Origin of the sequence: Granulicella sp. S190, from assembly GCF_009766095.1 — a bacterium.
Lineage (GTDB): Bacteria > Acidobacteriota > Terriglobia > Terriglobales > Acidobacteriaceae > Edaphobacter.
On record NZ_LMUD01000002.1, the window covers coordinates 102,837 to 160,507 of the forward strand.

At 56.5% G+C, this 57,671-nt stretch carries 45 protein-coding genes and 1 tRNA gene (1 of these 46 only partly in view); 14 read left to right on the plus strand and 32 right to left on the minus strand.

Features of this window, described 5'->3' with window-relative positions; genetic code table 11:
* Positions 1-787 (plus strand): peroxidase family protein (locus GSQ94_RS00390; protein WP_305794704.1); only part of this gene is annotated, 787 nt, incomplete at its 5' end.
* A gap of 680 nt (positions 788-1,467) precedes the next feature.
* On the opposite strand, the gene GSQ94_RS00395 is transcribed toward GSQ94_RS00390, so the two are convergent.
* From GSQ94_RS00395 to GSQ94_RS00405, 3 genes are read right to left on the minus strand one after another with little or no spacing between them, the layout of a single operon-like run.
* Complete coding sequence (locus tag GSQ94_RS00395) at positions 1,468-2,247, minus strand: hypothetical protein (protein WP_158941350.1); 780 nt, start codon at positions 2,245-2,247, stop codon at positions 1,468-1,470.
* Positions 2,248-2,273: 26 nt separating this feature from the next.
* The gene (locus tag GSQ94_RS00400; protein WP_216842978.1) at positions 2,274-3,851 is read right to left on the minus strand and encodes a hypothetical protein; all 1,578 of its coding nucleotides are present in this window, start codon (positions 3,849-3,851) and stop codon (positions 2,274-2,276) included.
* Positions 3,823-5,145: a toll/interleukin-1 receptor domain-containing protein gene (locus GSQ94_RS00405; protein ID WP_216842979.1), complete on the minus strand. Its 1,323-nt coding sequence runs from the start codon at positions 5,143-5,145 to the stop codon at positions 3,823-3,825. Before GSQ94_RS00405 ends, GSQ94_RS00400 begins: the two co-directional genes overlap by 29 nt.
* A gap of 283 nt (positions 5,146-5,428) precedes the next feature.
* Here GSQ94_RS00405 and GSQ94_RS00410 point away from each other — a divergent pair, with 283 nt between their 5' ends.
* From GSQ94_RS00410 to GSQ94_RS00420, 3 genes are read left to right on the plus strand one after another with little or no spacing between them, the layout of a single operon-like run.
* Entirely contained in the window at positions 5,429-8,509 is a 3,081-nt protein-coding gene (locus GSQ94_RS00410; protein WP_254063485.1) for a BPTD_3080 family restriction endonuclease, read from the plus strand.
* Positions 8,510-8,513: 4 nt separating this feature from the next.
* Positions 8,514-11,279, plus strand: coding sequence for a site-specific DNA-methyltransferase (locus GSQ94_RS00415; RefSeq protein WP_158941352.1), 2,766 nt, complete (start codon positions 8,514-8,516; stop codon positions 11,277-11,279).
* Positions 11,279-13,366 (plus strand): UvrD-helicase domain-containing protein, encoded by a 2,088-nt coding sequence (locus tag GSQ94_RS00420; protein WP_158941353.1) that lies wholly within the window; start codon positions 11,279-11,281, stop codon positions 13,364-13,366. The genes GSQ94_RS00415 and GSQ94_RS00420 overlap by 1 nt, the downstream gene beginning before the upstream one ends.
* 103 nt (positions 13,367-13,469) lie before the next feature.
* Here the strand turns inward: GSQ94_RS00420 and GSQ94_RS00425 are convergent, their stop codons facing one another.
* The 3 genes from GSQ94_RS00425 to GSQ94_RS00435 all read right to left on the minus strand — a co-directional run bounded on the left by GSQ94_RS00425 (position 13,470) and on the right by GSQ94_RS00435 (position 16,514).
* A complete protein-coding gene (locus GSQ94_RS00425) occupies positions 13,470-15,089 on the minus strand; it encodes a ParB/RepB/Spo0J family partition protein (protein WP_158941354.1) in 1,620 nt (539 codons plus the stop codon).
* Positions 15,090-15,174: 85 nt separating this feature from the next.
* Positions 15,175-15,594, minus strand: a complete 420-nt coding sequence (locus tag GSQ94_RS00430; RefSeq protein WP_158941355.1) for a hypothetical protein — start codon at positions 15,592-15,594, stop codon at positions 15,175-15,177.
* Entirely contained in the window at positions 15,594-16,514 is a 921-nt protein-coding gene (locus GSQ94_RS00435) for an ArdC family protein (RefSeq protein ID WP_158941356.1), read from the minus strand. Before GSQ94_RS00435 ends, GSQ94_RS00430 begins: the two co-directional genes overlap by 1 nt.
* 971 nt (positions 16,515-17,485) lie before the next feature.
* Between GSQ94_RS00435 and ltrA the strand changes: the two genes are divergently transcribed.
* Both ltrA and GSQ94_RS00445 read left to right on the plus strand, forming a co-directional pair.
* Entirely contained in the window at positions 17,486-18,952 is a 1,467-nt protein-coding gene (gene ltrA / locus GSQ94_RS00440) for a group II intron reverse transcriptase/maturase (RefSeq protein ID WP_158941357.1), read from the plus strand.
* 215 nt (positions 18,953-19,167) lie between these two features.
* Complete coding sequence (locus tag GSQ94_RS00445; RefSeq protein ID WP_158941358.1) at positions 19,168-23,007, plus strand: hypothetical protein; 3,840 nt, start codon at positions 19,168-19,170, stop codon at positions 23,005-23,007.
* Between the two features lie 65 nt (positions 23,008-23,072).
* Here GSQ94_RS00445 and GSQ94_RS00450 read toward each other — a convergent pair whose 3' ends face one another.
* The 3 genes from GSQ94_RS00450 to GSQ94_RS00460 all read right to left on the minus strand — a co-directional run bounded on the left by GSQ94_RS00450 (position 23,073) and on the right by GSQ94_RS00460 (position 25,581).
* Entirely contained in the window at positions 23,073-24,026 is a 954-nt protein-coding gene (locus tag GSQ94_RS00450) for a nucleotidyl transferase AbiEii/AbiGii toxin family protein (RefSeq protein ID WP_158941359.1), read from the minus strand.
* Complete coding sequence (locus tag GSQ94_RS00455) at positions 24,023-24,763, minus strand: DUF6088 family protein (protein ID WP_158941360.1); 741 nt, start codon at positions 24,761-24,763, stop codon at positions 24,023-24,025. The genes GSQ94_RS00450 and GSQ94_RS00455 overlap by 4 nt, the downstream gene beginning before the upstream one ends.
* Before the next feature lie 170 nt (positions 24,764-24,933).
* Positions 24,934-25,581 (minus strand): SOS response-associated peptidase, encoded by a 648-nt coding sequence (locus GSQ94_RS00460; protein WP_158941361.1) that lies wholly within the window; start codon positions 25,579-25,581, stop codon positions 24,934-24,936.
* A 138-nt stretch (positions 25,582-25,719) separates the two neighbouring features.
* Here GSQ94_RS00460 and GSQ94_RS00465 point away from each other — a divergent pair, with 138 nt between their 5' ends.
* The 3 genes from GSQ94_RS00465 to GSQ94_RS00475 are packed head-to-tail and all read left to right on the plus strand — an operon-like array spanning position 25,720 to position 31,203.
* Complete coding sequence (locus tag GSQ94_RS00465; protein WP_158941362.1) at positions 25,720-26,493, plus strand: ATPase domain-containing protein; 774 nt, start codon at positions 25,720-25,722, stop codon at positions 26,491-26,493.
* The gene (locus GSQ94_RS00470) at positions 26,475-27,977 is read left to right on the plus strand and encodes a DNA polymerase Y family protein (RefSeq protein ID WP_158941363.1); all 1,503 of its coding nucleotides are present in this window, start codon (positions 26,475-26,477) and stop codon (positions 27,975-27,977) included. Before GSQ94_RS00465 ends, GSQ94_RS00470 begins: the two co-directional genes overlap by 19 nt.
* A complete protein-coding gene (locus tag GSQ94_RS00475; protein WP_158941364.1) occupies positions 27,970-31,203 on the plus strand; it encodes a DNA polymerase III subunit alpha in 3,234 nt (1,077 codons plus the stop codon). Before GSQ94_RS00470 ends, GSQ94_RS00475 begins: the two co-directional genes overlap by 8 nt.
* A 428-nt stretch (positions 31,204-31,631) precedes the next feature.
* Here GSQ94_RS00475 and GSQ94_RS00480 read toward each other — a convergent pair whose 3' ends face one another.
* Positions 31,632-32,912, minus strand: coding sequence for a DUF3560 domain-containing protein (locus GSQ94_RS00480; RefSeq protein WP_158941365.1), 1,281 nt, complete (start codon positions 32,910-32,912; stop codon positions 31,632-31,634).
* 34 nt (positions 32,913-32,946) lie between these two features.
* Entirely contained in the window at positions 32,947-33,231 is a 285-nt protein-coding gene (locus GSQ94_RS00485) for a hypothetical protein (protein WP_158941366.1), read from the minus strand.
* 477 nt (positions 33,232-33,708) lie between these two features.
* Between GSQ94_RS00485 and GSQ94_RS00490 the strand changes: the two genes are divergently transcribed.
* Positions 33,709-34,515 carry a DUF5677 domain-containing protein gene (locus GSQ94_RS00490; protein ID WP_158941367.1) on the plus strand — a complete coding sequence of 269 codons (807 nt, stop codon included), beginning with the start codon at positions 33,709-33,711 and terminating at the stop codon, positions 34,513-34,515.
* Positions 34,516-34,552: 37 nt separating this feature from the next.
* Here GSQ94_RS00490 and GSQ94_RS00495 read toward each other — a convergent pair whose 3' ends face one another.
* Positions 34,553-35,149, minus strand: coding sequence for a hypothetical protein (locus GSQ94_RS00495; protein WP_158941368.1), 597 nt, complete (start codon positions 35,147-35,149; stop codon positions 34,553-34,555).
* 269 nt (positions 35,150-35,418) lie between these two features.
* Between GSQ94_RS00495 and GSQ94_RS21020 the strand changes: the two genes are divergently transcribed.
* Positions 35,419-36,711 carry a hypothetical protein gene (locus tag GSQ94_RS21020; protein ID WP_216842980.1) on the plus strand — a complete coding sequence of 431 codons (1,293 nt, stop codon included), beginning with the start codon at positions 35,419-35,421 and terminating at the stop codon, positions 36,709-36,711.
* A gap of 50 nt (positions 36,712-36,761) precedes the next feature.
* Here GSQ94_RS21020 and mobF read toward each other — a convergent pair whose 3' ends face one another.
* The 18 genes from mobF to GSQ94_RS00590 all read right to left on the minus strand — a co-directional run bounded on the left by mobF (position 36,762) and on the right by GSQ94_RS00590 (position 54,212).
* Positions 36,762-39,893 carry a MobF family relaxase gene (mobF, locus tag GSQ94_RS00505; RefSeq protein WP_158941369.1) on the minus strand — a complete coding sequence of 1,044 codons (3,132 nt, stop codon included), beginning with the start codon at positions 39,891-39,893 and terminating at the stop codon, positions 36,762-36,764.
* A 10-nt stretch (positions 39,894-39,903) separates the two neighbouring features.
* A complete protein-coding gene (locus GSQ94_RS00510; RefSeq protein WP_254063487.1) occupies positions 39,904-41,997 on the minus strand; it encodes a type IV secretion system DNA-binding domain-containing protein in 2,094 nt (697 codons plus the stop codon).
* Entirely contained in the window at positions 41,994-42,371 is a 378-nt protein-coding gene (locus GSQ94_RS00515; protein WP_158941370.1) for a hypothetical protein, read from the minus strand. The genes GSQ94_RS00510 and GSQ94_RS00515 overlap by 4 nt, the downstream gene beginning before the upstream one ends.
* A gap of 196 nt (positions 42,372-42,567) precedes the next feature.
* Positions 42,568-42,894, minus strand: a complete 327-nt coding sequence (locus GSQ94_RS00520; protein ID WP_254063488.1) for a hypothetical protein — start codon at positions 42,892-42,894, stop codon at positions 42,568-42,570.
* A gap of 12 nt (positions 42,895-42,906) precedes the next feature.
* Entirely contained in the window at positions 42,907-43,881 is a 975-nt protein-coding gene (locus tag GSQ94_RS00525) for a CpaF family protein (RefSeq protein ID WP_158941371.1), read from the minus strand.
* Positions 43,878-44,150 carry a hypothetical protein gene (locus GSQ94_RS00530; RefSeq protein WP_158941372.1) on the minus strand — a complete coding sequence of 91 codons (273 nt, stop codon included), beginning with the start codon at positions 44,148-44,150 and terminating at the stop codon, positions 43,878-43,880. Before GSQ94_RS00530 ends, GSQ94_RS00525 begins: the two co-directional genes overlap by 4 nt.
* Positions 44,151-44,219: 69 nt before the next feature.
* Complete coding sequence (locus GSQ94_RS00535) at positions 44,220-44,603, minus strand: single-stranded DNA-binding protein (protein ID WP_158941373.1); 384 nt, start codon at positions 44,601-44,603, stop codon at positions 44,220-44,222.
* Positions 44,604-44,701: 98 nt separating this feature from the next.
* A complete protein-coding gene (locus GSQ94_RS00540) occupies positions 44,702-45,034 on the minus strand; it encodes a hypothetical protein (protein ID WP_158941374.1) in 333 nt (110 codons plus the stop codon).
* 29 nt (positions 45,035-45,063) lie between these two features.
* Positions 45,064-45,750: a VirB8/TrbF family protein gene (locus GSQ94_RS00545; RefSeq protein WP_158941375.1), complete on the minus strand. Its 687-nt coding sequence runs from the start codon at positions 45,748-45,750 to the stop codon at positions 45,064-45,066.
* Positions 45,751-45,761: 11 nt separating this feature from the next.
* Complete coding sequence (locus tag GSQ94_RS00550) at positions 45,762-46,559, minus strand: type IV secretion system protein (RefSeq protein WP_158941376.1); 798 nt, start codon at positions 46,557-46,559, stop codon at positions 45,762-45,764.
* Positions 46,560-46,655: 96 nt separating this feature from the next.
* Positions 46,656-47,459 carry a hypothetical protein gene (locus GSQ94_RS00555; protein ID WP_158941377.1) on the minus strand — a complete coding sequence of 268 codons (804 nt, stop codon included), beginning with the start codon at positions 47,457-47,459 and terminating at the stop codon, positions 46,656-46,658.
* A 60-nt stretch (positions 47,460-47,519) separates the two neighbouring features.
* Positions 47,520-47,810: a hypothetical protein gene (locus GSQ94_RS00560; protein WP_158941378.1), complete on the minus strand. Its 291-nt coding sequence runs from the start codon at positions 47,808-47,810 to the stop codon at positions 47,520-47,522.
* A gap of 10 nt (positions 47,811-47,820) precedes the next feature.
* The gene (locus GSQ94_RS00565) at positions 47,821-49,098 is read right to left on the minus strand and encodes a TrbI/VirB10 family protein (RefSeq protein WP_158941379.1); all 1,278 of its coding nucleotides are present in this window, start codon (positions 49,096-49,098) and stop codon (positions 47,821-47,823) included.
* A 19-nt stretch (positions 49,099-49,117) separates the two neighbouring features.
* Positions 49,118-49,882: a TrbG/VirB9 family P-type conjugative transfer protein gene (locus tag GSQ94_RS00570; RefSeq protein ID WP_158941380.1), complete on the minus strand. Its 765-nt coding sequence runs from the start codon at positions 49,880-49,882 to the stop codon at positions 49,118-49,120.
* Complete coding sequence (locus GSQ94_RS00575) at positions 49,879-52,383, minus strand: VirB4 family type IV secretion system protein (RefSeq protein ID WP_158941381.1); 2,505 nt, start codon at positions 52,381-52,383, stop codon at positions 49,879-49,881. The genes GSQ94_RS00570 and GSQ94_RS00575 overlap by 4 nt, the downstream gene beginning before the upstream one ends.
* On the minus strand, positions 52,383-52,682 hold the full coding sequence (locus tag GSQ94_RS00580; protein WP_158941382.1) for a VirB3 family type IV secretion system protein: 300 nt from the start codon (positions 52,680-52,682) through the stop codon (positions 52,383-52,385). The genes GSQ94_RS00575 and GSQ94_RS00580 overlap by 1 nt, the downstream gene beginning before the upstream one ends.
* 61 nt (positions 52,683-52,743) lie before the next feature.
* A complete protein-coding gene (locus tag GSQ94_RS00585; RefSeq protein ID WP_158941383.1) occupies positions 52,744-53,079 on the minus strand; it encodes a TrbC/VirB2 family protein in 336 nt (111 codons plus the stop codon).
* Between the two features lie 140 nt (positions 53,080-53,219).
* Positions 53,220-54,212: a LysR family transcriptional regulator gene (locus tag GSQ94_RS00590; RefSeq protein WP_158941384.1), complete on the minus strand. Its 993-nt coding sequence runs from the start codon at positions 54,210-54,212 to the stop codon at positions 53,220-53,222.
* A gap of 309 nt (positions 54,213-54,521) precedes the next feature.
* On the opposite strand from GSQ94_RS00590, the gene GSQ94_RS00595 reads away from it, so the two are divergent.
* Positions 54,522-54,827 carry an AlpA family transcriptional regulator gene (locus GSQ94_RS00595; protein ID WP_256369953.1) on the plus strand — a complete coding sequence of 102 codons (306 nt, stop codon included), beginning with the start codon at positions 54,522-54,524 and terminating at the stop codon, positions 54,825-54,827.
* Here the strand turns inward: GSQ94_RS00595 and GSQ94_RS00600 are convergent.
* Both GSQ94_RS00600 and GSQ94_RS00605 read right to left on the minus strand, forming a co-directional pair.
* Positions 54,824-56,050 carry an integrase arm-type DNA-binding domain-containing protein gene (locus GSQ94_RS00600; RefSeq protein WP_158941385.1) on the minus strand — a complete coding sequence of 409 codons (1,227 nt, stop codon included), beginning with the start codon at positions 56,048-56,050 and terminating at the stop codon, positions 54,824-54,826. The genes GSQ94_RS00595 and GSQ94_RS00600 overlap by 4 nt on opposite strands.
* A 208-nt stretch (positions 56,051-56,258) precedes the next feature.
* Positions 56,259-56,332: transfer RNA gene (locus GSQ94_RS00605), tRNA-Gln, on the minus strand.
* Between the two features lie 381 nt (positions 56,333-56,713).
* Here GSQ94_RS00605 and GSQ94_RS00610 point away from each other — a divergent pair.
* Both GSQ94_RS00610 and GSQ94_RS00615 read left to right on the plus strand, forming a co-directional pair.
* Positions 56,714-57,310, plus strand: a complete 597-nt coding sequence (locus GSQ94_RS00610; protein ID WP_158941386.1) for a hypothetical protein — start codon at positions 56,714-56,716, stop codon at positions 57,308-57,310.
* A gap of 152 nt (positions 57,311-57,462) precedes the next feature.
* A protein-coding gene (locus GSQ94_RS00615; RefSeq protein ID WP_158941387.1) for a hypothetical protein crosses the window boundary here: on the plus strand, positions 57,463-57,671 show its beginning. 613 nt of this gene lie beyond the right edge of the window; 209 of the gene's 822 nt are visible here — the first part of the coding sequence; its start codon is at positions 57,463-57,465; the stop codon falls past the right edge of the window.

Consider the following 57,671-nt stretch of genomic DNA (forward strand, 5'->3'; position numbering starts at 1 on the left):
CTGGGCTTCGGCGTCTTCGTTCCGCGGCTCCGATAAACGCGGCGGGGCCAACGGCGGACGTATTCGCCTGGAGCCGCAGAAGAACTGGGAGGTAAACCAGCCTCTCGTGCTGGCGAAGGTTCTGAGCACACTCGAAGGAATCCAGAAAGAGTTTAACGGCACCGACAAGAAGGTCTCACTCGCTGATCTGATCATCCTCGGCGGCTGCGCCGCTGTTGAAGAGGCTGCGAAGAAGGCTGGACACGAGGTGAAGGTTCCCTTCGCTCCCGGTCGCACGGATGCCACACAGGAACTGACCGATGTCAGCTCGTTCGCTCCGCTTGAGCCGACCGCAGACGGCTTCCGCAATTACTTCCGTCTCGGACACACCGAAACTGCCGAAGCTCTGCTGCTCGACCGCGCGCAGTTGCTGACGCTGACTGCACCTGAGATGGCGGTTCTTGTCGGTGGCTTGCGCGTCCTTGGCGCCAACTATCGCCAGTCGAAGAACGGAGTCTTCACCGACAAGCCCGAGACGTTGACGAACGACTTCTTCGTCAACCTGCTGAATATGAGGACTGAATGGAAAGCCTCCACTACTGCAGAAGGCGTGTACGAAGGCCTTGATCGCGCCACTGGTGAGGTCAAGTGGACCGGCACTCGTGTCGATCTTGTCTTCGGCTCAAACTCCCAGCTTAGAGCAGTCACGGAGGTCTACGCCTCTGAGGACTCGAAGGAATCGTTCGTGAAAGACTTTGTGGCTGCATGGAACAAGGTGATGAATCTTGATCGCTATGACCTTGCCTGAGATTTGGCAATCCTAAGATGATTGGTCATCGTTGTACGTAGCCGCTGTTCTCCAGGTTTGAATCGGCAAATCGGCGTTCTCGCTTGTCTTGCTCGCGCGGGGTTAGATGTTGACGACCCGCGCGAGCTTTTTTCGTCGATTTAAGTCGCAAAATAATACAGCGTTGAACCCGCGCATACGGCGAGGTTCTTTTATTTAAGTTGACATGATTGATCTCCGTCTTTGCGTTTAGCTGAGCAGCGGAACGCCATGTGTCGTCCGCATTTTGCTCCTCTGTAACGGCTCTCGCTCAAGGTTGAAAGCTTATGAGGAAGCCATAAGTTTCGACTTCAGCGAAAAGGTCGATCTAACTTAGACCGCTCAAATTTCGCCAAATGGGGTCCCCGGCATTCTCCGCGGTATATGGCGCCGCCAAGCGGGTTGTCGAAAACCAGCTAAGTGGTTGTCTGTGAATTGGTTGCCCCCCAGGGATTCACGGGCATTGAAACTAAATGGGATACAGCGCTTTTCCACAGCGTCCCCACTCCGATCCCCACTTTACAAAATAAGATTCATAATCCGATTTTGCTGCGCACTTCGTCGGACTTTTTCGGACCGCTTTGGACAGGTGCGCTCCTTCACCTCTCCCACTTTACCCGTGACGGCCTCTTGTGTTCAAGACGCAACGGTTCCCGATGCTTTCACCGCCAAGTGATGTCCAGCCGGTGCGACCGCACAGGTCGTCCTTTGTCGTCACGCGGTGCATACCAGTGATGCACGTCTCGATACATAAGGTGGGAACCTTGATGCTCTTTGAACGTCTCCGGTAGAAGGCTCAGGAAAAAACGATAGCCGCAAAGAGAAAACATCCCCGCAAGCAAATTGTCTCCTATAGTCTTCGGGGTCAGGCTCAAACCCTGGCGAAGCGTAACCTGTTCTCCATCGTGTGCGGCAGTGTATAACCCAGCTTTCTCTCGAAACGCCGCCCTACCGAATGCGATCTTTACCAACTCGTCATTCGGTAGACCGGCAGGATGAGAGCCTTCACCGATAATCCGAGGCCCGTCGTGGCTGAGGTTTATGAGCGTCTTCAGGAACCACCGCTCTAGTAACTTTCCGTCAATGGTGAACGTTTTTATCGTCCATCGCCGACTCTTGAGCTTACTTCGCACTTGGAAGAGTTGCATTGACGCATCGAAGGACTCAAACGCTTGCTTGACCGCAGTATCAAGCTGGCTAAGTTCGCTGTTGTGTTTGCGGCAAAGAATTTTGCCTGTGAGCGACGCCAGCCCAACGGTCTTAGGCCCATCCTTGCACCAGTGCAGACCGCTGACCGTGATATTGCCATCTGGGAAGAGAGCCTGTGAGACGAGATGCTCACGGCTGATCTTGCCTTCACAATCCCCAAGCGATGCAGCCCAGCATCCCTTTACGGTTTGTCCAGCTTGCCCGTCCTGATTTGGAGTTGAATCCCCGCCCATAAAGCGATCCTCCCTAAAAAGCGGAGCTAAATGTAAAACTTGAAAGGGAGTCGAGGCTCCCCTTCGAGTGGAGCAGAGATAAGGACATCTCCAACTTCGTTGGCGAACCGGATGGTCACAGGAAGACGGTCATTATAGAGGCAGGTGTTGAAGTTGATCTTAGTGAGTCCAAGAATGTCGCTTAATACCGTTGTAAGTGAACACGTTCCCCTGAGAATTCTGACCGAGATCGGATTTGGGGTTTCTGGACCCATATATGTGTCCAGACGGGGAACATACCCCGAAGTCCATAAGTATGCCGATGTGTCGCTTACCTTTAACGCCGAACCTCGAATCACGGGATATGCACCAGGACGAAACATCTTGAGATCGTTTTTGATGTCAAGAATCTGGACTGCGACGAGATTTGTCTTGGGGTCACAGGCTTGCTGGAACCCAGTCCACTCTTCGTCGGTGAACGCACTAGTTGCATGAATGAACAACTCTGCCGGCGGAACGTCGTGCTGAAGCTTGTATTCCGCAATCACCATCTCGATCAATTGTGTTGCTGATGGGCCATCCAAATGAAATTGCCGCGTGTCCGTGTGATACCAAGGTCCGAGCGCGCCCCGGAAGACAATTCCCTCGCCATCACTCAGAAACATCTGCGCTGCGCAGCAGGCATGTCGCGCATCACTGGCTAGATCACTCACTTTGTAAACCAAGCCAACGTAACACACACCAGGCCGAACATTTGCCAGTTGCCATGGCTTGCCACCCGCCTTGTAGTAAGCTCCCGTTCCCAGTTTCCAAGCAATCGTCGCCGGATCTTCGACCCGCCTTTGGAGCGCCCCATTGCTTTTGAGGAATTCGCTTGGAGTCAGCGTTGTTTCCCGAATGATCTGAGTCACGATCTGATCTTTGAGAAGTCTTGCTTTGAGCTGACGCCTGAAATGAGTCGCGTACTTGTATACGTCTGCGTCTTCCTCTTCGATGCCAAAGAGCGTGGGTGACTTCTCGAGTTCCTGCGCCCGACGCTTTGTAATTGTCACTGTTCCCACAATGCGGTCGTCCTTCTTAACCGTGGAAAGAGGACGCCCGAGTTCATACACGATCTCAGGGATTACGACAAACCAAAAAGTCGGCGGGTTTTCGGAGCGACTGTTTTCTTTGATGAGACGCGAGACGTACAAGTTGACGGCGGTATGAATAGCCTCATGCCGATTTGTAAGATGAAGTGATCGATCAATTTCTGCGGAGTCAATGTCATCAATGACAGCGTGAGGCTCTTTGGGCCATTCGCTTTTGAAAGCCGATGAAAAACCAGGAAACATGACGTGATGTGCCTCAACGGCTTTAGACCGGACCCCCGGCTCCGGTACTGCAATGGGACTGGCCATCTTCTCGGACCATACCCGGAAGCGTCGGACGCCCTCGCGCGTTCCGATCACGCCATACCGAGTCACGGGGATATGTGAGGGGTTGCCCGCTGGACCAAAAAGGAACAAGCCATCGCGTGGATAAGCCATTTGCTGTTTGTGGCCAAACTCAAGCATCGGCTCGGCAATGTGCAGCATTTCGTTAAGCGTCTTTTTGTTAGAAGTCTTCTTCTTCCGGGAGTTCATCAAAACGTTCCTCTTCCAAATCGGGAGTTGGGTCGTCTTCGTCTGGTTCTTGGGACTCATCCGCAGCTGGTAGTCCGACAGGCGAACGAAAGAACATCGGTGGCAGCCGCAGCTCGATCGACTCATCAGGGCTCACGGGAATCGAGAGCGCGTTTGAGCCTTGGGAGAGCCAATATAAGAATGCGAGCAGCATGTCCCTCCAACGCGCGTTCCTCCACCCCTTCGCGAACGAGCGCCGGAGTTGGTGCATGCGTCCGGAGCTTTGAATTGGACTCTCGCCGTCCGTCGTAAAGATTAGGCGACTCCTGAAACAAATGTGACGGCTTGGAAATACTTGATACGACGGCGAAACTGCAAAATGCCATTGGACGCCACGCTTTAGCGACTTACCCTGCAGGAGTCGACTGCCTCGATATGGCTTCCAATCGAATTGCACTTTGATCAATGGCGTGGTCTTCGACATCCAGAAAGCCTCATGCCGATTCGCCATCATGTAGGTGGAAAGTCCCCTGCGCTTTAGGTAATCGGCAACCGCGGCATTGATGAGCTGCGTGATGAGCTTTCGTCCTTCGTGTTTCGGAAGCCCCAATGCATTCCAGCCCTCATTGATCAGGGCGTCAGTCCGTCTGACCCTCGAATTCTGCTTCCCTCTTTTCGGCAACACTCCCGCAAACGACAGATGGCCGTTTCCGTATGGCACACGCACGTAGTCGTCGAAGGCCCTTAGATCGGATCCTTCCGGGTGAAAAAAGATCCGAGGCGGAAGGTTTTGTACGGAAACCCAATTTGACACCAGCGTCTCCGGGGCCGTTGTCAATGCTCTAGCGTGGATTGTCTGCAGCTCCCGCCAAACATCGGTGTTTACAGGCTGATTGTGAGGTACTCCATAGTCGTTCAGCGCAAGGATAAGGTCTTGAAAACCTTCGGCCCACCCCCTCTCGAAGTTGATATATTGCGCCTGGGCGATCAGGAACGGAGACTGGTAGGGCTTAGTCCGAAGTGGAATTACGAAAGAGTCGTCCTTGAGGCCACGGGCGACATCCGATGCAATTTGGATTTCGTTTCGTACGCCTTGCTTTTCGACAGAGATTGGGTTGGCAATAAGGAGAACTTTGCAGGCACGGTTTCGCAGAGCGGCTTCTAACCTGCGCTGCCAATCGTGACCACCTCGTAACCGAAGGACATCTGCCCAAACCTCATAGCCCATAGCGGAGAGCTTAGCCCCGAGCCAAATGGTTAAGTCGTTATCTTCCGGTGTGGCGTGACTAATGAAGATTGCTTCGCGCTCGTTCACTCTGCTCTTCGCCCCCGTCCTGCAAATCATGATACTGCCGCAGGCGAACAAAAGGTGTAGGCAAATTGTTGGAAACAGGGTCAGTCACTACATTGGCCAGAGCCGAGCCGCGATCTTGCTGAACTGCGCCGACGTGGCCTCTAGCTCATCGACAAGTTCTTGGTTGTCAGAGAGGTGGGCAATTCAACGATTCGATACAGTCTCAAGTGCCGTGTGCCAGAATGGTTACGATCCAATTTGCATAATTATTGGCAGCTTTTCAGTTAAGAGAGCAAGAGGCGGCGTGGAAGCGGTCAATCCTTTTTTTGAACAACCCGTACTGAACGGCCCTTACGACCAGCCAGCTCGTCATTGGGAGCTTGACCCGTCCGGTCAACCCACTCAGCAGATTTTGCCGAGCCGGCGGCGTGCTGAGTTCATCACACCGATTCCCAAGCCGCGAAAGCGAAAGGGCCAGGGTTCACAGGGGACGCTTGGCCTCCGGCAGGATGACGGTTTATCCACTGCCACTCAGCAGTACGACCCAACCTCGCTCATCAACGATCTCCGGGGTCAAGTTGACGCTTGGAGAGCCCTTCCGAATCCGAACGACTGGCTGGTCACTCCCGAGACAGCAAGGCTCCTCCAACACTGGCGTCACTACAAATTCAATGGCGTCCGCCCGTTCTTCTGTCAGGTTGAGGCCGTCGAAACCGCCATCTGGCTAACGGAGGTTGCTCCGAAGCGGGGAAAGGGCGGTAAGGCGTTCCTAGAGCACCTGGCGAACGCCAATGCGGAGGCGAATCCCGAGTTGATGCGCCTTGCGCTGAAACTCGCGACAGGTGCCGGAAAGACAACCGTCATGGCGATGCTCATTGCATGGCAGACGGTCAATGCGGTTCAACGTCCTGGCAGCCACTTCACGCGCGGCTTTCTCGTCGTAGCTCCTGGTCTGACGATCAAGGAACGGCTACGCGTCCTCCAACCGAATGACCCCGACAGCTACTACGCAAGTCGCGAGCTGGTTCCCACAGACATGCTGCCGGATATTCGACGGGCTGTGATCGTCACTGAGAACTTCCACAAGTTCAAGCTCCGGGAGCGGATAGAGCTGTCCAAAGGCGGTCGGGCGCTATTGCAGGGGCGTGGTGAAGCCCTCGAAACGCTCGAAACCGAGGGACAGATGATCCAACGGGTCATGCCGGAGTTGATGGGCATGAAGAACATCCTGGTCATCAATGACGAGGCCCACCACTGCTACCGCGAAAAACCCGGCAACCCGGAGGACGGCGAAGCTGACTCCGACGAAAAGCGTGAGGCGGAGGAAAATAACGAGGCTGCGCGCCTTTGGATTTCGGGTTTGGAAGCTGTGAAGCGGAAGCTAGGGATAGCGAAGGTCATTGATCTGTCTGCCACACCCTTCTTCTTGCGCGGTTCTGGCTACGCAGAGGGCACGCTCTTCCCGTGGACGATGAGCGATTTTTCTCTAATGGACGCCATCGAATGCGGCATTGTTAAGCTCCCTCGCGTCCCCGTCGCGGACAACGTACCGGGCGTGGACGTGCCAAAGTTCCGAAACCTTTGGGAGCATATCGGAAAGAAGATGCCGAAGAAGGGCAAGGGCAAAGCGGGAACGCTCGATCCGCTGGCGATCCCGGTTGAACTCCAGACCGCCCTCGAAGCTCTTTACGGGCATTACGAAGAGACGTTCAACAAGTGGGCAGACGCGAGAATCAGCGTTCCTCCCTGCTTCATCGTAGTTTGCAACAACACTTCGACTTCCAAGCTGGTCTACGACTACATCTCCGGCTTCTACCGCGAAAGCCAGGATGGTCAACAGTTGGAGCAAGGCCGTTTGGCGCTGTTCCGCAACTTCGACGAATACGGCAATCCTTTGTCGCGGCCGCGTACACTCCTCATCGACAGTATGCAGCTTGAATCCGGTGAGGCCCTGGACGACGGATTCAGGAAAGCCGCCGCTTTGGAGATCGAGCAGTTCCGGTACGAAATAGCACAGCGTAGTGGTCAACTCACAAACGCCGACGATATCGAAGATGTCCAGGTGCTCCGGGAAGTGATGAACACCGTTGGCAAGAAAGGCCGGTTGGGAGAGTCCATTCGGTGCGTCGTCTCGGTCTCGATGCTTACGGAAGGTTGGGATACGAATACCGTTACACACGTCCTCGGCGTTCGCGCTTTCGGGACGCAACTGCTATGCGAGCAGGTCATCGGGCGCGCATTACGGCGCCAGTCCTATGACCTGAATGAAGAGGGTCTGTTTAACGTCGAATATGCTGACATTCTCGGCATACCCTTCGACTTCGCAGCGAAACCCGTTGTAGCGCCGCCCCAGGCTCCGCGCGAGACGATACAGGTCAAAGCCATAAAGCCGGAACGTGACGCCTTAGAGATTTGCTTCCCTCGCGTCCAAGGCTACCGAGTCGAACTGCCGACAGAACGCCTGGAAGCTGAATTCAACGATGAATCTGTTTATGAATTGAGCCCGGATATCGTCGGCCCGTCGATCACCAAAAACTCTGGCATCATCGGCGCGGATGTCGATCTAAGCCTCAAGCATCTCGGCGATATGCGGCACTCCTCGCTGGTTCTCCACCTTACAAAGCGGCTCCTCTACACGAAGTGGCGAGATGCCGGCGAAGATCCCCAACTCTATCTCTTCGGACAGTTGAAGCGCATTACGAAGGAATGGCTTGATACCTGCCTCGTATGCGTGGGGGAGACATATCCGGCGCAACTCATGTATCAGGAGCTAGCCGACACAGCCTGTGAGCGGATCACCTCGGCGATCACGCGGAAGACTATTGGCAAATCGCCAATCAAGGTCATTCTCGATCCTTACAACCCTGTGGGCTCCACGAGTCATGTTAACTTCACGACATCGAAAACGGATCGTTGGGAGACGGACTCGCGCAAGTGCCAAGTAAATTGGGTCGTCTTGGACAGCGATTGGGAGTCGGAGTTCTGTCGGGTTGCGGAGGCGCATCCGCAGGTGCGGAGCTATGTGAAGAACCACTCGCTGGGTTTCGAGGTGCCTTACCGATGCGGTTCGGAGAATCGCAAATACCGACCCGACTTTATCGTTCGGGTCGATGACGGCCACGGCGAGGATGACCTGCTGAATCTGATTGTTGAGATCAAAGGCTACCGCCGCGAGGATGCCAAAGAAAAGAAGTCCACGATGGAGACGTATTGGGTTCCGGGCGTAAACAACAGCGGCAAGCATGGCCGCTGGGCTTTTGCGGAGTTTACGTCGGTTTATGCAATCGAATCGGAATTCAAGGCGCGTGTAGAAGGAGCCTTCAACGGCATGATTGCCGAAATCCTCAAGGCAGTCCCCGCGCAGTTCGCAGAGAAGGAAGTCTAGGTACATGGCAAAAACCCCAGCAACGAAGAAGAAGGTAGTAACGCTGAAGCACGATGAAGCCTCGCGTAAGAACATTCCTACTGCTGAATATCAATCGGTGATGCGAACGGATGAGCAGACACCGATTCGCGTAGCCTACGAGCGGCGTAACCGCGACTTGGACCCGCAGTTGGTATGGCGCGGAAAGGATGAATTGGACTGGAGCGATTTGGTAGTGCCTGCTCCACCTCTATACATTCAAGAAAAAGTCCATCCGAAAGTATTGATTGATGACCTGAAGCGGCAGTCCGAGACTAGCCCGAACAAGCCGCTGCCGCAATTTGATCTCTTCGCCGACTTCAATGGCCTCCCGAGCGAAGACGCGAAAACAGAGTTTTACCAGCATGACGCGCATTGGTCGAATCGAATGATTCTGGGTGACAGCCTACAGGTCATGGCGTCTCTTGCCGAACGTGAAGGCTTACGTGGCAAGGTGCAGTGCATCTACTTTGATCCGCCGTATGGCATAAAGTTCAATAGCAATTTTCAGTGGTCCACTACTAGCCGCGATGTGAAAGATGGCAACGCCAGTCACATCACCCGGGAACCGGAACAGGTCAAAGCTTTCCGAGATACCTGGAGAGATGGCATCCATTCATACCTGACATACCTGCGTGATCGTCTCACTGTTGGCCGTGATCTACTCAGTGATTCCGGCTCTATGTTCGTGCAGATCGGCGATGAGAATGTGCATCGCGTCCGAGCCCTAATGGATGAGGTTTTTGGCGAAGATAATTGCATATCTCAAATCGCTTATGCCAAAACAACGGGCTTCTCGGGAAACTACTTGTCATCCGTGACAGACTACGTTCTTTGGTATGCAAAGAAATCGGAAGTGGCGAAATTCAGGAGCCTCTTCGTTGAGAAAAGCGCCTTTGGCGAGGGCAAATCGAAATACCGACCGGCACATACAATCGCAGCTCTCAAGAACTCCGGCATGGACCTTGAAAGAGAGGCCGTTTCCGACCAGTTGACCTCCCAAGGCGCATCCGCTAACAGCGAACAAGTCTTGTCTTTCCAGAACAAGCAATGGAGTCCACCAACAGGTCTTCACTGGAAAACAACAGTCCGAGGCATGGGACGACTTGCCCTTGCTGGTCGTGTCATGGCTGAGGGCAATTCAATTCGCTATGCCCGGTTCTATGACGACTTTGCTGTGCAACCACGAGTTAACGTCTGGATGGATATTGGAGGCATACAAAGCCGTTCCGATCCAAAAATTTACGTAGTGCAGACGGCCACGGAAGCCATTCAACGGTGCATCCTGATGTCTACTGATCCTGGAGACCTAGTGCTAGATCCGACCTGCGGGTCCGGCACTACTGCCACCGTCGCCGAGCAATCAGGCCGCCGCTGGATCACGATTGATACCTCACGCGTAGCGCTTGCGCTGGCCCGTGCCCGCATCATGGGGGCACGATATCCCTTCTACCTACTCGCCGACTCGCGCGACGGACAGATGAAGGAAGCTCAAATCACACAGCGCATTCCATCCGAGTCTGTAACGCACGGTAATGTGCGGCAAGGCTTCGTCTATGAGCGAGTACCGCACATCACGCTCAAGTCCATAGCCAACAACACTGAGATAGACGTAATCTGGGAGCAGTATCAGGAGAAGTTGGAGCCTCTACGCGAGAGGCTGAATAAAGCTCTCAAGCGCGAATGGCAGGAATGGGAGATTCCGCGCGAGGCCACTACGTCTTGGTCGGAAGCCACAAAGGAGCTTCATTCTTCTTGGTGGGAACTTCGGATTTCACGCCAGCGGGCGATCGACGCATCCATCGCTGCGAAGGCCGAATTCGAGTATCTGTATGACAAACCCTACGAAGACAACAAGAAGGTACGGGTGGCGGGGCCGTTCACTGTTGAAAGCTTGTCACCGCATCGTGTCTTGGCCGTGGACGAAAATGACGAATTTATCGAAGAACCTGCAAATGTTGACAACGACGCAAGAGATGCCGCGAACTTTGTACAGGTGATCCTCGATAACCTGCAGACAAGCGGCGTGCAGCAGGCAAACAAGGGTGACAAAATTATTTTCTCGTCCCTGGCTGCGTGGCCCGGGGAGCGAGTTTGTGCCGAGGGGCGCTATCTGGATGGTGATGGCATAGAGAAGCGTGCGGCCATCTTTGTTGGCCCGGAGTTTGGCACTGTCTCGCGGCCCGATCTCGTCTCCGCTGCTCGTGAAGCCGGGGATGCAGCCTTTGATGTCTTGATTGCTTGCGCGTTCAACTACGATGCCCACTCTTCCGAGTTCAACAAACTCGGCCGCATCCCTGTCTTGAAAGCAAGGATGAATGCAGACCTCCACATGGCCGACGATCTCAAGAACACGGGTAAGGGCAATCTGTTTGTCATCTTCGGAGAGCCGGACATTAAGATTCTGGATGAGAAGAGTGGCGAGATTCGAGTCAAAGTGAACGGCGTTGATGTCTTCCATCCGAGCACAGGCGAAGTGCGCAGCGATGGAGCAGATGGCATCGCTTGCTGGTTCGTGGATACGGATTACAACGAAGAGAGCTTCTTCGTCCGACAGGCATACTTTCTTGGAGCAAACGACCCGTATAAAGCTTTGAAAACGACGCTCAAGGCAGAGATCAATGAAGATGCCTGGTCAACTCTTCACAGCGATACATCGCGGGCTTTCCCCAAGCCTGTATCGGGGAGAATCGCGGTGAAAGTCATCAACCATCTGGGCGATGAAGTGATGAAGGTCTTCAAGGTGAACTGATGGAGTTTCGGATTGCAGACACGTTCACCGATAGCCTGGCGCGACTGACTGGCGAAGAGCAGAAGTCGGTGAAGACGGCTGCGTTCGATCTGCAACTGAATCCGGCACACCCAAGCCTTCAACTCCACAAGCTGGATCGCGCAAAGGACATCAACTTCTGGTCTATGCGGGTCAGCCGAGACATTCGGCTCATCGTGCATCGCACGAACGCAAGCCTGTTGCTCTGCTATGTCGCGCATCATGACGCGGCCTATCAATGGGCAGAACGGCGCAAGCTGGAGACGCACCCAAAGACGGGTGCGGCGCAGCTCGTGGAGATTCGTGAGCGCGTCCAAGAGATTGCGGTTCCGAAGTATGTCGATGTTCCTGCCCCTGCCGTTACCAAGCCCCTACTCTTCGCTTCTGTCCCAGACGCAGAATTATTGCAATACGGTGTGCCTCTCGAATGGCTGGCCGATATTCACGGCGCGAACGAAGACACGCTGCTTGAGATAGCAACGCACCTCCCCGGCGAGGCAGCCGAGGCGCTACTCAATCTGGCAACTGGCGTCGCCCCTGTCGCTCCAACAGTCGTGGCCGTAAGCAATCCATTCGAGCACCCAGACGCGCAACGTCGCTTCCGGGTGATGAAGAATATCGAGGAGCTACAGCTCGCCCTGGATTATCCGTGGGAGAAGTGGGCCGTGTTTCTGCACCCAGCTCAGCGTCAACTTGTGGAGAAAACTTTCAAGGGGCCGGCCAAAGTTGCTGGCTCGGCCGGTACTGGCAAAACGATTGTCGCTCTGCATCGCGCAGTCCACCTCGCCCGCGCGAACCCGGACTCAAGAGTGCTTTTGACGACATTTTCCGACACCCTGGCGAATGCGCTCCGAACGCGGCTGCGGCTCCTCATCGGTAGTCAGCCACGCCTGGGAGAGCAAATCGAAGTCCTCTCGATGAAGGCGATTGGTCTGCGACTGTACGAATTGAATCTTGGTAAGCCGAAGTTAATTTCAGTCGAGAGGCTCCGCCGGATGATGCAAGAGGCGTCGGATGCCACTGCTGACCACAAGTTCACCCTGCGGTTCCTGATGAGTGAGTGGGAGCAAGTCGTGGATGCGTGGCAATTAACGTCCTGGGAGGACTACCGCGATGTAACGCGGCTAGGCCGTAAGACTCGTCTTAAGGAACCTCAACGGTCCCTGCTCTGGTCGATCTTTGATGCTGTGCGAACTCGCCTCTTCGATGACGGCTCGATGACAGAGGCCGGGATGTTTCAACGATTGGCCTCTCATTACCTGAATGGGAACGAATCGCCGTTCGACTTTGCGGTGGTTGATGAGGCCCAGGATGTCAGCATCACACAGCTCCGGTTCCTCGCCGCACTTGGAGGCAAGCGGCCCAATAGTCTCTTCTTTGCTGGGGACACCGGGCAGAGGATCTTCCAGCAGCCCTTTTCGTGGAAGGGGCTTGGCGTCGATCTTCGGGGAAGATCAACCACGCTCAAGGTGAACTATCGCACTTCGCACCAAATCAGGATGCAGGCCGACAGACTGCTGGATGCGGAAGTTTCTGATGTCGATGGAAATATCGAGGATCGCACAGGCACGGTTTCTTTGTTTGATGGCCCGCTGCCCCAAGTGCTGGGTGCCAAGACAGAGGCACTGGAGCAGGAGGCGGTAGCGAAGTGGCTCCAGAAGCGCATTTCGGACGGGCTAAGGCCAGATGAAATAGTGCTCTTCGTTCGATCTGCTGCCGAACTGCCACGCGCTGAACTTGCGGCAACGGCGGCCGGACTACCGTTTCGTGTACTCGATACTCATGCCGAAACGACCGTGGGTTCACTGTCGCTAAGCACTATGCATATGGCTAAAGGCTTGGAGTTTCGGGCCGTCGCAGTCATGGCTTGCGACGATGAAGTGATTCCATTGCAGGAGCGAATTGAAACAGCGACCGATGCCTCCGAGTTGGAAGATGTTTACAACACGGAGCGGCAACTCTTGTACGTCGCATGTACTCGTGCCCGCGATTGTCTGCTGCTTACCAGTGCCGGTTCCCCCTCAGAGTTCCTGCAAGACATGCAAGCCCGTCGGGTGGGCAAAACATGACGCTCTCGCAATTCGCGAGAGCGACCTTCAAGGGTGGGAAGACGGGCGAACGAAAAAATGGGAGCCTGCCGGGTGACAGACTCCCTTAGTAAATGTGCGGAGGCTATGCGGCCTTTGCCTTCTTCGCAGGTTTCGGTTGCACCTTTGCAATGGCTTTGGTTGGCGGCTTCTTGCTGAGCTTCGCTTTCTCCTTGGCGGTAAATTCTTGCTTGACCTTAAGGCCGATGGCATCCACATCCACCTTGTACGCGGTTGCTGCGTCGCGGAGGACTTGCGTTGCGTTCTGCCGCATGGCCGCGTGAAGAATGGTTATCTCTACCAGCAGACCGCCAAGTGCGCTTTCTTCGGCACGACGGAGATAGGCGGTAAACAGCTTCCCAATAGAGTCGCTGTCCTTCGCCTTCTTGATACCGTGCTGCCGGGCGATAACTACTAGACGGTTTTCGTCCAGCAACGATGCCAACCGCTCCACCACAAAAAGCAGGTCGCGTTTCATCAACCGCACCGGAACGGCTGCGGTGATGGCGGCAAGTATGCGGATGCCGGTCGTGTTAGCAATCGCAGTTTCCTTGCGCTGCTTCTCCTGCTCGGCCTTCCACTTGGTATCATCCGCGATCTGCTGCGGACGCTTCTTGGGATGATGCACCGGGCAGTTAGCTTCCGTGCAAACCTTGCGGATTTCTCCCTTGTCGATGCCGTCCGACACTATGGCTTCTGTGGTGTATTTACAGGTTTTGAACTCCGGGCGCACTGCCTCTTCTTTGGTCGTGGGCTTCTCTGGCCGGATTTCGGTGTACTTGTTACGCGGCAACGTCGCGCTGCCTTCCTGCTGCTGGCCGTAGGCCGTGCTGATTTGCACAAGCTTGGGTTTCGCCGCAACGGTCTTGGCAACATGGGCATCGACCTTCGCGTGATAGCAGTTTGGGTCGGTGCAAGCGTCCTGCCTTACATCCGCAAACAGGAGCTTGTTATGCCCTGTCCGCTTGGGGCAGTCCACGCAACTCCCCGCTGCCGGGACAAGCTGCGTGTCCCGCTTGTCGAAGGGAGCGAGTTTGAGGATGAGGAGAATGTTGCTCTCAATCCAGAATTGGAGACTCCGTACAGGGAGAAGGATGCGTTTCGCCTTCTGCCCGCCGTTGCTCCAATCCTCTTTGAAGCAAGCTCCAAGCGCCTGTTCCTGTTGGTCGGACTGGAGCTTTGCCAGCAAGAGCGCATGGCCGACGCCGATGTCCTCGCGGTAGAAGGCTTCGACCACAACGGGAGCAAGCTCGGTCAGCTTCAACCTGCCAGCCACATATGCGGGCGATTTGCCCGTTCTCGCGGCGATCTGCTCAACGGAGTATTTCGGCTCTTCCAAGTTCAGCAAAGCGCGAAAGCCGTTCGCTTCCTCCATCGGGTGAACGTCGCGGCGCTGGAGGTTTTCAATCAACTGCGCCTCCAACGCTTCGGCATCGGTGAGGTTCTTGATGCGAACGGGGACGGTGGCGGCTTCGGCCATCTGCGCGGCGCGATAACGCCTTGCTCCGAAGACGATCTCAAAGCCCTGTTCGCTCACAGGCCGCACAAGCAACGGCGAAAGAATGCCCTGGGTGCGGATGCTCTCGGCCAATTCCTTCAAGGAATCATTCTCGAAGGTTCGGCGCGGATTGGTCTTGGATTCAGTGAGCAACGCGAGAGGCAGGTTGCGGTACTCGGTGGCGTTGGCGACGGTGGTGGTGTTCATGGCAATGGCTCCTTTCGAGCGGTTGCACTGCGTTGGGTGTTGTGAAGCGGACGCGCTTTCCTGTCCGCACCGGGGCGGGAAAGAGTTAGGCGCATGGGTTCCGCTGCTGCCGCTCAAAGGCTTCGACAAAGCCCTGACCTCGCAGGTTTTTGTCCCACTGCTTGGCGAACTGTTCGTGCTGCTTGTAAAGCTCAGTGTGGAAGGCGTAATGGCCGTCTTGAATGAAACGTGACCATTGCTCGATACCGGCATAATCGTTGCGCCAGTAGAAGGGGTTAAGGTGCGCCCCTCCTCCAAGTCCAAACTCGAAGCACATCTCTGGGTCGCGCATCAGGTCGCCGTTCTGTTCGCCGTAATGACAGACAGAGATTGCCGGGAGTCCACAAGGGCCGGACTCATCGGTCGCCTCGATTACCAACGCCATATAGGGCGAGTTCTCGATCTTGAGGTTGAGGCCGTGGTGCCAACCTCCGGCCAATTTGAGGATTTGAAGGATGGTCTTCATTACGCCACCTTCGCCAGTTCTGCATCGGGCATCGCCGCTTGCTCTTCGGTCGGCGGCTGCAAGGCGGCAAGGATGACGGCGGAGGTCTGCTGTATCACTTCCAAGCTCTCGGCCAGAAGCGAAGCGTTGCCGTGGTACAGGTGGATGTAGTCAGCCGATGCGGTTCCCGCTTTCAGACCAACGGCCTTGCCGACGACAAACGCTACCGACTCGGCCTCCGTCTCCTTCACAACCTTGGTGGTGGTGGTGCGGCGCTCGGCCTTGTGCAACATCTCGTGTGCGAGTTCGTGGACAAGCGTGGAGAACTCCTCGGCTTCCGATTGGCCGGGGAGAATGGCAATCCTGCCGCCGTAGCTGGCACCCAACGCGGGAGCAATATTCTCGGTAAAGACAAGCTCGATGCCCTGCCGCTCGACGTATGAAACAAGACGGTCGCGGTTCTCGCCCACGTCGCCGTGTACCTCGTGCATGGTGGGAAGCTCCGCGCCCTCGGTCTGCGAGACATCGAAGACGTAAGCGTTGCGAAATCCAACCAAGACGGGTTTGTTCTGGAAAGCGGGGTCTTTCTCGGCTTCCTTCTCTGTCTTCCGGCGAATGCCGATGATGGGAGCAAGAATGCGAATACCCTTCTCTCCCTTTCTCACCTTGCGCCCAAGCTGGTTCCATGCGTACAGCCCCGCAACGCGCGTTGCGTCCGGCCTCTGTCGTGCGATTTCGAGGACGTTGCCAAAGCTGTAATTGTGAAAGCGGCTCATGGCGTCGAGGTACGCCGTAAGCGCGTTGCTGTGACCTGCCTCCAACTGCGCGATAAGCTCCTTGACGTTGGCGGCGATGATCTCTTTGGCGGTCTGCCGTTGCTGCGGCTGTTTGGGGTTTAGGGTGGACGGGGTGACGCTGCTGGTGGTGGCGTTGGTGTTCATGGGTGCTTCCTCCTTGGCCTTGGCCGTTGCTTTTCATGCCATGCGTGGCATGTACCTACATGCCGAACGCCTCCTGGCGAAGGCGGGGGTAGCAAGGCGCAACGGGGAGGGGTGTACCCACCCTTGGAGAGGGAGCCGAAGGCGGAACGGAAAGGGCGGAGCGCAGCGGAGGTCTGCACAAGCGAAGCGCGGAAGATTGGGGAAACCCCTTGCGCCGCGCGATCGGGGCAGAGCCCCTTAGCAGGCTTGTCTACCTTGCCCGGCGCGGAGCGCAGATATTGTCAGGGAGGGCGTTGCGGGAAGGAACGGCCCGCAGAGGTGGGGGCAGAGGATGCGAAGCAGCCGCAGACGGGAGGAGACCTCCGTGCGACTTGAAGCTGTTTGAATGATTGTTCAACACGAAAGGAGTGAGCTGAACCTGCGGTTCCGTCCGCAGTAGCCTATCGACATCGGCGTAGCTGGTAACGGCTGGGTCGAAAGCTGTCGAGACAACGAACCTCAGTCTTGCGACAAGGAGGACTCCGCAAGGCGTTCTCCGCCACTGCCAGCGTCAAGGCGGTGGGAGGGGCCAGGCTGAATGATAGGTCCAACAAAAGTGAACTGCCGTAGGCACCGTAACCTCCGAAGAGCCAAAGACGCTGACAGGCTCTAGCCAAAAGGCACGCAGCCGGATGCTCCACCGGAAGTATGGAGTACACGGACACAAAGGCTGCCGGTGTAAAGGTGGGGACTAAGTCATTCGTGTCATTCAAACGGAACAAGGTAAGCCCGTTGTTCCGCCTCTTTGGGGGCAGGCGTTGCTGCAAGGCGCGCTGTTGGGCAGCGGGTAAAGGATGCTGGAGAAAGCGAATGCCGTTCTGTAATGGAGCGGATAGGAGTTGCAACATCACTCCGCTGCGAAAGCAGGCAGACTTCCAGTTGGTCGTGGTTGACGAGAGAACTTACAGAATCTTCGAAGGAGGAAATCGCAAATGAACGTGGAGCAATTTACGTGTGCAGCCTCCGGCCCGGCGGCTCAATGGGAACAGATCGACTGGTCTCAATGTGAGCAGAAGGTCAGGAGACTGCAAGCGCGTATCGTCAAGGCAACACAGGAAGGCCGTCACGGCAAGGTGAAAGCCTTGCAATGGCTGTTGACCCACTCGTTCTGCGGCCGTGCGTTGGCTGTAAAGCGAGTGACGCACAATCAGGGCAAGAACACGCCGGGAGTGGACGGAGCGATCTGGAGCACACCGGCGTCCAGATACAAGGCCATCGATACACTGCGACGGCGCGGGTATTTTCCGCAACCGCTGCGGCGTGTCTATATCCCGAAGGCCAATGGGAAGCTGAGACCGTTGGGAATCCCCACGATGAAGGATCGGTCGATGCAGGCGCTCTACCTGCTCGCGCTACTCCCGGTCGCGGAGACAACCGCCGATCCCAACTCCTATGGTTTTCGACCGGCGCGCTCGACCGCCGATGCCATCGAACAGTGCTTCTGCGCGCTGGCTCGCAAGACCAGCCCGCAGTGGGTTCTTGAGGGCGACATCCGTGGCTGCTTCGACAACATCAGCCACGCTTGGATGCTCGACCACATCCCCACGGATAAAGAGGTGCTGAAGAAATGGCTGAAGGCGGGCTTCATGGAAAATCGAACGCTGTTTCCAACGGAGGCAGGTACACCGCAAGGCGGGATCATCTCGCCCACGCTGGCGAATCTGACACTGGATGGGTTGGAGCGGCTGCTCAAGGATACCTTCCGCATACGGCAGATCCATGGGACGGTGCACAACCCGAAGGTCAACTTCGTGCGTTATGCAGATGACTTCATCATCACCGGCAGTTCGAAAGATCTGCTGGAAAATGAAGTCAAGCCACTGGTCGAGCGGTTCATGCTCGAACGAGGCTTGCAACTCTCACCCGAGAAAACCTGCATTACGCATATCGAACAGGGCTTCGACTTCCTGGGGCAGAACCTGCGCAAGTATGGCGGCAAGCTCCTGATTACACCCTCCAAGAAGAACGTGCACGCCTTCCTGGAAAAGGTGCGTGGTCAGATTCGTTCGAATCGAGCCACGAAACAGGAGTATCTGATCAGGCTGCTCAACCCAGTCATCCGTGGATGGGCATACTATCACCGTCACATCGAAGCTGGTTCGACGTATCGGAAAGTGGGGATGGTCCTCTGGCACTCGCTCTGGCGATGGGCAAAGCGCCGGCATCCGAACAAGTCCTCTACCTGGATCGTAGATCGATACTGGCACAGGCTTGGACGGACTTCATGGTGCTTCGCTGTACTGGTTGGTTCGAACGCGCAAGGTTCGCGCTCGGCTGAGGCTCGGCTGGTAAACCCAACCGAAATCCCCATCCGGCGCTACGTCAAGGTCAAGTCGGACGCTAACCCGTTCGACCTGCTCTGGCGCGGCTACTTCGAATCTCGAAAGAGGTTCAGGTGAACTAACAGACATCGCTAACCGTCGTGCGATGTGTTCAACCGGCTCTGTTCATGCAGGGCTTACACACGGCTTGAGCCGGATGAGGGAAACCATCAAGTCCGGTTCTTAGGGGAGGGAGCGGCAGCAATGCCGTTCCCTTACCCGACTCCCTATCTAGTTGAAGTTCTGATGCTTGAGGGCGAAAGCCGGAGATAATGGATTGCGTGTAAATTGCTATGCGACAAATTGCCATTCCGGTGTTGTTTCCGATTCCGACGGACGAAGACGACTTCGAGGATCTTTGTGTCGATATCTTACGGATTTACTGGAACCGCCCCGGTTTGGAACGGTATGGACGGAAGGGTGAACGGCAAAACGGCATCGATATTCTGGACCTTGGGGGCGTGGTTCCGCTTCATGGGGCACAGTGCAAACTTAAGGAATTTCAGAAAACGCTATCGCCCACGTCTATCGCCGACGAAGTTGCCGATGCTTGCAAGTTCGAGTTTCCTCTCGGCAAATACGGCATTCTCACCACTGCCAAAGTATCGACTCAGGCACAGAAGAAGGTTCTTGAGATCAACCAACGTCATCGGGAGCTGGGTCTGTTCGAGGTGGAGCTTCTGACCTGGGGCAAGTTGTGCCGCCTGATTCAGATGTATAACGAGGTTCGCAAAGCGTACTTCGAGTTAACGGTTATCACAGCAACCAGCCGGATTGGGTCAAAATCGCCTATCGTTGAACAGCAAATCAGAGAAGCTGGCGGTTTGATCGAAACCACAGGGCTGACGGAAGAAATTGATGCAGCCCGCGATGCGGTCAACAAGCGCGAATACCAAACAGCGCTATTGATTTTGAATCGGATTGTTCAACGGGATGGTTTCAGCTTTGTTTCACAACATGATCGTTTTCGTATTAGCTCAAATCTTGGCTTTGCAGAGATGGGTCTCGGCAAGGCTGAAGTCGCGGCAGAGCATTTCTTCGAGGCCATGCGTTGGGAGCCTAGCGATGAGCGTGCGAAGACCAATGAGGTTCTGGCATACATTCTTAAGGGCGAACACGACACCGCTCACAAGAAGGCTGCCGAACTACGTAAAGAATATCCAGAATCTGCGAAGCTGGCGGCGAACTGGGTCGCTTCTGCACCACCGCTAACCCGTCTCAGTGACTTGGAGGGTGAACTCAGCGAAGCGATCAAGGCTGATGCGGAGGTTTCGCTTTCTTTATCGCGCCACGCACTGATCGAAATGGAGATCGGCAAGGGTTTGGAATATGCCAAAGCTGCGGCAATGATTTTGCCCGACTCATCTCAGCCGCAACTTTCGATAGCACGAGCGTACATGGGCTGGATTGTGCTGGCCGAGAACGGAAGCACCGATTCAGGAATTCCACGGGATGAGCTTGTGGAAGGTGTTGAATCCGCCCTGAGCGAAACGATGCGTCTGGCAGAAGTGGAACGAGACGAACGCGCGCGGGCTGAAGCGTTGGTGATACGGACAGACTTACGGTTATTGCAGAAGAAAGTAGCCGAGGCGGAGGCGGATGCATATGAGGCGATCCGAATTGATCCCGAAAATGTTCAAGCGCTTCTTGCGTTGTCTCACATACACAGTTCGGCTAAGCGAATCGACGAGTCCATCCGACTACTAGAGCGGGCCTATCGCAAGAGTGGTCGTCCAGAAGCCGCCTTGATGTATGCCAGGGCGTTGGTTCAGCGAGCTATTCCTGAAGATCTACCGGTTGCAGTGTCGATGCTCACTGCTATCGACACGTCGGAGCTTCGGCCAAATTTGCGGCCAATCATCGCATCTACGGCAATAGATGCGATGGTGCGGATGAAGGATCCGGCTGGCGCACGGGCTTACCTCATGCAAGCCTCGGCGCACCTCGACAAAGAGGTCATTACGGCTCTGCTGGCACACATTGCGGCAAGCGAAGGGAGCAAGGACGAGGCGGAACGTCTTGCGCGGCAAGCGAAACAAGAACTCACTGCCTCCAGCGGCGTTGAGACGAAAGAATTCATCGCGCGCTTATTCATGCGCTTAGATTTGCCTGATCAAGCGCTGCCGTTGTGTCAAGAGCTGTTTGACCTAAATGTCCAGGCGTTTGATAGCGGGATGCTGCTCGACTGCGCAGCTCGTCTTCATCGTGACGACGTTGTTCTTCAAACGTGTGCCGAACTGGAGAGACGGGGACAAGACCTGTGGGAGGTGGTCAGCTTTGAGGTGCAGTATCTCCAGAAATACTCGCGTGAGAAAGCAGTTGCGCGCCTGGACGAGTTCTTAAAGACACATCCGGATCACAAGTTGGGCACGCTCTTACGATCAGTCATTGGCGTTCAAATGCAGCAGCCAGCTCTTGTGAATGGAAGTCTGAACGCCTTGCCCACGGTGGACGAGCTTCCGTTGGACTACATCATACCTGCGGTTCATGTACTGCGATTTGCGGGTGCCGGCAACTCGACCATTGACTTTGCTTATCGATTTTTGCGGTCGCATTTCGGAGATATCCAAGCCCATCAGGCAATGATTTTGAGTCTTATGCCAGGGGACACGTCGATCACAATGCCGCCGTCGCTCGATGTAGCTGCGGTCGATTCCGCGGTAGCCGTGCATGACGATCTGAATGGCGGTGTTCGATGGTTCGTTTTGGAAGCAACGGACACACCGAGCGCTGAGTTTGAAGAGATACCGATAAATTCTGTACTTGCACAAGAACTCGTCGGAAAGCGCGTTGGGGATATCGTCGTTTTAGCAAAAGGACAGATGCAGAGCAGGACCGGTACCGTTCGGCAGATCATGCCGAAGTATGTTCGGCGTTTCCAAGACTGTATGGGCGAGATGCAGTTGCGCTTCGGCGGTCAAAGCTTTGTTGAAGCTGTCCACTTGGGGACAACGGAAGAGGAAGTGACACGGGGGCTCCAGAAGGTTCTCGATTCTGTAAAGGAACGAGAGGCGACGGTCTCCCAGGCTCGTCGCATTTACGACGAACTGCCCGTATCGTTCCATCTCTTTGGCGATCGTTTTGGAAGAAACGCTTATTTGGCACTAGCGAGTCTGGCGCAGGAAGATGGGCAGGCGGTTAAATCCGCTTTTGGGACGCCAGAAGAGCGCGGCCAGAGTATTTTCGTTCTCCAAACCTGCAACGTCGTAGTCGTTGATATCAGCGTCGTAGCCACGATTCGGATGATCGGTTGCGAGGGCCTCCTGTTGGACGCCAAACGGTTCCAATTTCAGATGACTGAAGGAACGTTTGATGAGTTACAAGAAACATTGATTGGCGATCTTTTCTCTGGTTCAACAAGTGGGACGGTCAGTTATCGCGATGGTGTTGCATCTTTTACGGAGGAGACCGCGGATCAGAAGGCCGCGAGGCATCTGGAGGACGAGGGATTTCTTGAGCGGCTGAGATCAGTAGTGCAAATTGTGCCGGTCATGGAACTAGCTGCTCTCGATCCGGCAAAGCGGGAGCCGCTTGAGAAGATGTTCGGACAGTATGGGACAGAAGCGATGCTACTAGCATCGCGTCCCGACTCGGTCTTATGGACAGACGATCTCATTCAGGCAGAACTTGCAAAGAGCGAGTTTGGTGTGAAGAGGACCTGGACCGAAATAGTTGCTGAGCAGACGGCAGTCGCCGGTCAGATCACAGATGCCGAGAGGCTGAGGATTGTCGCATCCCTGATTGGAATGAACTACACAGTTACCATGTTCGACAGTACGACCCTGCTGAAGGGAGTTGAGATGGCCGAGGGAATACCCTGGCGATCTCCACTGAAGCAGTTCGTGGAGATTTTTCAAAAGCCCACTGGAAACCTCCAAGCATTGCTCAGGATCTTCGTGGACTTTGTGACGAAACTGTATCGCGAACCGCACTTGCCGGAGGTTCGGTGCAGAGTCATGACCGCATTCCTTGATGCGCTCTGGAGCAATGTACCTCTACGGTCGGCGTTGCTGCATGTTCGCAAAAATAGCGGTCGATTCTTTGGATTGAATCCGGTGGGACAGAACCAGTTCGATGAATGTTTCGATAGGTGGTTTGCGGGGGTGACGGCGGACAGACTTATCGGTTCATAGAGCTCTTCGGGATGAGCCAGACGTATCGCTGTCCGACCTCATTGTGCTGGCCGTGGATTCCAGTTCTAAAGCAAGTTGCGAAGCTCCATAAAACGGGCTTGCACGATCTCCCAGGAGGGGTGTGGGCCGAAGCAGAGAATCTCGCACTGGCCCTTGTATTCGCGGCCAATCGCGGCAGAAAGGTCTCCCGTCGAAAAGAGGGCGTCGCTGTTGGCGAAGCTCATTTGATCCGGGTAGAAGTAGCTGCCAGGAAAGTGTGTGCGGCTGATGCGGTCGTAGTCCTGCTTGATCTCGCCATACTCGGCAGATTGAAGCATTTCTTGAATCTCGGGTCGTGATGCGAGTTGAAACAGGTCGTAGTAGTGCCGAGCGTAGGTGCCCAGAGAACGTCCATCCCGTTTGAGGATTTCCACTTTACTGTGAATGGCAAACATCTTCTCTACGAAGGTTCGCCTGAAATGGAGCAAGCGCATTGGGAACGAGCTTTCGTCTTCCGCCCCGAGCGTGATTCCTTTTTCCTGTAGCAACTGACCGAGGTAGGAGCGCAGCTCAACATTGACGGTGGGTTCCCGACCGCTGGCTGCTCCTGCTTCGAGGAGCACACGGTTGACGACTTCACCGGGACCGCCGTGGAGTTGGTGATAAGAGAACCGGTCATTGCGCCCGAAGCCTCCTATGGTTTGGCTCTCGTCGGGAACGAACTGAAGAGCCGGATGCGCGGCCACGGCATCGCGCAGGCTCTTTAGTTCGCGGTCGATGCCGCGTTTGGTCAGAGGTGGCTCGAAGGCAAGCGGGTCGAGAAAGATGTCGATGTCCTCTGAAAACCGCTGAATCAAGTTCCAGCCTTTCGAGAGGCTGGTTCCACCTTTGAAGATAACTTTGTCGCCGGCCGTAGCGGCGATGATACGCAGCACTTCGGTGACGTAGTAGTCCTTTTCGATGATCCCTGGCCGGAGCTGAAAGTGCTCTGCGGCCTGAAGGATCACCTGATCGAAGTCAGGATGTTCAAACAGTCTCACGTTTTGGGCCTTTCCTTGGCCTGCCACTCGCGCGCGTGTAGCAGGGCTGTGAATTGTCCAAAGTCAAACCGGGAGAGCGGATTCAAGGAGGCGCGCAGACGTGCTCGTGCGGCGGGATCTCGCTCAAGCTCTTCCGCCAGTGCGCCCAGTAAAGCGCGAACCCGTGGCGGCTCCGAATCAGCCACCTTGAGCAGTCGTTCAAGGTGACGATCCTTTGCAAGTAGGGCCAAGGTCTTTTGAATGGTGCGTTCGGCAGACAATTCGCTTGTGCTACCGCCCTTGCGTAAAAAGTCGAGGAGAGCTGCTTCTGTCTCAGACAGGTTCTTCCATGCTTCCGGCCTCCGTGCATGAACGCGGGTCTCGGCGCCGATGAGTTTCCTGGGGAGACTGAGTGAGCTTGTTGCCAACTCGCTTCGGCGCGATGTCTGCGTGCTGAAACCTAGTAGATTGGCGGCAGCGGTGCCGGATGGGAAGATTGTCTTGGTTCTCTCCGCCAGTTTCTTGATTGCCGTGGGGCTGGGACGGCTCGGCCCAAACGCTGTTGAGCGAGGACGATAGTAGACACCTTTGCTTAGCCGTTCTAATGTCCCGTTGCGGGTCAGACGCGAGAGCGTCTGGGCAACGGCGGGAAAAGGCTGATCCCGGAAGTCATTGTGACGCCACAACTTCTCGCCGCCGCGCTCAATTTGCAGGCGGATGGAACTAGCAGTGCTGCGGGTTTTGGCGGCCTTCGGCATCTCCTTTACTCTGTCCCCATCCATGCCATATTGTCAAGTTTTTTTGCGATAAAACGTGACAATTGCCTATCCGCAATCTATCAGTCCATTGTCCCCTACTAACTGACATTAGAGTGGTCGCCCCCGCCGCCGAATGGCTCGCTTGGACGTGCAACCGCCCGCCGCTGACACTATTGGGCGTCGAACAAATTGACTTGTGCGTTGGTGATAGGACTGTTTCCGACTAATTCGACGTGCATCTTTTCGGCGGCCAATACCCGCAAAAGATGAACGGGGGGCCGCTCTGATGGCGCGAGGTATTCGGCGAAATCCCGTGGTTCGATAAAGGTGGTCATACGCGGGTGGATAGGCGCTACCAACTCGTTCGGATCGCCGGTGAGGATGGCGAAGGTACGTTCCCACTGTTCCGTTTTCGGATTCTTCCAGAGCTTCCAAACGGCAGCCATGCCGAACGGTTCTTGCCCTGGGACAGTGATTTCGTACTTCGGCTTCTTTTGCCCTTTCGGCATCTCCTTCCACTCGAAGATTGAATCACCGGGCGCGATCGCGCGTCCGGCGAGAAACGCATCTTTCCAGAAATTTGCGTTGACGATGCCCTCGGAGCGCGCATTGAAAAGCAGACGATCGGGGAGCTTGAATCCCCAGCGCATCATCTCGATGCGGCGTTCGCCGTCGTCATTTAGATAGATGATCGGCTGCATGGATTGGGGACGTAGATCATCGCCAGGCGCGAAGTCGAGTTCTTCGATTCCTGCTGTGACCTCGAAGACCTTGGCGACTTTTTGTTTGTCGGATTTTCGTTTGAAACGTCCACACATGGTGAAACCTCGGTGCGCGCGGCGTTCGCGTTTTTATTATTCTGCCCTTATTCTTCTGCTACTTACAAGATAATGCACAACTTGCGCGGCATCGGAGGTTGACGGGGGGGCTACCCGATAGGCGAAGATAAAGCGAATATGGGTTCCGCTGCCGCAATCCGGGTCGAAGTCGAAACGAAACTGGCTCAGCGCGTCCCCGCCGCCCTGACGCTCAAAATCAAACAGGCACCGGAGCTATTCTCGACCGGCATGGCGGATGTCGACGCGATGCTGGGCGGCGGCATTCCCCGCAACAGTATTACGGAAGTGAGCGGCACAGCATCGACGGGTAAGAGTTCCTTTGCCCTGTCCCTGCTGGCAAACGTCACGAAGCTCGGCAACGCCTGCGCCTGGGTGGACGTGAACGATGCCCTGTCACCGGAATCTGCGGCGGCGGCGGGCGTTGAGTTGCAGCGGATGCTCTGGCTGCGCATGTCGGCAGAGCGCAAACAGAAGCTTAGCGACAAACCGTGGTCACGCCTGGAGCAAGCCCTGAAAGCCACCGACCTCTTGCTGCAAACTGGAGGCTTCGCGGCCATTGTGCTTGATATGAGCGATGTGCTGCCCCAGCACACCATGCGGATACCGCTGGCGACATGGTATCGGTTTCGACTGGCCGCCGAACATGCACGGTCGGCGCTGGTCTTCCTGACGCAATCTCCCTGCGCGAGCAGTTGCGCGACACTAGCCCTGCGTTGCGACCCCGCACAGACAAAGCCATTCAGCGACCACGGCGAGACGCCGCTGTTCGCGGGTCAACAGTATCAGCTTCTCCGCGAACGGAACCGCAATGAAGGCTCTCCGTTTCAGCAGAGGAAACCAGCGGGCCGTGTGGCTTGGGCGGCGGAAACACAGTGGACGAGGTGTCGCTGATGTACGCTGTGCTGCATCCGCCCAACTTCTTTGCGCAAGCTGCCGCGCTGGAAAATCCAGAGCTGCGCAAACGCCCGTTTGCGGTGTTCGATGGTCAAGCGCCCAGGGAGTTCGTGTTTGCCGCGAACAAGGCCGCGCGGACGCGCGGCGTAGAGGTCGGGATGTCCCGCCTTCAGGCGGAGGCTTGCGATGTGACGATGCTCCGCCGCGATGTCGCGGGGGAAGACACGGCACAAGGCCGACTGCATGAAATCGTGTGCCGCTTTTCGCCGCGCATGGAACTGGTAGCAGACCGGCCCGGCACCTATGCACTCGACATATGCGGCATGAACACCATCTTTGGCGATGCCACGCAACTCGCCGCAAAGCTGCGACAGAGCGTGATGGCCGCCGGCTTCCTCGCCAATGTCGCCGTTGCGGGGAATTTCCATGTGGCCGCATGTCTCGCGTGGGGACGGGTGGGCGTTTCGGTTGTTCCACCGGGTTGCGATGCGGAGGCCATCGGCGCTTTGCCGCTCAGTGTTCTTCCGCTCGAACCGGAACATGCCGAGACGTTCAAGGCATGGGGCATCCGCACTTGTGGCGAGTTGGCCGCGCTTGCGGAGACGGACTTGATTTCCCGTCTGGGACAGTCCGGTAAGAAACTCCACGCACTGGCCTGCGGCACCTTGCCGCACCTGATGATGCCGCTCGAAGCGAGCTTTGAATCGGGGCTGACAGAGCAGATGGAATTGGATTGTCCCGTCGATGATCTGCAACGCCTTCTCTTCGTTCTGTCACGTATGACCACGGCGCTGCTGGACCGGGTGCGGGCAAAGGCCCGCGCCATCGCTTCGATCCAAGTTGTGCTTCTACTCGACGGTGGCGCTCGGCATGAACGCCTCGTGCGTCCGGCGCTGCCGCTGCAAGACACACCGACGTTGCTCAAGCTGATGCAGCTCGATCTCGAAGCGCATCCGCCCAGCGCCGCGATTCTGGCTGTCGAACTGCGTGCGCAGTCCGCCCCTCCCTACCGAGCGCAACACGGCCTGTTTCTTCCGCAGGCGCCGGAACCGGGACAGACGGAGGTGTTGGTGGCGAAGCTGCGCAAGCTGCTGGGAGAAGACCGCGTAGGCTCGCCGGAGTTGGTGGACGATCATCGCCCCAACGCTTTTCGCATGGCTCCGTTCATGCCTCCCGCGCCCCGGCGCGTAGAGCCCTCGCTGTTGCCAGTACCGGTGGCACTGCGGGTGAACCGCCCGCCACAAGTCATCAACGTGCAGCTCGTGAACGAGCGGCCCGTGCGCGTCTATTGGAACTCGATTGCCTATACGATCCGCGAAGCGGCTGGGCCGGAACTTCTCAGCGGACAGTGGTGGGACAAAGCGGAGTGGTCGCGCGCGGAGTGGGACGTGCGCCTGATGGCGGACGGGATCGAACGACTGTGCCGCATCGCCTTCGATCCTGGGTCACGCTGCTGGTATGTGCAGGGCACGTATGACTGACTACGTGGAATTCCATGCGCGGTCGGCCTTCAGCTTTCTCGAAGGCGCGACACTGCCGGAACACCTCATGCAGCAAGCGGCGCATCTGGAGATGCCGGCGATGGCGCTGCTCGACCGTAACGGGTTCTACGGCTCGGTGCGGTTTCACATGGAAGGAAAGAAGCTCGGTGTGCGTTCGCACATCGGAGCGGAAGTAGCGGTAACCGACTTTGGAGAGCGTCTGCATCCACGGTCGTATCTGCCGCACCAACACTTGGCCGAACCAGCGCGTCTTCCGTTGCTGGCCGAAACCACCACGGGGTATCGAAATCTTTCCCGGCTCATCACGAGGATGAAGCTGCGTGAGACGACGAAGGCGGAAGGCGCAAGTTGGCTGGAAGAAGTCGAGCCGTACACCGAAGGCGTCGTGTGCCTGACGGGTGGCAACGAAGGCCCGTTGGCCGCGGCATTAGCCGAAGGCGGATACGACGCTGCCTACAAGACGGTGGAGCGGCTGACTAATGTCTTCGGACAGCGCAACGTCTATGTCGAATTGCAACGCCATTCGAGCCGCGAAGAAGAGCATCGGAATCGCGCGGCTATCCGCGTCGCAAGCTCGCTGCATCTGCCGCTGCTGGCAACGGGTGGCGTCAGTTACGCGACACCGCAAGAGCGCGAGACGCTGGACATCTTCACTTGTATCCGTCACCGCACCTCACTGGATAGCTCCGGGCGTTTGCTCGAACGCAATGCCCAACGTCATCTGCGCACAGCGAAAGAGATGGGCCAGCTCTTCTACGACTACCCTGAGGCCATCGGCAACACCGGCGAATTGTCGACGCGGCTGCAATTCGATCTGAGGACAGTCGGATACGACTTCCCGCCGTATCGAGTGCCGGATGGGGAGACGATGGATTCGTTCTTGAGCAAGCGTGTAGACGAAGGTCTGCGCCTGCGCTATCTCCCCAAACACGATGCGGCGTTGTACGAACGCGCCAGGCGACAGGCTGAGCATGAGTTGCGTGTTATCAAGAGTCGCGGCCTCGCCGGATACTTCCTCATCGTTTGGGATCTGGTGCAATTCTGCAAGGCGAACGGCATCATGGCGCAGGGGCGCGGCTCTGCTGCCAGCAGCGTTGTGTGCTACGCGCTCGAAATCACCATCGTCGATCCGGTGGGCCAGAAGTTGCTCTTTGAGCGATTTCTGTCCGAAGAGCGAACGGTGATGCCGGATATTGATATCGACATGGCGAGCGATAAGCCGCGCGAGAAAGGCATTCAGTATTTCTACAACCTCTACGGAGCGCAAGGCGCGGCGATGACGGCCAATGTCATCAGCTTCAAAAACAAATCTGCATCGCGTGAGGTAGGCGCGGCCTTGGGATTCGACCGCGAGATGACCTCGAAGCTCGCCGGCCTCTTGAGTTCCTGGGAATACAAGGCTCCCAGCGATTCGCTGGAAAGTACATTCAAGGCCGCAGGCCTCAACATGAAAGAGCAGCGCATCGCGCACTATCTGCGAAAGTCCTATGACGTGTTGCGCCTCCCGCGCAATCTCGGACAGCACTCTGGCGGCATGGTCATCTGCCAGGGACATCTCTCGTCCATTGTTCCTATCGAGCGGGCCTCGATGGAAGGGCGGACGGTGGTGCAATGGGACAAGGACGATTGCTCGGACATGGGCATCGTGAAAATCGACCTGCTCGGTTTAGGGATGCTAGCGGTCCTCTCCGACTGTCGCGAGCTGGTGCCAAAGCATTACGGCGTTTCGCTCGATTATGCGCAAGTCCCACAGGACGACGCGGTGTACAAGACCATCGCTGAAGCCGATACAGTGGGCCTCTTTCAAATCGAAAGCCGGGCGCAGATGTCCGCGCTTCCGCGCACGAAACCAAAGTGCTTCGCCGACCTGTCCATGCAAGTTGCCATTATCCGGCCTGGCCCGGTGACGGGCAAGTTCGTCAATCCGTATATCGAGCGAAGGCTGGGGCGGCAGCCCGTGACGTATCTGCATCCGTCGTTTCAGCCGTTCCTCGAACGGACGTTGGGCGTGCCGCTCTTTCAGGAGCAAGTCATGCGAGTTGGCATGGTCGCGGCGAATCTCACAGGCGGCGAAGCCGAAGAGCTGCGCAAGGCGATGGGCGGCAAACGGTCGGATGCTGTACTCGCCGGCCTCAAGGCACGGCTCATCGACGGAATGACAGCGAACGGTTTCGATGCAACGCAACAAGCGGAAGTGATGCGTATCCTCTCAACGGTGCGAGAGTTCATGTTCCCTGAGTCGCACGCTCACTCGTTTGCGAGCATCGCGTATTCGAGCGCGTACACGAAGTTTCATTACCTCGGCGCGTATCTGTGTGCGCTGCTCAACAATCAGCCGATGGGCTTCTACAGCCCTTCGACGCTCATCAACGATGCGAAGCGCCATGGCCTCAAAGTGCGGCCCATCGACGTGCAGCGTTCCGACTGGAACTGCACGCTGGAGACGTTGGACGAAAACGAGCGAGCAAAGCACAGCGACCCGTTCGCTGTGCGGATGGGTCTGCGCTATGTGAAGGGGCTACGGCAAGTCATCGGGGACGCGATTTCACTTGCGCGAGAAACGACCGGGCCATTCGTCTCCGAATACGACCTGAAGCGTCGCGTGGCGTCGATCCGCAAGGATGAATTGGCGCTGTTGGCGAAAGCGGGTGCGTTCAACTGGACAGGGGAAAAACACGACCGCCGCACGGCGCTCTGGCGAGCGGAGCGAGCCGGACAGGATGTTGGCCCGCTCTTTGCGAACATCCCGGATGAGTTTGAAATCGACATATCGGCCCCGCTGGTGAGCATGGCGATCAACGATCGGATGGTCGCCGACTTTTTCATTACCGGTTTCACCCTGGGGCTTCATCCAATGGCCCTCCAGCGCGCAGAGCTGGACAAACTCGGGGTGATGCGTGCCGCTGACCTCAAGAGCGTGCCGGATGGGACATTTGTACGGATTGCCGGTGCCGTGATTGCACGGCAACGACCTGGCACGGCCAGCGGTTTCATCTTCCTTAGCAACGAAGACGAAACCGGCATCTCGAACGCCATCATCCATCCCAAGCTCTACGAACAAAATCGCGTGACGGTGACGAGGAAGAATTTTCTTCTGGTGGAGGGCGTGCTACAGAATCAGGACGGCGTCATCAATGTACGAGCTTCAACCGTGCGTGTAGTCCATGCCGGGAATGTCGATGTGTTGTCGCGAGATTTTCATTGAGTCGTCGTTTGCCTCTGGCTTGCGGCAAGCAGATTGTCGCCACAGTGTGGCGACAATCTGCGCGGGCTGCCCGTCGGGTGGGTGAATGCGGGCCTGGTGCGAAGCGCCAGCACGAATAGGGTGGGAAAGACGGGCAACAAGAACACGCAGCCGCCCTTCGGCTCATCGAAGGGCGGCTGCGTCATCATCGACCGTTCGGTTGTTCAAGCGGCGGGGCCTTGCTGGTTGGGCGAAGAATTTTCCAATACGATATGCCTCCGCTCCATTCGGTGCCGTCGTCGTCCATCCGTACCCAAAGGCAGTTTCCAATTCTCTTGGTCACGGTGCCAGTGCGTCCGGTTTGTTTGCTGGATACTCGTTTGCCTTTCATCGTTCTCTCCTTTCCTTGATGGATGTCCCGCTTCTTGTGTGGAATCGGCACACTGGTTTCAATCGCGCAGGGTGAAGGGGCCGACCTTGGCTCCCGGCTGCGCCTTGGCCGTCACTTCGGCGATAAGTTCGTCCTGCCGTTCCTTCGGGACGCCTTCCGCGTCCCACTGATGACGCAAGGCAGCTTCGGGGTCATCGTCGTTGGGCGGTGTGGAGGGTGCCACTTGGAGATAGAAACCGATGCCGTCGTCGGTTTCCAGCAAGAGACCCGCATCGCGCTTGGCGTGAACTTCGGCGGCAGTCATCACAGAGACAAGTTTGTCGAAGGGCATGGTGCGGGTGAAATTGCGGTCACGGTTGCCGTAGTTGTCGAGCACGGTCACGGAAACCTTGTTCACCTTCTGGATGAACGACCAGCCATCGCGCGGGGAGGCCCAGCAACGGCAAGCGCCACCCTTCTCCGGTCGTGTCTTGTCGGCAACCGTGCCTCCGCTCTCGGCCAACATGGCGCGTTCATAGGCGATGCGGTTCTCAAAGTGGGCAACCCAACGCAGCGCGTATGCGATGCTGCGCTCGTGAACGCGGATGGAGATGGCGGAAGCCTGTTGCTCGTCAATCAACCCTTTCTTCAAACCTCCCCAAACGCTGTCTGCACCTTCATAGGTCGAAGCCGGGTACTTGTCTTTGGTGTAGTACACGGTGATGTGATCGACGTTGGCGATGGACAACGCACGTTCGCGGGTGAGTCCTTCGCTGCGCCATGCGGGGAGAAACTTCTGCGACTCGGCTATTTGGCGTTCCCGCTTGCGTTTATCGCCCTCCAGTCCCTTGATGCGGCGGGCTCGCACATCGGGACGCTCCTTGTATTTGGCATGACGCAACGCGCCTTGGGCGCGGTCAGTCCAATACTTCGCCGTGTCCCACATCTTCACGGCGCGGCTCATGCCCTCGCGGATACGCTCGGCATCACGCAGGGCGCGGCGTTCGCTGTGATGACCAATCAAGATGGGCTGGCCGAAGGGGATGTTATCGGCAATCGCGGCGACGGCCTTCTGCGCTCGGTCTGCGTCTTCGGTGCGGCTCTCGCTGTACTCGCTGAAACGCTCGCTGCGTTCTTCGGCGCGTTGCACAAGGCTGGTGTCTTCGTCCCCGATCTCGTCGCACAAGTCGAGTAAAAGGTCTTCCCGCGAAGGCGTCCACGCAGGGGCTACGAAAAGCTGTTGCCGTGGTGCCCACTTGAATCCGGCATCTTTCACGCGGGCATAAGTTTCTTGGTCGAAGCGGCTGGTTGAATAAAGACGGAGTTTGTTGTCTTCGGGGGAATAGGTCGCGGTCATCATAGCGTGTTTTCTCCTTTCGGTTGGGTGGGCGTTGTTAGGCGAGACGCAGGTGGTGCTTCGCGTCGTGCCAATCGAGAACGGGGGTAATGTGGTGGTGGGTGAGGTCGCGGAACTCTTCGCCGTAAAGCTCTACGGGGATATGCCCCAAAACTTCGTCACAGTTCGGGCAAATGACGGCAATGGTATCGCCGCAAAAGCCCAAGCTGAGAAGGTCAACGGTGTCTTCGCCGAGGATGTAGTCGCCCATGCGCACGTTGGCGAAGCCTCTCCAAGTGAAGGGGTTGGGTGTGTCGGGTGGTGTGGTTTGGTTGTTGTGCATAGTGCCTCCCGCTTTGGCTTTTGCACGTCCGCGTTGAAACGCGGCATGTACATGCCGAACGCCACCTGGCGAAGGCGGGGGTAGCAAGCGTCAAGGGGAGCGGGTATCTCCCACCCGCAGCAAAGCGGAGGGCGCGGTTTTATCGCGTGATTTTTGCGCAGCAAAAATTATGGGGAAACCCCTTGACGCGCGCGATCGGGGCAGAGCCCCTTAGCAGGCTTGTGTACCTTGCCGAGCGCGGAGCGCAGGAATTATCGGGAGGGCGTTGCGGGAAGGAACGGCCCGCAGAGGTGGGGGCGGAGGATGCGAAGCAGCCGCAGACGGGAGGAGACTTCCGCCCTCATCAGCGGGTTCCATTACGGCTTGACATCGCTAGAAATAAAACTCTTCTCAGTCCGTATCATGAGGCGACGCATGTTTTAGGGATAAGGGTGTCGTTTCGACGGCTCTCATCCCCAATTCAGGTGGAGGAACGTCATGGCAACAGTAGAGAGAAGTAAGGAGATTCAGCTCGTCCGCGATTATGTTCGCAACGCGAAGCGGGAGTTTGATGGGCTCGCGCTCTATACGCGGCGCTTCGATATGTACCCGTTCGACATGATGGGTCTTGGCATCCTGTCCAAAGCCTTTTCGCTGGCAAACGCTATCTTTGTTCTTCTGGGTGCGGGGCTGGAGGATCAAGCCTATGGCTTGTGCCGATCCATCGTCGAATGTTCATTGAACCTGCGTTACCTGACCGAAGACCGCAGCCAGCTTTGGGCGAGAACCGATAAATATATGCGGTTCGCGGTAGCCGACAAGCAATACTGGATGCACTGGGCTCTTCAAAGCGCAGCGGGCACACCGATGGAAGCAAAGATACTCGAATATGGGAAGCAGTGGGGTCTAACTCCAGACACTAAGGGAGCCTCGAAGCACTGGTCCGGCGAGAAAGGTTTTGCGTGGGTCACGAATCTGAAGGACCATCCACTGGACGGCGACAGCTCGACAGACTTCATCAAAAAGAGTCAGTATGCGGTGGACTATTACCAAACGTCATCGTATATCCATTGCTATTCCACGGCGCTCGATAACTTCTGGCCGGAGGAACGGGCGCAGTTCTCCATAGAAGAGCGTTCTAAACAGCCCCAATTCCAAAAAGTCCTCTTTATGGTTCTTGGGTATGTCCACAGCTCCATCGCCTATACGATCTTCGGTCTTGGCATGGAACGTCCACAGGTCTTCAACGAACTATATTCCGAGACACTGCAATCAATGGCTCCCTACGAACGGCGGTTTAGCTGAGAAAGCCCCATTTTACGCGGCCCTCCAAACATCGCCTTCAGTATTTAGGGGCAACCGCGTTGCTGATCTTGTTGACCTGTTCGCCGGTACGCCAGCGGTCCATCAATGCGGCGATTCCCGTCGCCCCGTATTCCGTGAACGGTGTAAGCGGCCAATCTGCCTTCCTGGGCCTACTGGGATGAATCTGTGTCAACCGTCCATCGCAGATACTTGGCGATGGCGTGATAAATGATAAGTCATCGCTCACATAGGGCGGATGGAGGTGCTCCGTCACGGTCTGTACGACAAAGTGACCCACGTAGACGGTGGAGACACTACCGGTTCCAATCCGGGTCTTTCCTCCATCGGCCATGATAGTGAAATCGGTGCCGTGACAGCCGATATGGGATTCGGTGAGTGCGCCGATCCAGACCCTCGTCCTTTCAGGAATGGCTTGGCATTCGCGCATGGCGATCCGTTCTGCGCGCGTGAAGAAATTCTCATTGTCGTTTCGGGGTTTGATGGACTCTGCGACCATCGCTGTTTTGACGGCCCATTCCGCCAGCAATTTCATCCCTCCCGGATCGAGGGTGATCGCAGTATTGAGAAGCATAGGCTTGAGCCGGGCGACGTTCTTTTCCTCAATCTGGCTCATCCAGCCGTTATTGCAGGTACGGCAGACGGTGTTAATCGTTATCTCGGGATCTTGTCCAATAAGAACGGGGCCGCTTCCTTCCTGTCTATTGACCGGGGCGAACGCGATAAGTCTGTGCATCCATGCAGCCCAGAGATGTTCTTCGCTGCCGGATTCGTTATCACAGAAAATGCAGGGCGGAGGCATGGTGGGAGTATAGCGGTCGCAGCGAGCGGGAACCTCCTTCCTCGGCCGTTAAGAGAAGTACACTGGTCCTGAGCTAGAAAAAGATGGACGGTCCATTACTGATCTTCGACAAATCGGCGTTGCAACTGCTCGGTGTGGATGAGTCGGCATGGCTGGATAATTTCTTTCAGTCGGTCATCACGCCGCTGTTCTATGTGGAGACCCTAGCGGATCTCGAAAAGAAGATGGGGAAAGACCGCACGGCAGAGCAAGAAGTCAAACTCATTGCGGCAAGGATGCCAGAGCAGCAGGCGACACCCAGCGTTCATCACAGTACCTTGATAGCCTCAGAACTCGCAGGTTTTTTCAGGCTGGATACAGACCGGGCAAAGCGCGTGCTGCCTCAAGGGCAACCTGTGATGCTGGGAGATTCCAAGGGAATTATTTACCGCGATGCGCCCGAAGAAGAAGCCCTACGCCGATGGCAGGAGGGGCAATTCATTGAACTCGAACGCGATATCGCAAAACAGTGGCGAGCTGCCTTGGCCGAAACCGATAACGGCGTCCTTTATGAATCCTTCAAACGTGTTTACGAACGTAATCCCAAGCCGAAGGACCTACCTTCCCTGAAGGCATTCGTAGATGCGACGTTGGCGCGGGCGCCGGATGATTGGTTTCTCGGTTTTGTGTTGGAGTTGGTTGGAGCTTCAGACGAGGAAAAAGCATCAGTGCGGCAGCGTTGGGATGCGGAGGGAAAACCCCCGATACAGAACTTTCTGCCGTATTTCGTCCACGTTTTCACCGTAGACCTCTTCTTCTATCTAGGCATCGCGGCAGACTTGATTTCGCGTAACCGGGCCAGCCACCGGGCCGATATTGCTTATCTGTACTATCTGCCGTTTTGTTCGATCTTTACGTCGGCGGACAAGCTACACAAAGGGATCGCGCCGCTATTCCTGAAGGACCACCAGATATTTCTCCCCGGCGACGAGCTGAAGGCAGAGATGAAGAAGCTCAACAACCATTATTCGAGCCTGCCGCAAGAGGTTTTGGATCGCGGGATGATGAACTTTGCGAAGTTCCCACCAGAAGATACTGGATTTCTCACCACGAGATTGTGGGACCGCTTCGATCCAGAATGGCGGGAGCTGGCAACTAATCCACCTAAACTCGATGCCGACATGCAGGCTGCGCTTCTGGAACTGGTCAATCGTTTCAAGAATGAATCGACCCCGCTGCATCCCGAAACCTACATTCCGCTTAAGGAAGTGGGACAGCTAACAATCGAGAAGCGGGTATCGACCACACGAGGCAAGTGGCACAGGTTTTCACCTGAAGTCGAAGCGACATCCAAGCCCCGACGCGTTGAAACCACTGAATCGTCCGAAAACCCATAACTCCGCTGTTCTCTGCTAACTGACATTCGAGCGTTGGGCCTGCCGCTGAATCACAAGCTCAATCCCTGGTCGGTACCGACAGTGCCTTTAGCGATGGATTGAGCTTGTGAGATTTCACTGACTGCAAGAGTGAGGTGCCCAGCGTGTTCTAAAGCGTGCTCCTTCGCAATGGGCTGGGCATGGCGGTCGTAGAACTGACTTTGCTGGTCGATATGCAGCCAGCCGTTAGTTTGGTTGTGCTGGTAGCTCTGGATGTCGCCGGTCTCCCGCTTCCACTCGTAACCAGAGACGTCGTTCGGCAACGCATTGTGGAGCGGGGCATAATGCCGTTGGTCGATTTCGGAGGGCGACTGCGCCTTATCGGTTGCAGGATCGTGGGCTTCCTGTTGGAACTGCCTTCTTTGGTCTTCGGGGGTTAGTTCTTTGGTGTTTGTCATGGCTTGCTCCTTCGATTGGGGTTGGTGAGCTTGCGTTTCGCTGTTCGGCCTTGCGACTTCGACAGCGGAGGCTTTGCTGATATCGGTACTGAGGCGTTCGGCGAGCGTTGTTGCATCATTCGTGTAGATTCGCGCGTCTTCGGACGCGCGAGAGACTGACACATAAGCGAAGCGTGTGTTGATGAGTTCGGGGTGCGCTTTGGTGTCCATGTTGACGAGAACACGATCCGTAGTGAGTCCCTGGGAGCTGTGCGACGTAACGGCGTAGCCGTGGTCGAAATGCCGCATCTCGGAGGCGTTGAAAGTCAGAGTCCGAGCCTTGTCGCCATCCATGCGAACGGTCATGTTGGTGCCGTGGATCTGTTCCACCGTGCCCAGGTCGCGGTTCTTGATGTCCATGTCCGGCTTACTGACGGTGAACTGGAGGCGGTCTCCCTCGGCAAAATCTCGTGTGATTTCCCGGTAGGCGGCGATGCCATGCAGTCGCTTGGGATCGTAGGTGACGTGCTGGCCGTCTTCCCGTTCGACTGTGAGTTGGTTCGCTTTGGGGTCTGTGGAGACGACAGTAGCGTAGGTGCCGCGCTCAATGCCAAGCTCTTTGCTCCCTCGGGTGTAGTAAAGAACATCGGCGGGCTGGTAGAGCGCAGCCCAGTTGCGGTCGGCGCTGGTCAGTTCCGAACGCTGGGTAAGAACGGTCATCGCGTGATTGTCTTTGGATAGCGCGCCACTGCCCTGCAACTCGGCGCGAATGGCATCGTTGATGTCGCGGCGACTGGCATTGTCGGGCGAGACAACCAGCGTGTTTTCCGAGCGCGCGACATAATCCCTGGCGATTGCCTCGATGCGTTGCTGCGAGTCGGTAATTTCTGTAATGCGGCCCTGCTGCTGAAGAAGTTGAATACCGGTGGCCGTCTCGTTGCGAGAAAGATGTTCGACGGCGCGTAGCAGTTCCGGGTCTTTCTGCCGCACAATCTGGTCGAGCTGCGATGTCCGCATTCCGGCCTCCTGCATCTGCTCGAAGGGCTTTCCGGCATCGACGCCCTGATGTTGTCGGGTGTCCCCGACCAGCAAAACCCGGTCTTGCGGCCCAATCTTTTCGAGAAACGATTGCATCTGCCGGGTGCTGGCAAGGCTGGATTCGTCGAGCATATAAAGGTGCCGGGCGTTCGGGTCTCCCGCGCTCCGCTCCACGCCTCCCCGCGCCAGAAAACCTTGCAAGGTGTCGGCCTGAATTCCGGCGTCGCGTAGCTGGCCGACGGCTCGACTCGTGGGAGCGAAGCCTTCAACAGCGTATCCGTTCCGCTCCGCGCCCTCGCGGATGGCCTCAAGGGTCGTGGTCTTACCGCTGCCCGCCAACCCCTGTAGCCCATGTATCCGGTCCTGGGAGGTGAGCACCTCTTCGATGGCTCTTTGTTGTGCTGGATTCAGGAATTCGCGAGTGCGGGCGTGGGCGGCGGCGTCCTCGTGACGCATGGTCGGTTCGACTGTGTGTTGTCCCTGCTGCATGTGCTTGATGGTCGCAAGCTCCTCGGCAATGGCCTCGCGGGTCGTGAACTGCCGCCCGGTATCGTGCTTCTGGCCGGGTGTGCGCTGGAATTCTCCGGTGGCTTGCCTTAGCTCGAAGTTGTCGCGCACCTGGCTGTAAGTGAGGTCGCCCATGCCACGCCGCAAGGCGTCGCGCATGATGTCTCGCTCATCGGTGACGGCTTCGCGCTCGAAGTTGCGGGTCTTGGCGAAGGTGACGGCTTCCTGAACACGCTCTGGGCTATTCGGAACGCGCGTTTGCTCCTGAGCAGACGCCTTCGCCCGCGCTTCAGCGACGACTCGATCGGCCTGATTGCCGAACTCGGCCGCAAGCTGCCGATGGGCTGCCAATACCTCGGAAGGCGTGTGAATCTCTTTCTTGTCGCGGGTGGAATGAGCGGCGATCTGCGCCGCCTCCGGCCCGGCAAACCCGCTCTTTTCGAGGTACTCGCGAATCTGTTGGCTGCGTGGGCTGGAAACGTCGAGATATTCCTGTGTGTATCCTCTTATCTCAGGCGCCCCACTTCTCCCAGGCGTGATCTCGTACCCCAGCCGCGACAGCCTAAACATCAGCTCAGATTGATACACGGCTGTCGCGAACTGCTGGCTGTCGAAGTAGCTCTGCGGCTGGACAGCGCGGGTTGAGCCGTCCGCTCGCTCGGTCATATTGAAGATGACGGCGTGAGTGTGAAGCTGAGGCGCGGCATACCCATCCACGGGACGCGCGGTGTCGTGCTCAAACTTGGCGGCGACGAATTTCCCGGTGGTCTCGGCGGCGCGGTTGCCCCCGATTCGGGCCTGAGTGTACCGCTCCAACTCCGTAAGGGCGGTTGTCACCGCCTGCCGGTGGGCCTCGCGGACCCGGTCGTCGCCGCCTACCAAAGCAGTCAACGAAACGGACTTCGGTGCTGAAAATGTGGCATCCCAACCGGCGCGGTGCTCAACGGGCTTCACGGTGGTTCCGTCAGCGGTCGTGTACTCCTGGCCGTTGCGGTGCCGCACCAACTGCCCTCCCGTGAGGGGATTCTGGCCCTCACTGAGACGGGCGAAGTGCTGCTCGTCGATGGCCCCGGCAAGGCCATACCGCTCGGCCATCCGGCCCTGCCATTCACCGAGGATGGTGTCGCCTTGCTTCCAATAGTTCTGCTCGGCGGACACGAACTCCTTGGCATGATAGGTCTGCGCCTGGCTGGAACTGAGCGGTTTGGAGATGGTCAGCATGAGGCGATTCTCAGAGACGCATCGGCTGCGGCTCGGCTACCGGAATATCGTCGTCATGTTCATCTTCCGGGCCATCGGGATCGGGGCCGCTCGCCGCGCCTTCGGGCGGCGTTGGCTCGTGCGGCTCTTTCTCGTCGTCATTCTTCACAATGGCAGCCTGCGTCTCTATTGGCAGAGCGATTGTTTTTGGCTCTGGCGACGGAGGCAACGCTGCCTCCAAGTCGAGAGCAGGTTTAGCTTCTGGCGATGCCTTCGGAACGAGCGTCAGTGGATCGAATCGCAGTTCGTCACCCTCTACCTTGCGCGGTAGAAATGCCGGTGTGGTCTGCGGCACGTCCATGTACTCGAAGTGAAAGCGGGCGACGTTGTTGCCCAGTTTGAGAAACGCATGGCGGTTCTCAAGGCCGGAGATTTCAGAGTCCATCACCAAGGGTTCGATCTGACGGTCTACGGCGAAATTCCTGCCCGAGCGGGAGCCGTCGAAGTGCGTCTCCTTCATGCGTTCGATCTCAACTTTGCCGATGGCATTGGACACCCATTCGGCTGCTTTCGGCTCCGTGGTCTTCAGGAATATCTTGGTGGCCGGCTGCGAGAGCATGACTTCGGCCAGGTGTCCGTAGATGACCTCCAACTGGGCCTTGCCCTGAAATCCGAGAACGAGCGGGTTCTTCGATTTCCGGTTTTCGGTGATGGCGGTATGGAGTTGAGGGAGCCGTTGCAGGCTGGCAAGCTCGTCCAGAACGAACCATACGGGAGTCTGTTTGTCCTGAGGCGCGGTCAACAGCCGCATGACGAGCAGGTCGATCCAAAGGCTATGCAGCGGCCTCAACGCCTCGCGCTCGGTCGGACTGGACGTAATGAAGATCCATCCTTTCCGTGTGACAGCCCATTCGGTCGCACTCCACGTTTTGTTCTTTGCCTGCTCCTTGGTTGGCAGCATACGCAGGCTGTCAGCAACCAGACCAAGCGAAGCCAGAACGCCGTTGCGCTGCTGCTGCGCTCCCTTGGCGATCATGGCCTCCATCTCGGTCCCCTGTACCCGCTGGTCGATCTCCGCGGGCTTCGACAGCCATTCCACAAGCTGCTGCGGATTCGGCCCGTAGGTCAAGAGATGAGCAAATATCTTCTGCGGGGTTTCCGTAAAGAACTCGCCCTTTTTATCGCTGGTCGGCTGGTAAAGCGAAGCCGCGATGGCCTTCGCTTCCGCCTTCCGGCGCAGTTCTTCGGACGGTCCCCAATAGGGGCACCGCTCGTCCAATGGGTTGAGCACGATGTCCTCTCGCTTCTTGTCGTAGAACCTCTGGATGAACTCGCAAGCCGGGTCGTAGACGATGGCCGCATCACCCCTGCTCTGTATCTGGCGGAGCACCTGCATGATGAGTGTCGTCTTGCCGGCCCCGGTATCGCCCATCAGTTCGATGTGTTGCGATTCGGCCTGCAGCGGTATCCGCATCATCTCTTTGGCCTCGGTGGTGACGAAGCCGATCCCGTCGCCGCTTACCGTCTTGTTGAACTGCCTGGGGGTGAGCAGGACAGGGCCTTTGAGCCGACGCCCGTACTTCAATTCCTTGCGGCGGCGAATATCTTTCCGGATGGAGAATGGGAGCTGCGCGAGCAGCGAGAGGAAGCCGAAGAGGAGCGGAAGCTGGTAGATGTCACGGAGCCGGTCGCCCCCGTAGACGGCATTCTGGAGATATGTGTGGAGACGGCTATCAATGTATTTCTGCTCTGGGCCGCGATAGAGAATATCCAATCCCCGCGCTTCAGCCGCCGCAGAAAGTGCCAGCGGAATATGCTGGCCGCCTGAGGCGAGAGTCGCACCATCCTTCACGTCAGACTCGGACGCAAGTTCGGCTCCGGCGCTCACGCCAGCGGCATAAAGCAACTGATATTTGTGGTTCCCGTTGAACACACCGCCCACGGCTGTACGGAAGTAAATGGGCGTGTAGAACTGCTGCAAGGGAGTCTGACCTCTGCTGAAGCGGAGGTAGACGAACATGCCGGTCAATATCAGCGCGAAGAAGATCGCGCCGTAGGTGTAGATCGGCGAATGCGGAGGGAAAATGATGGTCTCTTTGCGGCCCCATTTTGGCGTGTTCATCATGCACGCTCCAGGTCTTGCAGCGCGTCTTCGGCGACGCTGCGTTTGCGTTTTTTGACCTCGGCAACCATGTTGTCGAAGGCTTCGGGCGTGAGCTTTTGGCCGGTGGCGAGTGGCCGGAAAAGGTTGGTCAGCATGAGACGAATGCCCATGATCTCGGTGAGTTCTGTGCTGGCCGCCACTGTACCTGCGTCGCGGGCAAGCTCGTCAAGGATGAGCTTGCGGATGAGTTCGCCGGGTCTTACCCCACGGCGCTTCGCCAGAACACCGAGGTTGCGAAGCTCCTGCTGATTGAGTTTCGTGCCCGCGCTCTTCAAGCGGAAACGGGTTCGCTCCTCGGCTTTTGTCGCTATTTCGCTGTCTTCGAGAATCGCCATTGGATCGTCTCCTTTTGCGTTACTCCAAGTTGCTCCGGGTTACCGTGGAGCAACTTGGTGCCTCCAAATCATTGATCCTGAGAGTTAGCTCTCAGGTTGCTGTACGGCACCCTGCACGACCCTTGGAGGGGTGGAGTGTCAATATGCTTCCGGTGCGTAGCACCGTTCCCATCCCGCCACGGATTTACAAGGAGGTTCATGCCTTCAATGCCCGCACAGTTTCCGTGGGCTCCACCCCGGCATCTGCCCGCCCATTGGGCTTCTTCGATGAGCGCGCTACAGCGCTGTTGGTCGGCGCTTTTCGGATACGGAGAGTGCAGGCAACCTGGGTGGCTTGCGATGTCTTGAGGAAGTCTTGGAAATCGCGGTCTTTGGCAAAGACGTAGTTGAGAGCCTTGTCTACAACATCGTCTGCCGATGCGTGAATGAAAGCGGCGTACTGATCGACCTGAGCCGCAGTTGTCTCGTCGAGACGAATTGACGCGCTGATGTGACGGCTTTGGCTGACTTCAAGTAGAGGCATTTTGGTACTCCTTTAGGTAAGGGATTGGGGTGTTGATTCACTGGCGAAAACCGACTCGATCTGGAAGCGCTTTGTGTCGCGGTCGTAGCCGCGAAGAGCGAGCACTTCGCGAATGACGCGGCGGCCCGGAAGCCGCTCGACATGCACGATGAAATCGACGGCCTCGGCAATCTCAGCTTCCGTGTCAATGAAGGTGGATTGGGCATGACTCCGCATGACGAGATTGGCGAAGCGATGCAGGGCCTTTTCGGCAGAATTGGCGTGTATCGTAGCGAGCGAACCGGCATGGCCGGTGTTGAGCGAATCGAGTAGCGTCCGCGCCTCGATTCCGCGCACTTCACCCAGAATGATCCTGTCCGGTCGCCAGCGGAGAGCGGACTTGAGAAGATCGTCGAAACTGACGTTGGCCTTGAACGTATCGGTCTGGCACTCGACGGCCAGCATGTTCGGCTTCTTGATGTGCAATTCGGAGGTGTCTTCGATAACGACGATGCGCTGATCTTCGGGGATCGCGTTCGCCAGAACGCGGAGTACAGTTGTCTTTCCCGTTGATGTTCCGCCACTGATAAGCACCGTCTTTCCAGCCGCGATCTGTACGGCCAATAGGTCAGCGAGCGACTGCGTCAGCGTGCCGCGAGCAATGAGGTCATCGACGGTGTAATGGCGGCTGGGAAACTTCCGAATGACGAGGGCGGGCGAAGGCCGCACGACCGGAGGAATGACTGCCGCTAAGCGGCTCCCGTCCGGGAGTTGCGCGTGTAGGACGGGGTTGTCTTCGTCCAAGTGTTTGCCGAGCTGGTTGGCAATGACTTCGAGGCCGGTGCGGAGCCTGCCGGCGTCGAAGCAGACAGTCTCTTCCCGGCGCATAATCCCATCCCGTTCGTACCACCATGACGAATCGGGATTGCCCATGATCTCGCTGATACTGTCGTCCAATAACAACGGCTCAATGGGGCGAAGAAATGGAAGTATCAACTCGAAGCTCATGGCCGCCAACCGCTCACAATGGACTTGAATTGTTCCCCATAGCCAAGTGCGTCCGGGTAGCTTCTCACGCGAGCTATACAGCCGAAGACAGTCACCATATCTTCTGTGATCGACGTATCGACGCTCCACAGATCGGCCAGATTGAATCCGCCGCAATCGTCCGCGTTCCACCATGCCAACAGAAAACCAGCTACACGCCGACTTTGACCCGTATCGTTGCGTGCAATTGCGACTAGACGATTGAGCGCTGCTTCTTCCTCGAATTTCATGGTGGCTCCTCTCTCTTGATACGAAAGCCCGGTGTGACCCGGGCCTCCACGAATGGAAAAGACAGAGGCTTATGCGGCCTCGTCCTCCTGGTTGAACTCGTCGTGTTCCTGCTCCTCCGGGGCGGCCTTCTCGGCGCGGTCGAGCTTCAGGATCGAATCGACCCGCACCTCCCAGATGCGCTGCTTTGAGTCCGTCTTCTTGCTGTCATATTCCCGGCTGCGTAACTCGCCTTCGACCTGAATATGTGCGCCCTTCTTGAGCGTGCCGGCGAACTCAGAGAGCTTGCCGAAGACCACGCAACGGTGCCATTCGGTGTGGGAGATATACTTGCCGTCCTTCTTGTAGGAGGATTTGGTTGCCAGCGAGAGAACTGTGAAGCTGCGGTTGTCGTTGGAGCGAACTTCTGCGTCGTTGCCTAGGAAGCCGATGAGGGTTACTTTGTTCTGATACATGATGGTGTCTCCGTTTGTTGAATTTCCCGATCTTGCTCGGGTCACACCGGGCGGAGCCAAGCGAGAGGGCCCGGCTCCCAAGTGCCGAAGCTCTGCATTTACGGAGGGTCCGGTACGGAAACCGTAACCCGTAGGGCGGCGAAGCCGAAGCAGAAGAGCGAGCTGCCGCAGGGCGCCGGATAGGCCCCGAAGCAGTGACCGAGCACAAGGCGGGATACATATCGGCAGACACATGAGGAAGCAAAGTTCTCATCCGTACTCAGGCTGCGGAAGTCCGCCACAAACGCCGCTCGATTCGAGTTGGCATGTCCTTCGCAAGAGGCGCGCACTTCGCCACCGCCGTTGTAGGTCTTGGCGATCACGTTGGCTCCCTCACAGATGCACGGAGACAGGGAGTGAGAACTAGCCGGATTGACAGCATGAAAGGACATGGAAAGCCTCTGGGAACGTCGATACATCCCTAGTCGAACGCCTGGTCAGCCCGGAATCGCACGATGGTCAAACCAAGAGGGTTCACGGCCAGTTCATTGTTCTTCACGTTCTCGCGGAAGACGTAGGTCACACTGGCCGTCCATCGCTCTCGCTTCAGTTCGGTATGATCCGCTGGGTTCGTGTACACCTTTTCAAACTCTATCCGCGCCGAATAGGGAGACAAGCGGAGGTCGTCAAGCACGACGTTCTTGATCTCCACATCCACATACGGAAGGGTGCTGTCATTTCGATAGGTGAGGATGATGTTGTCCTTCCTCTCCTGCTCGATCACGGCGCGTTGCACGTCACTATTGAGGAAGTAGAGAGCGTTGGTCTGGTCGCGTTCGATGGTGAAGCGGTTGCGGTTGAAATACAGCTCAGCCCAGCGGGAGAGGTAATACTTGTTCTCGGCTTCTTGGGGGCGGTACTGGAAGTTGCGATAGTCGATCGCTTCGGCCCGGCCAACATCGTTGATACGGACAATCAGCGGGTGTGCGTTGATAAGGGCCTTCTGGCTCTTGTAGACGAGCGCGGCGAGCGCGAGGCAGACGGCCACAAGGCACAGGATTGTGACCTTGAGATAGGTGTTCATCACTAACGGGTCGCCATACTGTTCCAGATAGCGTTCCGCTGCGCGGGTTATCTCGGGTGATGTCTTTTCCGTTGCTGTAGTCATCGCTCTGTCCCTCAGCCCATAAGGGCGGCTGTTGCTGCGGTCGTCGCAAGACCTGTAATGACACCTGTGCCCGCGTCATGTCCGCCCGTGTGTCCCGAAAAGATGGTTGCCGTCATTGCTGGAATCTTCAGCAGGATGAAGCCATTGACGAGGACCAAAAGAATCAGCATGGGAAGCTGCTTGACCATTTGCCCCGGATCGACGAAGCCCGACATGATGGCGTAGTAATGCGCGAGCAATTGCGACAGGATGCTCAATGTCGCAGCCGCCACAACCTTGTAGAAAGAGAAGCCAAGAAAGGCGCGAAGCCAGCCCCAGAACAAGAAGTCCAACTTGTCGAAGACAAGGAACGGAATGAAGATCGGCCCGAGCATCCCGACAATGGTACTGGCGACTGCACCGTAAGCGATGATGACGCTGATAAGCGCGGAGAGACCGGCGATGAGCACCTGTATCAGCGCGTAGATGATGGCGTTATACGGATTCGCCACCGTGGACATCATGCCCGGCCCTTCGTTCGTTTGAGCCTGCTGTAATGTGTTCAAGATGTTGGTCGCGCTATCGGTCCCGATCTGATTCACCAGATATTGAGCGCCGCCATTAATGAAACCTTTGAGCGAGTAACCGATGCCGGGGATGCTGGAATCGTAGAACTTGACCATCGTGTAAGCGAAGGTAATGAGCATAAAGAAACTTAGGAACTTTCCCATGCTGAATCCCGGGCCACCTTGCGCGGAAGCAAGCGCCTCCTGCACGCCGAACCACACGAGCATGATGGTGGCGAGAGCGACACAGATATGCACTCCCATTGCGTCCACAGATGGAGAGACAGTGCTTGTCAGTGAACTGCACGCTTGGGTAATCCAATTCAGGAGATCCATATTCTGCCTCGCTCTCGGGTGTGGTTAGTACCGCATAGCTGCGGCGGCTCCGGCATACGACGGCGCGACGGCGTTATAGCCGGACTGGTACTGATTGGCCTGCTGGAACGTCGCCTTGAGTGCGTCCTGCTGCTGCTTCTGCGAGACGATCTGCTGCAAGGTATTCGCCTGGCTAATCTGGTTGGCCTCCTGCTGTGCCATTAGCTGCAAAATGAGCGCACGATTGATCCGCTGCAGGGTCGCCAGTTCCGTTTGTTGGGTGGGGTCGGTGGAGTTGGATGCCGCAGCGAGCGCGTTGATATCGGCCTGTCGTTGTTGGGAGTTGGCGCGGATGGTCCCGAGCGTCTGTAGATTGCTCGCAGTCACCGAGTCGTTGATGTCAGAGGTCGCTCCTTGGGCCGCGATCTGCTGTTGGCCGGAGAGGCTGAGATTTCCGTAACCGTTCAGTTGGCCTATTCGCGGAACCGATGCTTGTTGGTAGGCATACGGCGCGTTCACGCCAGTATTGGCCGAGTTGGTCCAAGACTGCGAGTTGCCATAGGTGTTCGCAGCCTGATTGACCATCATCCAGACCGATGAAAAGGATATGAACGGCTGATAGAGGCTTTGGGGAGACATAGCCATCTGGTGGGCAAGGTTGTAGGTCGCAATAGCGTTGTCGGCCAGCTTCACGGAATTAGTGAAGATATTTTGCCCTTGTTCGATCTGCTGGATAGCGTGGGCAGATTGGGTTGGGTCATAAACGACACCGGAGCCGAATTGGGCGTGTGCTGCAACCGGTGCTGCAATCGAGACGATCAGCGCGATTTTGAGAAAAGAATGCTTCATGGCTCTGCCTCCTATGGCTGAGTGGGGGTGGATTGATGGACTTGCTCTTGATCTGAGCCGTTACTTCTGGAGTGCTTCTATTTGCTTCTCAAGAGCTGTTACTTGTTGAAGCTCTTGGGCACACTTTTGATTGTGAGCGGCCTCCTCCTGTGGCGTTGGAACCTTCGGTGCCTCACCTTTGAAATAAGACTCAGCACCTTTTGCTCCGAAGGCCGGAGCGATGCAGTCCTTGTTGTATTGCGTGTTGAGTGGCTTGTACTGGACCTCTAGTTTGTCGATCTTCGCTTGCTTACTTTCGCAGCCAGCAAGGGCAATGCAGAGCAAGATAGAAAGTGTGAGGAAACGGCGCATAGAAAACTCCTCAGAACGTTTGCGGGATGGTGTGATTGGTATACGCAGGCAACAACATATCCTGCGTAAAGTAGACCTTCACTCGATGTCCCTCACGGATGGTGATGGTCGGTGGTATTTGGATGAAACGATCAAGGATGGAGGTTGCCGACTGCGACACGCTGCCTGCGGCTCCCGTAGTAAATGCCTGAGAACCGCTGGTGGAAATCACGCCGCCACCCTGGGTAATCTCTCCCGCTCCGGCGATCACACCCAAAGCGATTGAAGCCCCAAAGATTTCGAGGTAGTGATTGTTCACCTTGTCTTTCAATCCCTCTTCGCCGATCTGGTCGAGGCCGTGGAACTGGTCAAGATCGACGGAGTAGCCGTCCGGCATAATCATCCGATGGAAGGCAACTGCCATCCGGCGCTGCTGCCCAAAACCGGACGCACCGATTTTCTTGGCCTCGCCCAGCACGATCGTTCCATCGGGAATGATGACGTGCTGGTGGTCATGCGAATAGACCGGATTCGAGACGAGCACCTTGACCGGCCCCACAGCGTCACCGTCCAGACGGTTCATCAGCACTGTATCCAACGTCGTGCCCTCGTAGATAACGTAGGGCTGGCCTGAGGCCGAGTCTATATTGACCTCGGGCGCGCGCTTGGGAGCCTGAACTGTCTGCGCTTGCGGTTGCTCCCCCGCTGCGCGGGGAGCAATCATATTGGAGTCGCCAGCAGGAAGCCCGCTAGGATTCCTCGACTGAACGCCAGCCGGCGCAATTTGACTCGGCGGCGGGTCTGGGGGGCGGCTGTAAGCCAGATTCGAGGAGAATCGAGCGTTATAGGCGCGTTCCCGGTCTTTCGCGGCGATCTGCTGCTCCTCCTGCTGCGCCGGTGAAGGCTGGTTTACGCCCGATTGCTGGGGGTAGCCGCTCGGCCCGCACGGCTGACCGGGAATGCAACCCACAGGAAGCCCGCTAGGCGTGTATCCCGCTGCGGCCGCCTGTTGGGCAGGCGTGGCATTCTTCAGCGCGGGATCGCCAGCGGCCGTAGTGGCAAGCGCGGCCTGTTGCTCTTTTTCCTTCTCGACCTCAAGCTGATTCTTCAGGTCAGCGACGTTGTTATCCGTGTTGTCCTGCACCATCGGCTGCGGAGGCTGGCTTTTGGAGGCCGCCTGGGTAGCGGACTTCTTGCCGCCAGAACTGAAGATGGCTGCAAGGATCACCAGAGCGCAAGCCCCAAGAAACACAAACATCTTCATGTTCTTCTGGAGCACGCCTTTCGGATCGGTCGCTTTCGTGGTCAATTCCGGCTCTGGCATGGCACTACCCCTTCCGCGTGAATTCCATCTTTTTCTTGCCCAACTCGACGTAGCCCGAGTCCATCACCTTCGGAATGATGTATGTGCCATCGCGAAGGTCGTAGCTGATAAGGTTTGGCTTGCCATCCTTCATCTCGTACACCGAAAACTTCTCGGGCGCATTGGTCTTGATGTAGGTGAACTTGTCGTCGTGATAGATCGACTGAATATCGAAGGGGGCTTCGTTGGCTTTGTAGTTGTAATCAAATTTCAACTGCATTGGGTACGCGCTCTTGTACTCATCGACCGCCTGGCCCACATGGGACTGAAGCGCAGCGAGCTTCTGTTCGGTTTGCTCCAATTGGGCGGACGGTACATATTGCGGAGGACCTGACGACGCTACGATGGCGGACTGGTCGGCGGGCTGGATGAGCACTTTGAGATCCGGCGCTTCCGACGTGCCGGAGATATCCTGCAGCGTAAACGAATAGATGTTGCCCTTGTCGGTGATGAGGTTGAGATTCGAGCTGATGCCAGCCTTGGCCGGATGAACGAAGCAAAAATTGCCGACTACATCCACGACCCAGAAGTCCTTATCCCCGGTCGCGGCTTCCATGATCTTCTCGGTCGGCGGCACTTGAATGAGCGTGGTGTACTTCAGCTTCGCGCGGATGGGAACGATGTCCTGCGAATGGTATTGAACGGTGCGCGCCGACGCCCCTTGCGCGACGGCAACGGCGGACGGGAGGGCCAGGGCGATCCCGGCTATAAAGACGAGGGTGCGGTTCATGCGGTTGCTCCTTTGCGGTTGTCGGTGACGGTGACGGCCATCGTGCGGGGCCGGAAGGGAAAGTCCTCGGCGAGACGGCGCAGGCCGTCGGCGATACCGAAGCGCGCGAAGTAATCGCGCTTCTTGAGGTTGTCGCGAGCGTTGTTGGTTGCCATCCAGTGCGAAACCGAATCGACGTTCAACTGAACCTTTTTGCTCGACTGCGCTTTGCGAATGAGCATCTGTCCCGGCGGAACCAGGCCGCCGATAAGGTCAAGTTCCGTATCGTTCAAATGGAACGCCTCGCGGTAAACGTCGCGGTTCATCTCCGGGTTGGCTAGGAATATCTTTGTTGGGCAGCTCTCGGAGACGATCTGCAACATGCCCGACTCCTCAAGCTCCTTGATGGACTGTGTTGCGAGGATCATCGCGGCGTTGTGCTTCCTCCACGTTTTTTGAGCTTGCACGACGTAGTTCCTGATCGTCTCGTTCTTGATGAAGAGCCACGCTTCATCAAGCAGAAAGAGCTTGAAGGTCGCCAGCCGCTTCGGGTCGGCAATCTCGTTGCTGGCCCGATGCAGGACATAGAACAGCAGCGGCTCCAATACCTCCGGCGCATCGCCCCAGCCGGCGAAGTTGAAAGTCTGGAAGCGGGTGAACGAGAGTGTGTCTTCCGGGTTGTCGAACAGAAACCCATATTGACCGCCGCGTGTCCAGCGGTGCAGCCGTTCCTTCAATTCGCCGATGATGTTGCCGAAGTTGGAGACGGTGCGCTGGTCCGGCTCCAACATGTACATCCGCTCAATCCCGTCCCACAACTTGCGTTCCTCTTTGAAGTCGAGCCGGTAACGCTGTTCGGTGCCCTCGATGAGCACGCGGAAAAAACTGAAGAGAAATTGCAGGTTCTCTTTCGTCTCCGGCAGAGAGAATGGGTTGATGGTGAAGTCGCGGGCCTCCTGGCCCACGTTCAAATAGCTCCCACCGAAGATCGTCGTGAGCGATTGGAAGCTCCCGCCGATGTCGAAGATGAACGTCAACGGCGCGTATTTCTGGGCGTTCTGCAGGATGAAATTGCAAAAGTAGCTCTTGCCACTGCCCGTCATGCCGAGGATGAGCGTGTGCGCGACCTCGCCGTTGTGCAGGTTAAGAAAGTACGGCGTGCTATTGTCCGTTTCGAGCGCAGCAAGGTACTCCGTGCCGAGATGCGCGTTCGTTGTCTCGCCCGGAAGGATCGTAAAAAGAAACGAGAGATCGGCGTAGTTCGTATTGAGCAGGTACAGCTTGCGGAGATTGAGCGCGTAGTTGCCGGGCACCGCGGCGAAGTAAGCGTTGAGTTGGTTGTAGGTTTCGACGAAGAGATTGCCGTCGGCATTGGTGAAAATCCCGGTGAACTCGCCTACGAGCTGGTCAAGCTCCGCCCTCGCTTTCCCATACAGAACAATCGTGAGCGAGAAATCGCCCAGCGATTGGCCGTCGCCCAGAGCACGGAGGCAGTCGCCAAGATTCTCAATGTCCGCCTGCTTGGACTCATCTACGAGTACGTCGCGCGGATTTGTTTTCGTCGCGTCGTTGCCCATCTGCGACACAAAGCCCGTCTTCGACATATTGAAATGGCGGCGGCGTTTGGTGACTTCCTTCCGGGCCTTGTCCGCTGCAAGCGGTGTCCACTCGGTGACGACATAGAAGTTGCCTGCGATCTTTAGCAACGCATCGAGCACCAAAGGCCGCGTCTCGGTTATGGACTCTTTCATCGTGAGCACGCGAACAAAATGGTCGCCTACACGCAGATGATCTCGCTCCGCCTCGATATTCGAGTTGACGACCTGATAGTCAAGAAACTGCGTAGACTGTGGCCTGCCCGCGATCTGCCGTTCATCGAAATTCAACAGTCGCCGAAAGAAGCGGAGCTGCCCCTGCTGGTTAAGAACCTCGATCTGCATAAAGTCCGCGAGCTGCCGGGCGAACGCCTGGACGCGCTGCTCAAGTCGGGCAAGATCGGTCTCTATCTGCGTCCGTAGCAAGGTCTTCATATTGTTGTTAGTGAACTGCGCCCGCAGTTCGCAAACCGCCCCGGCGGGATCGCGAAAGAGACGCGCGAGCGCCGCGCCAACGCCGGTCTTCGACCGCGCTCCTTCAAGGACGATGCAGTAGAAGATGTCGACTTGGTAGAGATGGTCCCGCTTGGCTTCAAAGAACTGTCGCCGCTGGTCAATGGCGGCTTCCACAACGGCGTCCTCATAAGAAGCGAATGGAATCTCTGGCCGGTTGTTTTTGAAGAGGTATTGGTAAATGTGGAAACCGGGGCCGAATGCCTTCAACGCAGCCTCCAGGCGTTTGACGGCGTACTCCTGCTCCGAGTGGTCAAGGCTCTCATAATCCACGCCGGGGACGCGCAGCAGCATCCCAAGATCGCCGGACTTCGTAAGGAACGTCGTCTCGTTCCAGAACCCATAGAGGTTGATGTGGTCGTTGAGAGACGCACTTTCCTTCCACGGCTTGATAGTCCTGTCGAGGCGGAGCATTAGACTACCTCCACGCGCGGGACGCCCTGCTTGGCTGCGTCATAGCGGAGCTTGTATTTCTCGGATATGGCAAGGATGCGAAGAAATGCCGGATCGCTCGCCGTCACCCAATGACCGAAAGCATAGCCTCCGATGAAAACGGCAATACCGGCAAGAATCGAATTGAAGATGTTGAATGTGCCCACCGCGCCGACGCAGACGAAGTAGAACAGCGTGCGCTCGACGCCCAAATACGTAAGGGGCTTATGCAGGCTCTTGAAGACCCGGTTGCTCCGGCGGCTTGTGGTGTGTGTCTGCATGAAAGCCCCTCACACTTGAGAAGTTGGCGCATGACGATTGAGCGGTAGAAAGCGGCCGTGTTTAGGTTCCCCACAGCCAGCTCAGTACGTTGGTTGCCATCACCGCAATTCCGGTGCCTGCGGCAACTCCAGCAAGCGTCTTCTTCGCGCCGGGCTCTCCGTGCGCAAAGCCATAGCCGCCAATCACAATCGCGATCAGGCTGGCGACCTTTGCGACCGTGCCGGTGAATAAGGTTTGGAGTGAAGTGAGTCCGCTGTCGAACGGCGAACCGGACTGTGCATACGCGGCGATGGGGAGGAAAAGGCATACGGCGGCAAGCAATGCGAATGGATGAATCCATCTGCGAACTGCTTGGACCGTCTTCAGCGGAATTACGATTCGGATCTTGCGGGACATCGGCACCTCCTGCGACTGAGTTCAGTCGGGATATGCCGAGACATTAGGCCCGATTTCCAAGCTCGTCCAATACTTTGTTGCGATGGACTGCCATGCTTAAACGAGATGGCAAATGAGGATGAATCGTAACGTGAGAAGTCTTACGAAGATGCGTTGTTTTGTCCGCCGAAAGACAACCGCTGTTGTTCTTGTTTCTCTCGCACTCGTTGAGGTGGCTTCTTTGGCGAGCTTGGCTCTGCAACAGAGAACCGCTTCTCAAGATCGCGAAGCAACAAAGGCAGGGCCTCTTGATCGTGCTCTTCGCGATAGGCAATTGCTGAATCAATTGTCCAATTGACGCCTTCAATCGGTCTTGTTGTGAGGTCTTCATGTAAGGGTTCACTTTGACGTATCAGCGCGATGCAGAGGCGTTCCCTGACCATCCATTGCACATGCTCGGAATTGAATGTGGGGTTGGAAATCTTCGGAATTATCTCTTGCCCTTCCAGCATCTCCAAGAGCCGTTGATGCGCTCTCGGATGGTGTCTCGGGTCGCTGAAAATAGCTAGTCGCCCATTTAGCGATTCAGCGGGTAGTTCGGTTTGCTCGGCCAATGGGTCGTCTTTGCGAACGCAGACAACCAGTGGCTCGTGCATCACGGGCTGAATGCAGTAACCATCCGGTAGCACCGGAAGAGTCACCAGCGCAGCGTCCAATTCAGCCGCTCGCAAGCGCCTGATTACGTCCTCAGTGTCGCCGTTCTCAGGATGAATGCTGCCCTTCGGAAACAGATCCCGGTAGGCATCGCACACCGTCGAAATCACTTGATGTTCGATGAACGGTGTGAAACCGAGTCGAAACGGGCGCATCGTCGCCTGGTGGATCGCCTGTACCGCTTTGACGACATCCATCCGGGTTTGGAGCAATTCACGGGCGAATCGGAGCAGCGATTCGCCGGCGGGAGTGAGGGTCATTCCGCCACGATCCCGCTCAAATATTTGGATGTGGAGGGCGTCTTCTAGCTCGTTGATCTGCCGGCTAAGAGCGGACTGAGCTAACGCAATGCGCGTCGCAGCGGCGGTGATTGTTCCCTCTTCCGCGATTGCGACAATGCTCTTCAGGTGTTTGAACTCAAGGTGCTCGTAGACACTCAATGGACATGCCCCCCGGAACTCTAGTAAGCGGTGGTGCTGTCGTTAAAGGACTTCCATCCCGTAACTTCTTTCACTTCAATTGGAACCAAATTGGTAAACAAAAGTTGCGTGACTTAAGGCAACCCGACGACCCTGCAAATAGTAAGACGCAGAAAACCCCCATCTCGTTTAAGCATCGCCATCCATCGCAACAAAGTATTGGACGGTGGCGCGTAAGGCGGGCAGTATCATCCAAGGTCATTCGTGGTCCCCCCGGAGGTTCCCTTGCTGTCCAATCACAATCTCCCACCGAAGAAGCCGTCCGGGCGCGTGGAAACGGACGCTGGACGATCTGCGCTGCCAAATGCTCTGGAAGAGGTCAGTTTCCTGCGTCTACCAGACGTGAAATTGGTCACCGGTCTGTCGAAGTCTAGCCTCTATGCACTGATCCGTGCGAATAGTTTTCCGGCACCCGTCCGGCTAGGACCGCGCACTGTCGCGTGGGTAAGATCGGAAGTCAAGGAGTGGGCTGCCGAACGAATCTCGACATCGAGATCAGCGGTTTCACAGCTAAGCAGAAGGATGCCGCGACGCGGGCTTGGGGACGCTTGGGCATCATCGAAGAAATATGCTTAGGCCGCTAGCGCCCGCCTCCCCTTAGCAAGCTGCGTCTCCAGATAGTCCGCCCACCACTGCATCATTTCAGTGCGCTGCTTCAAATACTTCGCATGATTGTAGGCAGCAGACACCTTGTTCCGCTTCATGTGGGCAAGTTGCAAATCTACATGCTCATCGTCAAAGTCGTTCTCATTGAGGATGGTCGAAGCTAGTCCACGGAATCCGTGTCCCGTCATGCGGCCTTGATATCCAAGCCGGTAGAGCGCATACAGGAGCGTGTTGTTGCTCATGGGCTTCTTCTTGTCCGTGGCCCCTGGGAATACCAGCTTGCCATTGCCGGTTAGCAACCTAAGCGCTCGAAGAACCTCGACGGCCTGGCGTGAAAGAGGAATGATGTGAGGGGTCTTCATCTTCATACGCTCCGCAGGAATGTCCCACCGTGCTCTGTCCAGATCGAACTCAGTCCACGGCGCCTCGATCAGCTCGCTTGTGCGAGGAAAACAGTAGGCGAGAAGTTTGAGTCCAAAGCGTGTGAGCGCGTCTCCGTTGTAGTCATCCATCTTCGCCAGCAGTTCGGGCAAATCCTTCTCGTCTACACGGGCGAAGTTTTCTGACTCGGCTGCAGCCAATATGTCTCGCGGCTTGAAATCAGCCGCGGGGTTCCGGCTCGCTAGTTCACGCGCGATTGCGAAGCGGAAAATCTGCCCGATGGACTGATGTGCTCTCTTGGCGACATCGCTAGCGCCCCGCGTCTCAATCGTAAGCATGATGGTCCGAATATGGGCTGTTTGGACCGCATCAATAGGCAAGTGCCCGACGACGGGGAAGACATCAGATTCAAGCCGATTCATCAAAGTCTCTGCGTGCCTTGGAGACTTGCCGATCGACCACCATGCCCACCACTTTCGGGCGACCTGCTCAAAACTGCTGTCAGCCTCACGCTGAAGCGCTTTGGCCTCTTGCTGTTTCGTCTCGGCTTCTGCTTTGCGTTCGGCCATCGGATTGACGCCAGAAGCCAGTAGCTTCTTCGCAGCGAAGTGAAGCTCGCGGGCATCCTTGGGGCCGACATGCGGGTACTCCCCAAATGACATGTTCTTCTCGATACCATCGAACCGATACCGCCAAAGCCAGAGCTTTGCGCCGGATGGTTTGACGATAAGACACAGCCCGCCACCGTCCGCCAGTTTGTATTTTTTGACCCGTGGCTTTGCGTTTTCAATTTCCTTGATAGTCAGTCCCATAATGAGCCCCTCGAAGGTGTGGGGATTTTTCGATCCCCACACTTTTGCTCATCGTACCCCACAATAATCCCCACATAAAAGTCTGGCTGTAGTCGCACGTCCTAGAACGCTCTCGCACCATATTTCCTTGCATGTTGTTGTAAAACAAGAACATCCTCGCGTGCGAGGATGTTCGGGGAGGTGCGAGGAAGTTCAGGTTTTAGGTGTTTGGTTGCCCCCCAGGGATTCGAACCCCGATTGATCGGTTCAGAGCCGACTGTTCTACCATTGAACTAGGGGGCAAAATGCTTTGCGCGGTGCGCTCTGCGTCGCGAACAGGGTCCTCGCTGACTGCCTCTTCGAGTGTACGAGGTGAGGAAGATTCGGTCAACGTGTGGAGGGGTAGGGGGATAGAAGCCGGGAAAAGTGCACCCCCTAATGAAAATGATTTTTTGCTCAGATCGGTCGATGCTGAGGTAAGCTCATTTTCACGATGAGCCTCCGTAAATTGTGCATGCTTTCGGTTGCAATCTATCTGTGCCTCGTGTTCGTTTTTGATTTCTCAAATCGTCATGCGTTTGGACTCATGTGCCTAGTTGGGGTGACCGTCTGGGTCACAACAAACGCTCAAAAGCTAACCGATTTACCCCTTATCGCCTGATCTTTTACCCTCAAATTTACAATATGCTTCAGGCCATCGGTTTCAGTCTTTCTGCTGAAGACTATCGGATGCTGGCAGGCGATGTACCTCCCATTCAACCGTGGAGTCCAACGCACATCTTTCATTACGGATTGACCGCCGTCGTCGTGTCCTATGACCACGGAACTGGTACTCAGGTGATCCATTGGACCTACTCAGGAGGATACTCAACTACGTTCGAGCACGGCGAGAGACTAGGTGGACCCACAGTTGGGTTGGCGCATGCTGAGTGGCAACCGGAATTCTTTATCAAGCCCGCAGGCGATGGTTACCGATTTGGAATACGGGTTGTTGACGGATGGTGGAAGCAGACGAAGCCAAAATTGATCGATCCAGCAGCTATTCTTCACGAGGAGCTCGAATGGAATTTCGGCCGAGTCAAGCTCACATTGGGGGTCTTGCCCTCGGAACTGACTCGTCAGTTCTTTCTTAGCGCTTATCCCCAAAAAGAACAAGACGCCCTAAAGGCAAAGTTTTCCAGCCACCATTGGGAGACAGACCGACTGGGAAACGCCGAGATTGGATATTTTGGCGAGGAATATAAAAACAAATATATGCGGGTTTGGGCTCAAGTATTGTGATGATGTAATTCGACTTTGCGAGGCGATAGATGCCGTCATTCTGCGTCAACTGTGGAAGGCCATACGAACTGTTTGAGAGATATTGCAACTCCTGTGGTAAATCCTTGCCGCAATCGAGTCCTGGCATACCTCCAACCTTAGAGAGCCCCAAAATGCAGGAGTATCTTGCCCCTGTTTCCCTACCGATTCAGGTACCCGTCATCCCTGTTGAAGATCGGGAACTGCTTGCCCCCCCCTCGGTTGAGGTTCGGAAGGAGATACTACATGCTTCAGCACCATTCGCAAGGTTTACGCTCTTCTCAACTATCGCAGCAATCTGCCTATCATCAATTGCTTTCGTGGTCTTAGACGATATATGCCG

Coding starts and splice junctions, on each gene's coding strand:
- GSQ94_RS21020 (WP_216842980.1), top strand. CDS start 35,419: ATGGACGGTCCATTACTGATCTTCGACAAATCGGCGTTGCAACTGCTC.
- GSQ94_RS00540 (WP_158941374.1), bottom strand. CDS start 45,034: ATGTCCTTTCATGCTGTCAATCCGGCTAGTTCTCACTCCCTGTCTCCG.
- GSQ94_RS00560 (WP_158941378.1), bottom strand. CDS start 47,810: ATGCGCCGTTTCCTCACACTTTCTATCTTGCTCTGCATTGCCCTTGCT.
- mobF (WP_158941369.1), bottom strand. CDS start 39,893: ATGCTGACCATCTCCAAACCGCTCAGTTCCAGCCAGGCGCAGACCTAT.
- GSQ94_RS00585 (WP_158941383.1), bottom strand. CDS start 53,079: ATGTCCCGCAAGATCCGAATCGTAATTCCGCTGAAGACGGTCCAAGCA.
- GSQ94_RS00430 (WP_158941355.1), bottom strand. CDS start 15,594: ATGAAGACCATCCTTCAAATCCTCAAATTGGCCGGAGGTTGGCACCAC.
- GSQ94_RS00460 (WP_158941361.1), bottom strand. CDS start 25,581: ATGTGTGGACGTTTCAAACGAAAATCCGACAAACAAAAAGTCGCCAAG.
- GSQ94_RS00600 (WP_158941385.1), bottom strand. CDS start 56,050: ATGGGACTGACTATCAAGGAAATTGAAAACGCAAAGCCACGGGTCAAA.
- GSQ94_RS00435 (WP_158941356.1), bottom strand. CDS start 16,514: ATGAACACCAACGCCACCACCAGCAGCGTCACCCCGTCCACCCTAAAC.
- GSQ94_RS00475 (WP_158941364.1), top strand. CDS start 27,970: ATGACTGACTACGTGGAATTCCATGCGCGGTCGGCCTTCAGCTTTCTC.
- GSQ94_RS00490 (WP_158941367.1), top strand. CDS start 33,709: ATGGCAACAGTAGAGAGAAGTAAGGAGATTCAGCTCGTCCGCGATTAT.
- GSQ94_RS00575 (WP_158941381.1), bottom strand. CDS start 52,383: ATGCTCCGCCTCGACAGGACTATCAAGCCGTGGAAGGAAAGTGCGTCT.
- GSQ94_RS00400 (WP_216842978.1), bottom strand. CDS start 3,851: ATGAACTCCCGGAAGAAGAAGACTTCTAACAAAAAGACGCTTAACGAA.
- GSQ94_RS00570 (WP_158941380.1), bottom strand. CDS start 49,882: ATGAACCGCACCCTCGTCTTTATAGCCGGGATCGCCCTGGCCCTCCCG.
- GSQ94_RS00445 (WP_158941358.1), top strand. CDS start 19,168: ATGCGACAAATTGCCATTCCGGTGTTGTTTCCGATTCCGACGGACGAA.
- GSQ94_RS00415 (WP_158941352.1), top strand. CDS start 8,514: ATGGCAAAAACCCCAGCAACGAAGAAGAAGGTAGTAACGCTGAAGCAC.
- GSQ94_RS00610 (WP_158941386.1), top strand. CDS start 56,714: ATGCTTCAGGCCATCGGTTTCAGTCTTTCTGCTGAAGACTATCGGATG.
- GSQ94_RS00555 (WP_158941377.1), bottom strand. CDS start 47,459: ATGAAGCATTCTTTTCTCAAAATCGCGCTGATCGTCTCGATTGCAGCA.
- GSQ94_RS00525 (WP_158941371.1), bottom strand. CDS start 43,881: ATGAGCTTCGAGTTGATACTTCCATTTCTTCGCCCCATTGAGCCGTTG.
- GSQ94_RS00495 (WP_158941368.1), bottom strand. CDS start 35,149: ATGAGCCAGATTGAGGAAAAGAACGTCGCCCGGCTCAAGCCTATGCTT.
- GSQ94_RS00550 (WP_158941376.1), bottom strand. CDS start 46,559: ATGGGAGTGCATATCTGTGTCGCTCTCGCCACCATCATGCTCGTGTGG.
- GSQ94_RS00515 (WP_158941370.1), bottom strand. CDS start 42,371: ATGGCGATTCTCGAAGACAGCGAAATAGCGACAAAAGCCGAGGAGCGA.
- GSQ94_RS00510 (WP_254063487.1), bottom strand. CDS start 41,997: ATGATGAACACGCCAAAATGGGGCCGCAAAGAGACCATCATTTTCCCT.
- GSQ94_RS00545 (WP_158941375.1), bottom strand. CDS start 45,750: ATGACTACAGCAACGGAAAAGACATCACCCGAGATAACCCGCGCAGCG.
- GSQ94_RS00520 (WP_254063488.1), bottom strand. CDS start 42,894: ATGCCTCTACTTGAAGTCAGCCAAAGCCGTCACATCAGCGCGTCAATT.
- GSQ94_RS00530 (WP_158941372.1), bottom strand. CDS start 44,150: ATGAAATTCGAGGAAGAAGCAGCGCTCAATCGTCTAGTCGCAATTGCA.
- GSQ94_RS00465 (WP_158941362.1), top strand. CDS start 25,720: ATGGGTTCCGCTGCCGCAATCCGGGTCGAAGTCGAAACGAAACTGGCT.
- GSQ94_RS00535 (WP_158941373.1), bottom strand. CDS start 44,603: ATGTATCAGAACAAAGTAACCCTCATCGGCTTCCTAGGCAACGACGCA.
- GSQ94_RS00480 (WP_158941365.1), bottom strand. CDS start 32,912: ATGATGACCGCGACCTATTCCCCCGAAGACAACAAACTCCGTCTTTAT.
- GSQ94_RS00485 (WP_158941366.1), bottom strand. CDS start 33,231: ATGCACAACAACCAAACCACACCACCCGACACACCCAACCCCTTCACT.
- GSQ94_RS00395 (WP_158941350.1), bottom strand. CDS start 2,247: ATGGGCGGGGATTCAACTCCAAATCAGGACGGGCAAGCTGGACAAACC.
- GSQ94_RS00455 (WP_158941360.1), bottom strand. CDS start 24,763: ATGCCGAAGGCCGCCAAAACCCGCAGCACTGCTAGTTCCATCCGCCTG.
- ltrA (WP_158941357.1), top strand. CDS start 17,486: ATGAACGTGGAGCAATTTACGTGTGCAGCCTCCGGCCCGGCGGCTCAA.
- GSQ94_RS00425 (WP_158941354.1), bottom strand. CDS start 15,089: ATGAACACCACCACCGTCGCCAACGCCACCGAGTACCGCAACCTGCCT.
- GSQ94_RS00420 (WP_158941353.1), top strand. CDS start 11,279: ATGGAGTTTCGGATTGCAGACACGTTCACCGATAGCCTGGCGCGACTG.
- GSQ94_RS00580 (WP_158941382.1), bottom strand. CDS start 52,682: ATGCAGACACACACCACAAGCCGCCGGAGCAACCGGGTCTTCAAGAGC.